Genomic DNA, 55,520 nt, shown 5'->3' with positions numbered 1-55,520 from the left:
ATTGGCCTTTCGACGAGTTGCGGAATCCCGATATCTATGTGCAGCGCCTTCGTATTGCGTCGTATGACGAATTCCGACGGTAACAGCGCGCGAAGCTTGCCGCCGACATAGATCATCGGAAGCGGCAGATGCCCTTCATTCTGAAGAAAAGCAGCGAGTTTCCGTTGCCTTGCGAATCCGGTCCAATCGAGATTGATCGATAGCGTCAAGGGTGTTTCCGCCGCACGCGCGGGTGGCAATAGTGCGAGAGCGAAGCAGACCGCAAATACAAAATTACGCATTGTCTTCTTTTGGGGTGACAATTTTCTTGCGATTGTCAATAAAGATCGTGGAAATAAAGAAGGCAACAAAAATTGCGGCGATGATGAGAGTCAACGCCTGAAAATAATAGTCGTGCAAATGTCGATAATCAAATGCACCACCCACCAACTGAGCGGCAATTTCCAAATGACCGAAATATGCATAGAACAATGACACACCACTAGAAAGGGAGAAGAGAAGAAGTGTTAAATACTGAAGGCAACGTATACAACCGGAAGTTGCCAGTCTGTCCTTGGCAAAATATCCAACGAGCGCGAAGAGCGCTAGGTCAAGCGTGACCATGAAGTCGATTAGATGTTCGAAAACGCCCGGTACCATTACCTGAAAGTCGCCACCGGTAACATCGGCGCGGGCAGGAAAGACAAAGACAAGGGAAAGCAGAGCGATGCCGATAATAACGGATACCAAACGCTCTGGCCGGGGGTGCATCTAGGTGATGTAACTCCGTTGTTCGCCTATTGTGAATCCGGGCAGGCCAAAAAGGAGGCTGGACGTTTCGAAAACGAAAATCCAGATTCGATGCGGAGTCAAGCGCATTTTTCCGATTCGGACATTTCTCATCATTGAAAATAGAACGATACTCGAATCATTACTCGAAGGTCACCACAAAGGGATATTTCGGGGATTATGAATGAACCCCGCACTGTCGCCTTTATAGTTCGATGATGATGCCGCACGGGTTCGCGCGCTCCGCCTCGACTCTTCCCGCCTCGACTCTTCCCGCCTCAACTCTTCCGCATCACCGCGAAGGCGAAGTTTGGGCCGGCGCCGCGATACAGTGCCTGGTCGACCCACAGCATGGCGAGGGGTTCGAGCAGGCGGGCGATGCGGAGCGGGCCGGCGTCGATCGGCTCGAAGCCGAGGTCTCGGGCCAAGGTCATGACCGACGGTTTACGGTCCGCGTCGTCGCCGGCGACGAACATCGCGGGCGCGGTTCCGTAGCCGGAGAGATCCGCCATGTTGGCGGCGCCGGTGGTGTTGAACGCCTTGAACACCGAGGCGCCCTTCGCCCACTGGGCGACCAGCTCGCCGCCGGAGCGGTCATGGCCCAGGGCGAGGCGGAGTCCCTCCGCGGTCATTTCGAGCGGGTTGGTGCAGTCGATGACGATCCGGCCGGACAGATCGCCGAGATCGCGGATCGCGGCCTCGGTCGCTGGCCAGGGGGTGGCGAGCACGACCGCCGCGGCGCTCGCCGCCGCCTCGGCGGGCGTTGCGAGGCGATTCGCCGGCAGGTCGCGGTATTTCGGATCGGCCGGCGCGCGCACGCCGAAGCGCACGTCGTGGCGGCGCTTCAGCCATCCGTTGCCCAGGGCGGCGCCGACATTGCCCGCGCCGATGATCGCGATCCGCATGGTTCCGCTCCTTCGCCTGTCGCGGCGCCGACCTTAACGGGCCGGCGCGCCGGATTCACGTTAAAACCGTATCCCGGAAGGCGGCGAGCCTGGCGCGCTGGGTGCCGTCGGGAGAAAAATTGTCGGGCGCGAGCCAGGCTTCGAAGGCAGCGCGGATCGCGGGAAATTCGCCGTCGATGATCGAGAACCAGGCGGTGTCGCGGTTGCGGCCCTTGGTGACCATCGCCTGACGGAAAATCCCCTCGAAGCGGAAGCCGTAGCGCGCGGCGGCGGCGCGGGAGGGTGCGTTCAGCGCGTCGCATTTCCACTCGTAGCGGCGGTAGCCGAGTTCGTCGAAGACGCGGCGCATCATGAGGAACATCGCCTCGGTCCCTGCCCGGTTGCGCATCAGGGCGCGGGAAAAATTGATCGAGCCGATCTCGATCGATCCGTTCGCGGGGTCGATCCGCATATAGGAGGCGAGGCCCAGGGCGCGGCCGGTGGCGTGGTCGACGATGGCGAAGGCGATCAGGTCCTCGGCTGAAGCCGCGCGCTCGATCTCATGGTCGAATGCAACGCGGTCGGCGGGCCGTTCGGTCCAGAGATAGGTCCAGTCCCGGTCGTCGGGGGCGGCCATGAAGGACGCGAACAGATCGTTAGAGTGGCGGGCGGGGTCGAGCGGTTCGACGGCGCAGTAACGCCCGGTCATCGGTGTGCGCGGCGGGGCGATGCGCGGCGTCCAGTCCGGCAGGGGCGCGCCGATCGGCTGGCCGTAATGGTTGGTGCGATGGGTCATGACGGCGAGGATAACGGCAATGTTTGCGGCCGCCAACCCGCGCGCATACCAAATCTCATGAGTCGGGGCTCGTGAGATTTGGTATTAGCCGGGAGCGACGATGATGGTGGGGTCGTGGCGGATCGGGGTTTTGAGCGAGCGGGCGATGAAGCAGTGCTCGTTGGCCTCGTGGTGGAGCGCGCGGGCGGTTTCGGGGTTTGAATCGGCGGCGATGGTGACGGTGGGGCGGAGCAGGATGCCGGCGAACTGGCCGGCGCCGGAGGGTTCCTCCTCCATCGTGGCTTCGGCGGCGTCCTCATAGGCGAGGACGGTGACGCCGGCGACGGCGCAGAGATGCAGATACCAGAGCTGGTGGCAGGCGGAAGCCGAGGCGAGCAGCAGCTCCTCGGGGTTCCAGCGCGCGGGGTCGCCGCGAAACGCCGGGTCGGACGAGGCGAGGATGGCGGGCTTGCCGGCGGCGGCGATCTCGTGGTCGCGCGCGTAGCCGCGATAGCTCCGGGTCCCCTGCCCGGTATTGCCGGTCCAGCGCAGATTTGTGCGGTAGTGATGGGTTTTCGTTGGCATGGCGGCTCTCCGGCGGTCGATGCTATAGGCGATCGGATCCGGCCCTGCTTAACGCGGGGTTCCAATCCTGACGAGGCCGAGATGGATCATGTCCCGCATGAAATGGACGCCGGAGTCGGGGCGCTGGCGGGCGATGCGTGCCTGAATTGCGGGACGGCGCGGGTCGGGCCGTGGTGCCATGAATGCGGGCAGCACGCGGAGGCGGTGCACCGGTCGGTGAAGCGGCTGGCCGTGGAGGCGGTCGAGGCGGCGCTGGAAACCGATGGGCGTTTTCTGCGGACGGTGCGGCGGCTGGCTTTCGATCCGGCGGGGCTGACGCGGGATTATCTGGCGGGAAAGCGGGTGAGCCAGTTCGGGCCGTTCAAGCTGTTCGTCATCGCGCTCGTGCTGTTCCTGTTTTTCGCGAATACCCATGTGTCGGTGATTTTCGGCGTTCCGAAGACCAGGGAAACCGCCGCCATGCCGGGCTGGCTTTTGCGCGCGCGCGCGGTTCTCAATGCGCATGGCGCGCAGGTGTTGCGCGAACTGCGCCACAGCGCGGAGCTGTTCGCGTTTCTGACCGTGCCGGTCGGGGCCGCGGTGCTGCGGCTGATCTTTCCCCTGCGGCGCGGCGTCTACCGGACCTCGAAAGCGGGGACGGTGGTGCGGATGCTGCTGCTCGGGACCGGCACGGCGATCGCCTATTCGGCGCTTGCGACGGTCTGGCTGGCGGCGGCGGCGCTGCTCGCGCTGGCTTGATCGGCGCGCGATGGCGGGCGAGATAGAGGGCATGTCGGAGACACTTTCGGCGCGGCGGCAGGCGATCCTCGTGCTCGGGATGCACCGGAGCGGCACCTCCGCGCTGACCAGGGTGCTCGGCCTGTGCGGCGCGGCGCTGCCGGAACGGCTGATGGATGCGGCGCCGGAGGTCAATGAACGGGGATTCTGGGAGCCGCGCGAAATCGTCGCCCTGCATGAAGAGGCGCTCGAAGCGGCGGGCTCGGTCTGGCACGATATCCGCCCCCTGCCCGGCCCATGGTTCGAATCGGCGGCGGCGGCGGCGTTTCGCCAGCGGCTGGCGGCGCTGCTGGACGAGGAGTTCGGCACTGCCGCGCTGCCGGTGGTGAAGGACCCGCGACTGTGCCGGCTGCTGAATTTGTGGCTGCCGGTGCTGGGAACCCTGGATATCGCGCCTTGCGTGGTGATTCCGGTGCGCAATCCGCTGGAAGTGGCCGCCTCGCTGCGCCAGCGGGAGGGTTTCGGCGCGGCGAAATGGCTGATGCTGTGGCTCGGGCATTTTCTGGCGGCGGAGCGGGAGTCGCGCGAATTGCCGCGCTGCTTCGTGACCTATGAGCAGATTCTGACGGATTGGCGCAGCGTGGTGGAGCGGATCGGCGCGGTGCTCGGGATTGCGTGGCCGCGCGCACCGGGCGCGGCGGCGCCGGAGATCGAGGCGTTCCTTTCGGGCGCGCTGCGGCATCATGCGCGCAGCGACGATGCGCTGGACGATACCGTGCCGGTGTGGATCAGGGATGTTTACGATTGGGCGCTGGCGGCTTGCCGAGGCGCCGAACCGGATGGCGCGGCGCTCGACCGGATCGGCGCCGAAATGGCGGGGACGATGGCGGCGTTCGGGCCGGTGATCGGCGAGCTGGATGGGGAAATCGAGCGGAAATCGGCGGAGCTGCGGCGCTGGATCGATGTCGCGGTGGAGCGGTATGCGCTGATCGAGCAGTTGCAGACGGTTGCGGCGACACGAGAGACGGCGCGGCCGACGGGGACGCTGCAGGCCATGCTGCACCGGCTGCGCGGCAAATCATAGAATATCGAGAAGCGCGGCGAGGCCGAAGCCGATCAGGCAGAGCGCGGAAAGCTGGCCGATGCGCTTGCGGGCGGCGGGGCCGATGACATGGTGCAGCCGGGCGATCAGGCTGACGAGGCCGAGCCACCACAGCATCGAGCCGGCAAGGACGCCGAGCGTGGTTTCGGCGACCGCTTGTGCGCCGGAACGCATGCCGGGCGCGAAGGCGGCGAACATGGCGGCGAAGGTGAGCAGAGTCGGCGGGTTCGCCAAGGTGAGCGCATAGGCGCTGGCGAAGGCGGCGCGGATCGAGCCGGCGCCGGTGGTCGACGGATTTTCGGCGAACGGGGCGAACCAGAAGCGGGCGCCGATCGCGATCAGGATAAGCCCGGCGACCGCCTGGATTATGGCCTGATGGGCATGGAGGAAGGCTGCGAACAGCCCGGCGAGGCCGAGCGCCGCGGCGAAGGCGTAGGTGGTATCGGCCAGCGCGATGCCGGCGCCGGTGGCGAATCCCCAGCGTGGCCCGTGCGCCAGGGTGCGGCGCATGCAGATCAGGCTCATCGGGCCGACTGGAGCGGCGACCGCGAGGCCGAAGCCGATGGATTTGAGGAAAATCAGCAAGGATGGAGTTCCGCTTTGTCGCCGTTCCGCATGTCACGCTTTCCTTTTTTATAAAAATCATTCAATCTCGAAAAATTATCGCTCAAGCGTGACGGGCGCGGCACATGCGGGAGCGCGCAACCGGGACCGATAAACAGAAAAGCTGAAACAGGATGGCAATGCAAAGCAGAATTGTGCCCAGGCGATTAACGATTACGTTCGCGCGGCCCCACATGCGGTAGCGGAAGCTCGATATCCTCCCGGTAAACCATGCGGTGTCTCTTTCTGTCATGCGCCGCTCATTTCAAGGCGATTTTCACCGATGATGTATGATTGGTATCAGACGCAGGAGGATCTGCTCGATCCGCTGCGGCTCATGGCCCGGAATTTCGCACCGGTCATGGAGCTGTTCAGCCCGGCCCGGCCATTCGCCACCATGGCGCGGGAGATGCGCGCGGCGCTGGAGCTGTTCGGCAATAGCGGAATTTCGCATCAGCGGCCGCCATTCGGGATCGGCAGCGTCATGGTCGGCGATCGCGAGGTCGGCGTGACCGAAGAGGTGGTGCAGGCGACGCCGTTCGGCGATCTGCTGCATTTCCGCAAGGCGGGCGATCCGGTCCAGCCGCGCGTGCTGATCGCGGCCCCGCTATCCGGCCATTTCGCGACCCTGCTGCGCGATACCGTGCGGGTGATGCTGGCGGATCACGATGTCTACGTCACCGACTGGCACAATGCGCGGGATATTCCGCCGGGCGCGGGACGGTTCGGGTTCGACGATTACGTGGCGCATATCATGACGTTCCTGCGGCGGCTCGGGCCGGGCGCGCATGTGGTGGCGGTGTGCCAGCCGGCGGTCGCGGTGCTGGCGGCGACCGCGCTGATGGCCGAGGATGGCGATGCCGCGACGCCGCGCAGCATGACCCTGATGGGCGGGCCAATCGACACCAGGCGCAACCCGTCCAAGGTGAACGCGCTGGCGAAGACGCGGGATATCGGCTGGTTCGAGCAGACCATGATCACCACCGTGCCCTGGCGCTATGCCGGGGCCGGGCGCGCGGTATATCCGGGGTTCATGCAGCTCGCGTCGTTCGTGTCGATGAATCTGGACCGGCATATCGGCGCGCATCTCAGGCAGTTCCGCGCGATCGTGACCGAGGATGCGGCGAGCGAGGCGGCGCATCGGCGGTTTTACGACGAGTATCGGGCGGTGATGGATCTGACCGCCGAATTCTATCTGGAGACGGTGGAGCGGGTGTTCCAGCGCCACGACCTGCCGCGGGGAACCCTGGTATGGCGCGGCCGGCCGGTGCGGCCGGAGGCGATCGGCCAGACCTTCCTGTTCACCGTGGAGGGCGAGCGCGACGATATCTGCCCGCCCGGCCAGTCGGAAGCGGCGCTCGAACTTTGCTCCGGGCTCGCGGCGGCGCGCAAGCGCAGCCATGTGCAACCGGGCGTCGGGCATTACGGGGTGTTCAGCGGATCGCGCTGGGCGGGCGAGATTTATCCGCGGCTGCGCGAGGTGATCGCGCTGAGCGATTGACGCCGCATCGGCCGGGCCTGTTACAATTGGTCGGGTTGCGAAACCGCCGGATTACATCGCGCCGGTTAGCTATGATGCTTCAAGCCCAGGCTTTGGGCGGGGTTCAAGCGCCATGGGAGGAAGCGGAATGGCAAAGCGGATTTTCGCGGCGGCTCTGGTCGTCGGGATGGGGATCACGCTGTCGGGCTGCGTGATCGTGCCCGGACGGCCGGGCTGGTGCTACTGGCATCCGTATCGCTGCCGGTAAGCGGGGGCCGCAAGCGGATAGAGGGTGGTGCCGGCATTGACCAGGGTGCCGCCGCCTCTCAATGCGACGCCGACCACGGCACCGCCCTCGATCAGGCCGGCGTTGCTGACCAGCCCGTAGGTGCCGTCAACGCCGATCGCGCGCTGGCCGCCGGCAATCGTGCCGCTGTTGGTCACCGCGTCGCTATTGGTGAAGTCGACAGCGTAGGCGGCGCCGGTTGCGGCGGTGATCTGCCCCTGGTTCCGCAGGCTGTCGGCCCCGAGGCCGGTGACGCTGCCGGTGATGGCGATGTCGTTGATGAGGCCGGCGGAGGTGCCGAGGCTGACGCCGCCGGTGAAGCAGTTGCGCGCGCAGGAATGTCGCCTGCGCATCGGTCTCGACGCCTTCGGCGACCACCGAGAGGCCGAGATGCCGGTGTCAGCCGGTCGCTGCCGGTTTGCCGCAGATGACCCCCACCGCCTTGCGGGCGAGTTCCCGCAATTCGGCGCGCGGAGTGCCGGAGCGCGCGCGGATGGCGATGGTGTGCAAGGTGGCGGAAGCGAGGATGGCGAGGGAGGCTGGGTCGGCATCCTGTCCGATTTCGCCGCGCGTTTGCGCGGCGCGAATCCGCGCCTCGAAATTTTCGTCGAGCGTGCGGAGCCCCGCCGCGAAGGCGGCGCGGATTTCCGGGTCTTCCACGGCCTCCGCCGTCGCCGTGCCGATCATGAAACAGCCGCGCGGCGGGCCGTCGCCGGGAAAATACATCGACAGAGCCTTCTCGTAGATCAGCATCAGGGTCTCGTCCAAAGGCCGGTTCTGGGCGAGCGCTTCGCGCATCGCAGCACCGGCGAGCTGCCGGTAATGGTCAAGCGATTTGAGATAGAGCGCGTGCTTGTCGCCGAACGCCGCATAGAGGCTCGGCCGGTTCATGCCGGTCGCCACGGCAATCTCGTCGAGCGAGGTGTTGGAATAGCCGGCCTTCCAAAAGGCATCGATGGCATGGCGAAGCGCGGTTTGCGGATCGTAGGCGCGGGGACGTCCGCGCCGCTTCGGTTCCGTGCCGGAAGTTTTTTGTACCATTTCGCAAAAAATCCTTGACCGCGCTCTCGTGATGATAGATATTATGCGAATTGGTACATAATTCAATGGAGAACGATCATGCAGCTTTATTTCTCGCCGCTTGCCTGCTCGATGGCGTCGCGCATCGCGCTTTACGAGGCCGACGCTCCGGCGCGGTTCATCGAGGTCGATCCCAAGACCAAGCGCACCCTCGACGGCGAGGATTTCCGCGCGGTCAATCCGCTCGGGCTGGTGCCGGCGATTCGCACCGATGACGGCGAGGTGCTCACGGAAAACGCGGCGATCCTGCAATATATCGCCGATCGGTTTCCGGGGGCGGCTTTGGCCCCGCGCGAGGGCATGGCCCGCTCGCGCCTGCATCAATGGCTGTGCTTCATCGGCACCGAATTGCACAAGGCGCTGTTCAACCCGCTGTTCGATCCGAACATGCCGGAGGAGGCGAAGGCGCGGGCCCTGGAGAAAGGCGACCTCCGGCTTGCCTATCTCGACGGTTATCTGGGCGGGCGGGAGTTTCTGCTCGACCGGTTCAGTGTGGCGGATGCCTATCTCCTGACCGTTCTGAACTGGAATATCGCCACACCGGTGGATCTCAAAAGATGGCCCGAGGTGCAGGATTATTACATGCGGCTGAAGCAACGCCCGAGCATCGCGCGCGCCCTGGCGGAAGAGCACGCGCTTTATGCCGCGGAGCAGGCGCGCCACCGGGCCGCGTGAGCGATGCGGAACCGGCCGAACCCATGGAGGTGAATTCGATGAACGCAATTCTCAAAATTCTGGTTATCGCCGCACTCGGCCTGCTGACCGCTTGTGCCGGCGGCAATCCCAGGCTGGTTTCGAAGATCAACGCGGCCTATGGCACGACGTTTCCGATTGCCGCGCACGGTTATGCCGGTCTGGGGCGGTGACGTTCCGACACGTTGCGGATCGGCAACTTTGTTCGTATGATTTTCCGAGGCGGGTTTTCCGTGATTGGTGGCCGGGATGAGCGTGCCCGTCGCTTGGGCGCGTCTGTTTCGCGATGGCCGGTTGAGACGACGATGATTACAGAAAATTAATCCACGTGCCGTTTATTTTGAAATTGTTCCGAAATTGCGAATAAGTCTCATCGAGCTGCGATCAACCGATTGAAATAATATAATTTTTGATTGCGTCTCCGGCGATCGGCCGGTTTCGAATTATTGCGATTTCCGGGCGGTTTGTCGCGTTTGTTATGAACAATTTGGTTGACGACGCTTTCATCCAGCCCCTAACGTATAGGGAAATCAGCGTTTGGAGGACGTCGCATGGCCACGGACATCACGATCACCAGCAGTACCCCTTTGACGCTGACCAGCCAGCTTCAGGGCGGCTATATCGATTTCACCGGGGCGAATCAGACGCTGGTGATCGAGCCGAGCGCGCTGGTCGGGTCGCCGAGCGCGCCGACCCAGACGTTGATCAACGGCGAGGTGTATAATTTCGCACCGAGCGACGAGGTCATTCTCGACAATATCACGGCGCAGCTTGCGATCATCGGTTTTTCAAATATCGGGACTCTCCTGCCAGCGGAATTCGCTGGTGATCCGAACCCCGATCTCGTTCTGACGCCGGGGACGACGCAACTTGCGGTCGTCGCCGGAATTCCAATTTACGGCACTCTCACCTCGAACAACCCGTTTTTCGTGGACGTGGCTCCGACCGGTAGTGCCAACTACAACTCCATCATCGCCTCGCTCGAATTGATCGAGGAAAAGACGCTGGGCAAGATCGTGTCCGACAGCGGCCCTAGCGGACCGACCTTGACTCTCGACCTCTCTAATCCGTCCTCGGGTCTGTATAATGGCACGCTCCTCACCTCGGCCGAGGTGAACGTCAATCCCCACCCGTGTTTCGTGACCGGCACGCGGATCGCGACCGAGCGGGGCGAGGTCGCGGTTGAGGATCTCGCGGTTGGCGATGTGGTGAAAACCGCGTCGGGCGGCGCTCGGCCGGTGAGGTGGATCGGCCATCGCGCGCTCGATTTCGCGAAACATCCACGACCGGGGACGGCGCGGCCGGTGCGGATCGCCGCCGGCGCGCTCGCCGAAGGCGTGCCGGCGCGCGACCTCACGGTCTCACCGGATCACGCGCTGTTCGTGGGCGGCGTGCTGGTGCAGGCGAAGGATCTGATCGACGGCGCTCTGATCGTTCAGGAATCGCTGTGCCAGGGTGTGACCTACTGGCATGTCGAGCTCGATGCGCATGACGTGCTGCTCGCCGAGGGCGCGCCGGCCGAGAGCTATCTCGACACCGGGCATCGCGGCTTCTTCGAGAATGGCGACGGGCCGGTGGCGCTGCATCCCGATCTGATGCAGGCGCGGCGCGAAGGCGAAAGCTGCGCCAAGCTGGTGACCGAGGGTGAGGCGCTGGCATCGGTGCGGCGGCTCCTGGCGGCGCGGAAGGCGGCGCTGGGCTACGGCGTCGTCGAGAACGCGCCGTGGCTGCGGGCGGGCGGGATGTTCCTGGCACCGCGCACGGCCGCGCCCGGCGAGCTGGAATTCACCCTGCCGGAAGGGACGCGCAAGCTCGAACTGATCACCGGCAGCTTCGCGCCGAGCGAGGTCGAGCCGGACTCGGACGATTGCCGCCGGCTGGGCATCGCGCTTCACGGCATCGTGCTCGACGGCAAGGCGCTGCCGATTGAGCGGACGATCCCGGAAACCGGCCGGCATCCGCGCGCCGACGGCGATTCCGCGATCTGGACGCGCGGCGATACGGCATTGACTTTGCCGCGTTCCGGGCGCACGCTGACACTCCGTTATTCAGCGATCGCCTCGGCGTGGCGCCGGCGTGACGAGAGTGCGAAAGCGGCCTCCGTTCACGCGGCATGACCCGCAGCGTGCCGAGTGCCGCCAACCACAACAAGAAGAGCGTTCCCTTATCTGAAATTTGAGCCCGAAGGCGAACCGTGCCGAGTCCCACACCGGCACGGTTCTTTTCTTCAGGGGCAGCCTTGTTCTATTCCATCATTCGGGCTTGCTGGAGAGACACGACATGACGCGGAAATCCTGGCTGTTCGCCACCGTCGCGAATTTGGTTTTTGCCGCCGCCGCGGCGGGCGCGCTGATGGGCGGAACCGCCGCCGCGCAGACCGCCACGCAGGCAGTGACCGGGCCGTATGTGAGCCTGGGCGCGGGCTATAACATTCTGAGCGGCGAGACGATCAAGCCGCTCGACGGGACCCAGGCGGTCGCCGGCACGACCGATTATCACCAGGTGTTTCATGGCGGGTTCACCGGCGAGGCGGCGGTGGGGTACGGGTTCGGCAACGGGCTGCGGGTGGAGGTCGAGGGCGATTATTTCCGCAACACGCTCTACAAGCTCGACCAGGGTTCGGCGCAGGTTCGCGCGGGTGGGGCGGAGCGGAAATTCGGCGCGATGGTGAACGCGCTGTACGACATTCCGCTGGGTTTGCCGGTTACTCCGTTCGTCGGCGCGGGTATCGGCTACCAGTTCATCGACTGGACCAATATGGGCTACAATAACGGCACCACCGGGCTGCTGTTCAACAATCGGCAGGGCGGCTTCGCCTATCAGGCGATCGCCGGCATTTCGATGCCGGTGCCGAGCGTGCCGGGGCTGGATATCACCGCGCAATACCGGTTCATGGGGATCAGCTCGGGGCGGCAATATTACGGCTATGCGACCGGGCCGGGCGGCACGGTGGCCGGATTCTTCAAGGCCGGGCCGGATTACAACAACGCGGTGCTGCTGGGCCTGCGCTACCAGTTGTTCCAGCCCGCGCCGATGGCGGCCGCGCCGATCCCGACGCCGGTGGCCGCACCCGCACCCGCGCCGGCGCGGACCTATCTGGTGTTCTTCAACTGGGACAAGGCCAACCTGACGCCGCGGGCGAAGCAGATCGTCGGCGAGGCGGCGCAGGCGTCGCGCACCACGCAGGTCACGCGGCTCAACGTGAACGGCTATACCGACACCTCGGGCTCGCCCGCCTACAACATGAAGCTGTCCTATCGCCGGGCCGACAATGTCGCGGCGCAACTGGTGGCGGATGGCGTCGCGAAGCAGGATATCGTGATCAAGGGCTATGGCGAGACGCATCTTCTGGTGCCCACCGGCCCCGGCGTGCGCGAGCCGCAGAACCGGCGGGTGGAGATCATTCTGCACTGAGGGCGCCGGGCGGGGTGTCCTCGCGGATACCCCATATTCCTATTCCGCTTCCGCGACGAACGGGTTGGTCACGCGCAGGCGGTTTTCGATGAGCAGATCGTGGTGCATGTCCTCCGACAGGAGGACGGTGCAATCGGCCTGGAGAGCGGCGGCGGCGATCATCGAATCGTAGACCGAGAGTGCGTATCGGCTCGCCAGATCGAGTCCGATCGCGTGCGTTTCGACGGTCAGGGGTCTGACATCGAGGAGGGCCGCGAACGGAGCCAGGAATTGCCGCGTCTCGTCCCAGGACATCGCCATTTTTCGCCGCGCGACGTTGGCGGCCTCGTTGAGAACCTGAACGCTGATGACGCCGCCCTGGCCGATCAGGCGCTCGGCCCGGCCGGCTTTTCCGGGATCGGCGGAGGCGAGGTAGAGCAGAACGTTGGTGTCGAAGAAGCTATCGGGCATTCGCCTCGTCCCGGTCGAACTTGAAATCGGCCGGAAGCCGTCCGCGAAATGCGCGGAGCCGGTTCAGCAGATCCGCACGACCGGGCTTGCGGGCGATCGCGAAATGCCGGGAATCGGCGACATGAACCTCGACATTGTCGCCTTCCTTGAGATCGAGCGCTGCGACGACGACCGAGGGCAGCCGGATGGCGAGGCTGTTGCCCCATCGGGAGACCTGCATTCGAACCTCCGATCACGGGACGATATACGCACATGAAACGTATATCAGACGGAAGAGTGCCGATCAAGGGTGGACCGGCGAGCGGAAAATTGGGCTTTCCATCCATGGGGTTGCCGCGTTAAATGTTGTCTGAGACAACACTGTAAGCGCAAGGAGGGACGATGGACGCGGTCGCGGAAGTCCGAAGCTTCAACCGATTTTACACCAACCGGATCGGCCTGCTGAAAACCCGTCTGCCGGAGAGCGAGTTTTCGCTGGCGGAGGCGCGGGTGGTCTTCGAGCTGGCCCAGGGCGGCGAGCAGACCGCCGCCGGCATCGCGCGCCGGCTGGACATGGACAAGGCGCATCTGAGCCGGATCGTCGCGCGGTTTCGCACGCGCGGGCTGCTGCGCAGCCGGGTGAACCCGGATCACGGCAAGCATCATCTGCTGTCCCTGACCGATGCGGGGCGAGCGGCGTTCCGCACGCTCGACCAGGGCACGCGGGCGCAGATCGGGGCGATGCTCGACCCGCTCGGCGGGGATGCCCGCGAAACCCTGGTTGCGGCGATGCGGCGGATCAGGACGGTACTGAACCAAGAGGATGGGCCGGCTGATGCCGCGGCGCTGCGCGGGTTGCGGCCGGGCGATCTCGGCTGGATCATCCATCGCCAGGCGGTGCTGTATCATCGCGACTATGGCTGGGACTGGAGCTATGAGGGGCTGGTTGCCGAAATCCTCGGCGATTTCGTGAAAAATTTCGACGCCGCCCGCGAGGATTCCTGGATCGCCGCGCACGCGGGCGGGATCGCCGGGTCGATCTTTCTGGTGCGAAGCGACGATGCGGCGGTCGCGAAGCTGCGGCTGCTTTATGTCGAGCCGGAGGCGCGCGGCCGCGGGATCGGCAACATGCTGGTCACCGCCTGCATCGATCGCGCCCGCGAATTCGGCTATCGCCGCCTGGCGCTCTGGACCAACAACGTTCTGGTTTCGGCGCGCCGGATCTATCAGGCCAAGGGGTTCCGGCTGGTCGACGAGACGCCGCATCATTCGTTCGGTTGCGATCTGGTCGGCCAGACATGGACTCTTGATCTATAGGGCGGTTGCGCCGGGGGTTCGGGGCTGGCAGGGTCCGCGCCGGAATGAAACGGGGTTCGCGGATCGCTGGTCTGGCGGCGCTGGCGGCATTGTCCGGCTGCGCGCGGTATCACGCGCGGCCGATCGATGCCGGGCGGAGTGCCGCGCGGCTGACGGCGCGGCGGCTGGACGATCCGCGCCTGGACAAATTTCTCGCCGCGATGGGGCGGAAGCCGGAGCAGCGCTGGGGGCTCGGCGCGCTGACCCTGGTTGCGGTGTATGAGCGGCCCGATCTCGCGATCGCCAGGGCGAATTTTTCGGTGGCGCGCGGCTTGGTGGCGAGCGCGTCGGCGCTGCCCAATCCGGTGCTGTCGCTGCAGCCGACCTATAATGCGACCAACGGCAATCCATCGCCGCTGAAAATCGGGCCGCTGGTCAGTTTCCTGATCGATAATTTCGGCGCCCGGCAGGCGGGGATCGCGGCGGCGCGGGAACGGGCGGCGGCGGCGCGGCAAGCGATCGCCACCGCCTCATGGGCCGAACGCGCGCGGGTGCGCGATGCGCTGCTGGCGTTGTGGAGCGCGCGGCGCGGCGCGGCACTCGCGCAACGCAACGCGGCGCTGGCGGAGGCGGCGGAACGGACGATCGATCAGCGCTATCGGGCGGGGATGGTCTCGTCGGTGGCGCGCAACCAGGCGGCGCTGGCGGCGGAGCAGGCGGAATTCGCCGCCGCCGAGGCCGGGCGGCGCAAGTCGGTCGCGCGGGCCGGGCTTGCGGCGGCGCTCGGGCTGCCGGATGCGGCGCTGGACGGTGTTTCGATATCGACCGCCGCGTTCGATGCGCCGGGCGCGCCGGGCGAGATGGCAGGACTGGTGCGGACGGCGCTGGTCGCGCGACCCTCGGTGCGGGCGGCGCTGGCGCGGTATCAAGCGGATCAGGAGGATTTGCGCCAGGCGATCGACGCGCAGTTTCCCGGCGTGACGATCGGGCCGGGCTATCATTACGATCAGGGCGACAACAAGTTTCTGCTGGCGATTTCGCTGCCGCTGCCGGTGCTGAACCAGAATCAGGGGCCGATCGCGGTGGCGCGGGCGAAGCGGCGGCGCGCGGCGGCGCAATTCCAGGCGGCGCAGTTGCATGTGCTCGATCAGGTCGGCCGGGCGGAGCGGAATTATCGGGCGAGCGTGACGGCCAAGGCGGAAGCGGACCGGATCGCGGCGCGGGCCAGGGTGCAGGCGCGCGCGGCGCGCGCGGCGTATCGCGCCGGGGCGACCGGGAGGGTGCGGCTGCTCGGCGCGGAACAGGCCGATATTCTCGCGCGGCAGAACGCGCTGGCGGCGGAAATCCAGGTGCGCACGGCACTCGGCCAGTTGGAGGACGGTTTGCATCATCGGTTTTTTGGGAGCGGCGCATGAGAGTTTTTGCAGTGGCGCTTCTGCTCCTGGTTCCCGCGCTGGCGTGGGGCGCGCCGCGCGGCATCGCGCTGACCAAGGCGCAGATGCGGGACGGCGGGGTCGCGGTGGCGCGCCCGGCGCCGATGCGGTTCGCCCCGGCGCGCCGTGGCTACGGCATGGTGATCGATGCGTCGCCGGTGCTGGCGCTGCGCGCGGCGATCGTTCAGGCCGAGGCGCGGGAGCGGCTGACCATGGCGACGCTCGGGAGGACCCGAACCCTGTTTCACGGCGCAGGCAATGTGTCGGAAGCGGCGTTGCAGCAGGCCGAGGCGGCGCAGGCGGTGGCGGCGGCGCGGCTCGCCGGGCTGAAGGTGAAGGCGCGGACGACATATGGCGCGGCGCTGGGCGGGGCGCTGATTTCGGGCGGAAAAGTGGTTCGGGCGCTGGAGTCGGGCCAATCGCTGGTCGAGGTCGGCCTGCCCGGCGCCGCACTGACCGATCCGCCCGCCGTGGCGAAGGCGGGCACGGCGAAGCTGACGCTGATCGGGGTTTCGGGACATCTGCCGCGCGGCATGGTCGGCCAGGGGCTGTATTATCGCGGCCCGGCGATGCAGGTCGGCACGCCGCTTTCGGTGTCGCTGCCCACCGGGCCGGTGCGGCGCGGGATTTCGGTGCCGGCGTCTTCGGTGCTGTATCGAGGCGGCGCGGCCTATGTGTTCGTGGAGACATCGCCTGGCCGGTTCGTGGCGCGCGCGATTCCCATTGGCGCGAAAATCCGAAAGCACGGGGCGGTAACCGGGTATTTCGTGGCCGGCGGGGTGCTGCCTTCGGGTGCCAAGCTGGTGGTGAAGGGCGCGGGGCTGCTGCGTTCGATCGCCAAGACGACGAAGGGCTGAGCGGGGATGCTCACCGGCATCGTTCGCGCCGCGCTGCGCTACCGGCTGGTGGTGGTGCTGGCGGTTGCCGGGTTCGCGCTGATCGAGGCGGCGCATCTGCCTTATGCGCATTACGGCGTGTTCCCCGAATTCGTGCCGCCCAGCGTGCAGGTGCAGACGGCGGCGCCGGGGCTCGATCCGCGCGGGGTGGAGCGGGCGGTGACCGACCGGATCGAGCAAGGGCTGGGCGGGTTGGCCGGGCTCGCCGCGCTGCGTTCGCAATCCGCGGCGGGGGTGTCGGTCGTCGATGTGGTGTTCCACGGCGGAACCAACGTCTATCGCGACCGGGAGCGCGTGGCGGGGCGGCTGGCAGCGATCGGCGCCGGGCTGCCGCGCGGCGCGGTGCCGGTGATCGTGCCGATGCAGTCGGCGACCGGGACGGCGGTGGATATCGGGCTCGAAGCGCCGGGGATGTCGCTGATGCGGCTGACCGCGATCGCCCAGACCCTGGTGCGGCCCGCATTGCGCGCGGTGCCGGGGGTGGCGAACGCGGTGATGTTTGGCGCCGCGCCGCCGCAATTGGATATCGAGGCGAAGCCGGCCGCGCTGCTGGCGACCGGGTTCGGGCTGAACGCGGTGGCGGCGGCGGCGCATCGGGCCAGCGCGGTGCTGGGCGGCGGGTTTTTCGATACCGGGAATCAGCAGATCCTGCTTCAGGCGCATGGCCAGACCCGGACCGCGCGGGAATTGGGTGACAGCCTGCTCGGGATGCGCGACGGCGTGCCGGTTCTGCTCCGCGATGTGGCGACTGTGCGCGAGGCGGCGCCGCCGCGCTTCGGCGCCGCGCTGATCGAGGGCAGGCCGGGCATTCTGCTGATCGTGTCGTCGCTGTATGGTGCGAATACGCTCGCGGTCGCCGACGGTGCGGAGAAGGCGATGGCGCGGATCGGCCCGGCGCTGCGCGCGGAGGGGGTGATTGTGGTGCCGGATGCGCTGGCGCCCGGCGATTTCACCCGCGAGGCGCTGGCCGATCTCGGCCATGTGCTGCTGATCGGCGCCGCGCTGATCCTGATCGTGCTGATCCTGGCGCTGCGCGACTGGCGGATCGCGCTGATTTCCTTCGTGTCGATTCCGGTCTCGCTGCTTGCCGCCGTGGCGGCGCTGCAGTTTTTCGGCATGACCCTGACCACCATGGCGCTGGCGGGGCTGGCGATCGCGCTCGGCGAGGTGGTGGACGATGCGGTGGTCGATATCGAGAATATCAGCCGCCGGTTGCGCGAGAATGCGCGGCTTGCCGAGCCCGCGCCGGCGCTGCGCGTTATTCTGCACGCGTCGGTCGAGGTGCGCAGCGCGATCGTGTTCGCGACCGCCTCGGTTGCGGTGATGTTCATGCCGGTGCTGGTGCTGGGCGGCGTGGCGGGGCGGATTTTCGCGCCGCTGGGCATCGCCTATATCGCGGCGATCGCGGCCTCGCTGGTGGTGGCGCTGACGCTGACCCCGGCGCTGGCCGCGCTGTTGCTGCGCGGGCCGGGGCATGAGACGGTTTCGCCGACGATCGCCGCGGCGCGGCGCATCTATGCGCGCGGGCTGGAGCGGGCGGCACGCGGCGGCCGGGTTTTCATTCTCGTCGGCCTGATCGCGGTGGTTGCGGCGGCGGCGAGCCTGGGGTTCCTGCGGGTGAGCTTCCTGCCGAGCTTCCGCGAGCAGGACGTGATCGCGCATTATCTCGCCGCGCCCGGCACCTCGATCGACACCATGCTGGCGATCGGGCGGCGGGCGCTGGCGAAGCTGAAAGGCGATCCCGATGTCGGTCAGGTGGTGCTGCATGTCGGCCGGGCCAGTCTCGGCAACGGCCATGCCGGGGTGAACAAGGCGGAGATCGACATCACGCTGAGCCGGACGGGCAATGCGAGGCCGGTGGCGGCGGGGCGGCGGATTCTGGCGAAAATCGGCGACGTGCCGGGGGTGCGCTGGTGGGAGAACACGTTCCTGACCGAGCGGATTCACGAGAGCCTGTCGGGGTTCGCGGCACCGCTGACGATTTCGGTGTTCGGGCCGAAGCTTGTGGAACTGTCGGCCGATGCGCGCCGGATCGCGCGGGTGGTCGGCACGATTCCCGGCGTCGCCGCCGCCAATGTCGCCGCGCCGCCGAACACGCCTGCGGTCTCGGTCACGCCCGAGCGGGCGGCGCTGGCGCGCTATGGGCTGACCGCGCGCGGGGTGCTGGGGGCGATCCGTGCCGCCTATGCCGGCGAGACGGTGGGGAAAGTGTATCGCGGCCTGCTGGTCGAGCCGATCGTGGTGACGCTGCCGCGCGCGATGCGGCGCGATCCGGGGACGCTGGCCGGATTGCCGGTGTCGGGCGCGGGCGGCCGGGTGGTGCCGCTCGGGCTGGTCGCGCGCATCCATTCGACCGAGGCGCCGGCGCTGATCCTGCACAATGGCGGGCGGCGGGTGCAGGTGGTGACGGTGGAGACCGCGCCGGGGCAGGGCGGCGCGGTGCTGGCGGCGGCGCAGAGGCGGATCGCGCGGTTGCATCTGGCGGCGGGCGATTACTATGTCGCGTATGGCGGCAGCGCGGTCGCCGGAGCCAAGGCGCGGCGGAGCCTGCTGATGCACGCGGGGATCGCCTTCGTTGCGATTCTGGCGCTGCTGTCGATCGCGCTGCGCGACGGGCGGGCGGTGGCGCTGCTGGCGCTTGGTCTGCCCTTCGCGCTGGCCGGCGGGATCGGGGCGGCGTGGATTTTCCTCGGCGGCGCGGTCAGCCTGGGCGCGATGGTCGGGTTGGTGACTTTGTTCGGGCTGTCGCTGCGCAACGGGCTGTTGCTGCTGATCCATTATCGCAGGCTGGTGACGGTGGAGGGGCTGGAGTGGGGTTGGGAGACCGCGCGGCGCGGCGCGATGGACCGGCTGCCGGCGATTCTGATCACCGCGACGGTGACGGCGCTCGGGCTGCTGCCGCTGGCGGTCGCCGCCGGGTCGCCGGGCGACGAGATCGAGGGGCCGATGGCGATCGTGATCCTGGGCGGATTGGTGACCGCGACCATGCTGACGCTGTTTTTGCTGCCGCGACTGGCGGCGTATTTTCTCCATTGGCGCGAGGCACCGGAAGGGTTCTGACGTTCCGTCAGAATTTGACCTTGATCCCGGCGTAGCCGCCGATCGGCGCGGCGGGACTGTAGGCGCGCGGGTTGGTGAGGTTGGGGACTTGCGCGACAAAGACGTTGCCGAGCGAGGCGAATCCGCCATAGGTGTAGTAGGTCGCGTTGAATGCGTTCTCGATGGTGCCGAAGACTTCGAGTTTCGGGGTGATGTGGTAACGGGTTGTCAGATCCGTCACGACGTAGCCGGGCAGCGGCTTGTTCAGATTTGCCTCGTCGCCGAACAGATAGCTCGACGTGACCGCGACGGCGGAGGCGCCGACGCTCCATTTCGGGGTGATCCGGTAATCCGCGCCGAACTTGATTTGATTGGCCGGAATGCCGGGCAGGTGGTCGCCGGGGACGATGGCGATGTTGCCGCTGGAATCGGCGGCCGGATTGCCGCCGGCGGATTCGATGAAACCGTTGCGATAGGTCGCGCTGGTGAAGGAATAGTCGAGATAGGCGCGCCAGCGTCCGGCATGGAGATCAAGGCCGAGATCGACGCCCTGGCGCAGAACCTTGCCGATATTGCTGAAATAGGCGCGGCCGATGGTGGGCGCGTTGATGAAGGCGATGTCGTCGGCGAGGACGGTGCGGTAGTAATCGGCCTGATAGCTCAGCGTGCCGCCGCCGATCAGTGCGGCGCCGCGCAGCCCGGCCTCCCAGGTGCGGGCGGTGACCTGCTTGAGATTGGGGTCGTTGGTGAAGAAATTGGCGAGGCTGCACGCATTCTGCGGCCCGGCGCAGGAGAGTTCCGCCGGGGTTGGATTGCGGTTCGCCTCGGAATAGCCGCCATAGACGGTCACTAACGGCGTGAGTTGGTAGGCGATGCCGAGCGCCGGATTCAGATGCGAGAAAAAATGTTGCCCGGTGAGCGTGCCGCCGCCTTGATCGTGGGTGGCGAGCTGGGCCGCGTTGATCCGCGCCGAGGCGGTGACCGACAATTTTTGGGTGAGATCGAAGGTGTCGGAGGCGTAGACGCCGTAATAGGCGCTGCGGAAAAAGGCGCGGACCGGGACATTGGTGCCGGGTTCGTCGATCACGATGCCGGGGCCGACGAAAATGCGGGTGAGCGGCGTGATGCCGCCGATCAGGCCGACCGCGTCGAACTCGGTTGCCGAGCCGTCGAAGCTCAACCCGGCGACCAGGTGGTTATGGCGCGAGAATAACGGCGCGGTATTGGTCCATTGGAGCGACGCGCCGTAGCCGTTGGTGTTGGTGCTTTCCTGGTCGAGCTCGGAGTAGAAATTCCCGGTCGCGAAGGCCGGGATCGGCACGCCGCCGCGCGTGGTGCTGAGAACGCCGGGTGCGGAACAGAGATAGGGTGAGCCGGAATAGCACGGCAGGTCGTTCGGCGCGTTGCCGTTGGAGATTTTCTGCAGAAAATAATCGTAATAGGCGACCGCCTGGATCGCGTTGGCGGAATCGATCCGGTCGTTCAGCGAAATCGCGAATTTGGCATATCGGTTGCCCTGGAAATTCGGCGCGGTGTATTGCGCCGAAGGGTCGGCGGCGAGGAGCTGCACCGGCGCGGTGCCCGGACCGTTCAGCGCGGAATGGGCGAGGGTCAGGCTCATATGCAGCTCGGCGCGTGGGCCGCGCCAGCCGAGATTGGCATAGACATTCTGGATGTCCGACGACTGGTCCTGGCGCCAGCCGCCCTCGTGGCGTTCGCTCGCCGCGACATAGGCCGAGACGTTGCCGCGTTGCACGCCATATTGCGCGTCGAGCTCGGCGCGGCCGAACGAGCCGCCGAGCGCCTCGATCTCGCCGCCGTGGTAATCGAAACCGTTTTTCAACTGGACATCGATGGCGCCGCCGAGCGCGTTCAGGCCGAAGACCGGGTTGGCATCCTCCACGGTGAGGGTGCGGATCGCGGGTTCGGGCAGCAGATCCCAGTTGACCGTGTCGCCAAAGGCTTCGTTGAAGCGCACGCCGTCGACATAGACCGCGAGACCCTCCGACGTGCCTTCGAGCGGCGAGATTTCGAAGCCGTGATAGAACAGGCTGGGCTGATACGGGTTGCCTGCGGCGTTGTCGAGATTGACGCCGGTGGCGTTGCGCTGGAGCGCGCGCAGCGCGTCGGGCGCGCCGTTGCGCGAAATCTCGCGCCGGCCGAGCACCTGCACCGCCTGGGCTGCCTTGGCGATGTCGATGCCCGAATTGGTCAAGGGCGAGGTCTGGACGGTGATTCTCCTGATCTTGACGCTGCTGGCGGGGGCCGCGGGAATGATGATCGGCGCGGGCGAGGACGTGGGGACGGTTTGCGCAAAAGCGGGCGCGATGCCGGTGCAGAAGATCAGGCCGATCCAGCCGGCGCGGCGTGCGGTCAGGTCGAAGACAGGTCGCACGGCGGCGTTTCCTCATTTTCCCCTATGTTTTTGAGCGACATATGACGCAAACTCAAGATTCCACGCCAGATCATGTCGTGAAAATCATGTTTGCCAGCACAACATTTGCGTGACCGGGCGCGGGATCCGGGCCATCCGTCCGGTCATGCGCGCAAAACCAATTCGCGCGGCGTGCGGTGATGCCGCAGCTCTCCGATGGCTTGGCGGATCACCTGGCCGCCGCCGACGATCGCGAGCGTGCCCATCACCAGCGCCACAACGAAATCTGGCCAGAAAGTGCTTGTGGCGAAGACGCCGAATGCGGCGAGCAGCACCGCGAGATTGCCGAGCGCGTCGTTGCGCGAGCAGATCCAGACCGAGCGCATATTCGCGTCGCCGCCGCGAAACCGCGAGAGCATCACGGCGACCCCCGCATTGGTCGCGAGCGCGAGAATCGCGATTCCGCTCATGATACCGGCATGGGGTATGTTGCCAGTCGTGGCGAGCCAAGCGGTGCTGGCCAGCACCCAGAGACCGAAGCCGAACATCGTGATGCCCTTCACGAGGGCAGCGCGCGCCCGCCAGGATAGCGCCATGCCGGCGACGCCGAGGCTGATGCCGTAATTCGCCGCATCGCCGAGAAAATCGAGCGCGTCGGCGCGCAGGGATGCCGAGCCGGCGGCGAGGCCGGCGCCGATCTCGATGGCGAACATCGCGACATTGAGCGCGAGTGCTGTCCAGAGCACCAGCCGCCAGCCGGGACGGAACGCGGCATCGGCGTCCGGGCCGGTCTCGCCGGGGCAGCATCCGGCCATTTCTATCTCGACCGATCGTTCATCCCTCCCATATGCACCTTACAGCAACTATAGGGTCAAGCGATGAGCGATCAGGGCATCACCATCGGCGCGCTGGCGCGGGCGGCCGGGACGACGCCGGCAACGATCCGCTGGTATGAGGGTATCGGCATGTTACCCGCGCCGGCGCGCAGCGCGGGCAATTACCGGCTCTACAGCCCCGAGCATGTTGCGCGGCTCGGGCTTATCCGCCGCTGTCGGGATTTGGGGTTCAGCCTCGATGCGGTGCGGACGCTCCTGAACCGCACCGAAAACGAGGAGGGGGATTGCGCGGATATCACCGCGATCGCGCGTGACCGCCTGGCCGAACTGGACCGCAAGATCGCCGATCTGACGGCGCTGCGGAGGGAGCTGTCCCGGATGATCGACAGTTGCGCGGGCGGGACGATCGCGGCGTGCCGGATCGTCGAAGCGCTGTCGCCGGGTTCGCGGAGCTAATCGGCGAACGGATCGGTCATCAGGATGGTGTCGTCGCGCTCCGGGCTGGTGGAGAGCAGGGTGACCGGGCATTCGACCAGTTCCTCGATGCGGCGGATGTATTTGATCGCCTGGGCGGGAAGCTCGGCGTAGGAGCGCGCACCGCGGGTCGAGCCGGACCAGCCTTCGATGGTTTCATATATTGGTTCGGCTTTCGCCTGGGCGGCCGCGCCCGGCGGCAGATGGCGGTATTCTGCTCCGTCGATGCGATAGCCGATGCCGATTTTCAGTTCCTGCATCTGGTCGAGCACGTCGAGCTTGGTCAGCGCGAGACCCTGGATGCCGCCGACCTTGACCGCCTGGCGGACCAGGGCGGCATCGAACCAGCCGCAGCGGCGGGCGCGGCCGGTGACGGTGCCGAATTCATGGCCGCGCTCGCCGAGCAGCCGGCCGGTGGCGTCGCTGAGTTCGGTGGGGAACGGGCCGGAGCCGACCCTGGTGCAATAGGCCTTGGCGATGCCGAGCACGCGGCCCACCGCGTCCGGCCCGAGGCCCGCGCCGGCGGCGGCCTGACCGGCGACGGTGTTGGACGAGGTGACGTAGGGGTAGGTGCCGTGATCGACATCGAGCATCACCGCCTGCGCGCCCTCGAACAGGATGCGGGCACCGGATTTGCGGGCCTCGGCGAGGCGCTCCCAGACCGGCTCGGCGAAGGGCAGGATTTGCGGCGCGAGGGCGATGAGGTCGTTGCGGAGCGTCTGCTTTTCGAACGTTTCGGCGCCCAGTCCGGCGAGCAGGGTGTTGTGGTGGAGCAGAAGCTCGTCGAGCCGCCAGTCGAGCGTCTCGGGTTCGGCGAGATCGCAGACGCGGATCGCCCGGCGGGCGACCTTGTCCTCATAGGCGGGACCGATACCGCGCCCGGTGGTGCCGATGCGGCGTTCGCCGCGCGCGGCCTCGCGGGCGCGGTCGATCGCGGCGTGGACCGGCAGGATCAGCGGCGCGTTGTCGGCGATGCGCAGCGTCTCGGGCGTGATGTGCAGTCCCTGGTCGCGCATCCGCTCGATTTCGAGAAGGAGTGCCGAGGGGTCGATCACCACGCCGTTGCCGATGATGCCGAGCTTGCCGCGCACCAGACCGGAGGGGAGCAGCGAGAGCTTGTAGGTCTGATTGCCGACGACCAGGGTATGGCCGGCATTATGGCCGCCCTGGAAGCGCACCACGATATCGGCGCGGGAGGCCAGCCAGTCGACCACCTTGCCCTTGCCCTCGTCGCCCCATTGCGCGCCGATGATGGTGACATTCGCCATGGTTCAGTGTCCTTCGATCGGGGTGGCGCGGTCGCCGCGCCAGAGATGGGTGCAGCCGAGGCGGAGCGCTTCGGCTTCGGTGTCGGCTTCGGTGTCGGCTTCGGTGAGGCCGGCGATGGTGGCGTAGCCTTCGGCGCGTGCGGCGGCGGCGGCGTCCGGTGGCGTTCCAGCGGGGAGATAGAGACGCGGGCGCAGTGCGGGGCGCGGGGCGGAACGCAGAATCGTGTCGGGGTAGAGGGTGATTCCGGTGGCGGATTCGCCGTTGTCGCACAGGTAGCGGCCGCCCCGGCCGAGTTCGGCCTGCCGGCCGGGCGCGAAAATCGTGACCGCGATTCCGGTGTGGTAGCGATAGCCGCGGAATTCCACCGGATCGATGGTGAGGCGCAGAGTTGGGGCGAGATGGCGGATCGCCGCCACGGTCGCGGCGAGGCGATCGGCCATCGGGCGGATGGCGCTGGGCAGGACGATTTTTTCCAGCGCGGCGAGGGCCGAATCGGCCGTGCCGGCGGCATTCAGCAAAGCCAGGAGCGTGGGCGCGAGCGTGCCGCCGTGGGCGGCGATGCCGGCGGCGTCCTTGCGGTCGAGCGCGCGCGTCAGGGCGGCGTGGTTGGTGGCGTCGCCGAGCAAAGCGGGGATCAGCGGCGGCATGGTGAGGTCGATGCTGATCGCGCCGATGCCGGCGGCGGCGAGGGCGGCAGCGGCGACGGCGACGGTTTCGGCGTCGGCCTCGGGCCGGTCGGGGCCGATCAGTTCGATGCCGGCCTGAGCGACCTGGCGTTCCGGGGCGCGCTGCGAGCCGCGCACCAGAAGGCATTGCCCGGCATAGGCGAGGCGCAGCGGGCGCGGCGCCGCGGCAAGCCTTGTGGTGGCGATGCGCGCGATCTGCGGGGTGGTGTCGGCGCGCAGGCCCATCATGCGCTGGGATTCCGGGTCCATGAAGCGATAGGTCTGGTCGGCGACCGCAGCACCTGAGCCGGCGAACAGGGTGGATTCGAACTCGACCAGGGGTGGCTTGACCCGCTGGTAGCCATGCGCGCCGAAGCTGGCGGTGAGGGTTTCGGTCAGCCGCGCCTCGAATTCGGCGTCGGGCGGCAGAAGATCGGTGAAGCCTGAGGGCAACAGAGCGGGGTGGGGCAGATCCTCGGTCATTCCGGCATTTCCAGTGGACGCGGGCGTATAGCACCGGCTTTGGCGCGGGCCAATTCGGGCTGGCAACGGGGTTCGGGTTGTGGCAGGTTGTGCAACCTTAACGGGTAGTCTGCAATGCTGTTCAACTCTTCCGTTTTCGTCATGGGGTTCCTGCCGGCGTTTCTGGTCGGCTTCGCGCTGGCGGGGTGGCGGTTCGGCGCGCGGGCGGCGCTGGGCTTTCTGCTGCTGGCGAGCCTGTTTTTCTACGCGTGGTGGAAGCCGGTGTTTTTGCCGTTGCTGGTGGGGTCGATCGTCGGGAATTATGCGATCGTTCAGATTATGCGGACCGCGCGGCGGCGCAAGGCGTGGCTGGTGTTCGGATTGGCGGCGAATCTCGGCCTGCTCGGGTGGTTCAAGTATGCCGGGCTGTTCGCCGCGACCGGGGTGGCGGTTCTGGGCGTCAGGCTGCCCGATCTTGGCATCATCCTGCCGCTGGGGATCAGTTTTTTCACCTTCCAACAGGTGATGTTTCTGGTCGATAGCTATCGTGGCGAGGCGCCGTCGTGCGGGTTTCTGGATTATGCGTGTTTCGTGGGGTTTTTCGCGCACCTGATCGCCGGGCCGATCGTGCGGCCGCGCGAGATCATCCCGCAATTCGCCCGCCACGACGGGCGGGTGCGCCAGGCCGATCTGGTCGCGGGGATCGAGATTTTTCTGCTCGGGTTGGCCAAGAAGCTGGTGCTGGCCGATAGCCTCGCGAAATTCGCCGATCCGGGTTTCCGGGCGGCGGGTGCGGGGCATCAATTGTCGCTCGTCGAGGCATGGGTGGCATTATTGGCCTACGGAGCACAAATCTATTTCGACTTTTCCGGCTATTCGGACATGGCGATCGGGTTGGCGCGGATGGTGGGGATCGGGTTTCCGCTGAATTTCCGCAGCCCCTATCAGGCGCGCGACATCAGCGATTTCTGGCGACGCTGGAACATCACGTTGTCGGTGTTTCTGCGCGACTATTTATATATCCCGCTCGGCGGCAACCGGCGCGGCGAGGCGCGCCGCAATGCCAATCTGATGATCACCATGCTGCTCGGCGGGCTGTGGCACGGGGCGGCGTGGAGTTTCATGCTGTGGGGCGGACTGCACGGGGTTTATCTGGTCGTGCATCACCAATGGCGGCGCACCGGGTGGCGTCTGCCGGGTGCGGTGGTGCAGGCGATTACGCTGTTCGCGGTGCTGATCGCCTGGGTTCCGTTCCGGGCCGGAACGATGCGGGCGTGCTGGATCATGCTGCGCGGGCTGGCCGGGTTGGGCGGGGTGTTGTTGCCGGCGATGATCGTCAGGGCGATGCCGGTGCTGCGGCTGGTGGCGCGGCCGGTCGCGGTGCTGCCCTGGCTGGGCGCCGCGCGGACCATGAGCGTGGTGCAGGGCTCGGCTTTGCTGGTTCTGGCCTGGGGGATCATTCTGCTGGCGCCCGATATTCATAGCCTGCGGGTGCGGGACAGAAACGCGGCGCTGGTGGCCGGCTTCGCCTTCACCGTGCAGGCGCTGTTTTTTGCGCCGTTCGCGCGGCCGTTCATTTATTTCCAGTTCTGATGCGGCGGTTGATCCTGTGCGGGTTAGCGTCGCTGGGGTTGTATTTCGCGGCGTTCGGGCTGGTGCTGGACCGGCCGCTGTCGCTCGGGCTGCTGCGGCTGGAGATGCGCCAGAAGCTGGCGCGCGGCGCGCGTCTGGCATCGCCGAAACTGGTGATCCTGGCGGGATCGAACGGGCCGTTTTCCCATTCGTGCCGGGTGATCGGCGTGATGCTGCGGATGCCGTGCGAGAATGCCGGAATCGCGGTGGGGGTCGGGCTCGACGATCTGTTCGCGCGCTGGGCGGCGCTGCTGCGGCCCGGCGATGTCGTGTATCTGCCGATGGAGGTGCAGCAATACGGGGTGACGCGCGCGCAGAACCGGATGGATGTGGATGGGGCGATCCTGTTCCGCCACGACCGGGCGCTGCTGTGGCGGCTGGGGATTGACCGGGCGTTGGGCGGCGCGTTTTTCAACACCATGCCGGATGGGCTGGAGGCGATCGCCGAAATGGCGGCCCATGCGGCCGGGTTCGGCCATCCGCGCGCGATGCTGGCCACGCAATATGACCGGCAAGGCGACCGGATCGGCACCACCCTGGCGACCGCCGACACCGCGTTTCTGCTGACGCTGCATCGGACCGAACCGAAGGCGCTGGCGATAACCCATGGTTATGGCACGCGGCTGATCGCGCGCTTCGTTCGCGAGGAGACCAGGCGCGGGGTTGTGGTGATCGGCGGGTTGCCAAGCGATTTCGATACGGTGCGGCTACCGCGCGCGGATATCGCGGCGATCCGGGCGGCGTATGCAAAGAATGGCGGGCGGTTCATTGAACTGGCGAATCGGAGCCGGTATCCGCGCGCCGATTTTTACGACAGCGAGGATCATCTGGCGCAGCCTTGTCAGTATTGGCATTCGATGCTGGTGGCACGCGCATTGGGGGCGATGCTGCGGCGGCGCGTTGTTGCGCCGTCGGTGACGCTGCGAAGGCTGGCGGCGACGTGCCCGTCCTTTACCGCGAGTCATTGGATGCGGACGGTGCCGCCTGTCGTGATTGCGGTGGGATTGGCGAAGCCTGGGACGGCAAAAGGCAGATCGACCGACGTGGTGAGCCGGTAGGTGACCATGGTTTCCGGCGTGCCGGTCGGGCAGGTTCCGTTGCTGGCGGAAGGCGTGCTCGATCCGTCGGGTTGCAGGCATTCCTGGGGCGGGGTTTGCGGGTAGGTCGCGGCCATGCCGATGGGGGCGATGGCGGTCCGGTTGATCGCGCCGAGCAGGGTTTGCAGATCCTGGATATTGGTCGCGTCGTTCGGGTTGCTCCAGGCGAAGTAGTACAGCGTGTGCAGCGCGGCATCGGTCTGGTAGCGCGCGGCGAGGGCGAACAGCCCATCCCACGCGCCGAGGGTGAGCGGGATGAGAAAGAACGCGCTGACCAGGGCGACTTCGACGCTGACGCTGCCGCGTTTGTCGCCGACGCGGGATTTCATGACAGAGGCGCGTTCAGCACCGGCTCGATATCGCCGGTCCTGATGGTGACGCCGCCGAAGACTCCGGACATGGCGAGCGGCTGCCACACATAGGTCGCGCTGACATCGACCCAGCCGCCGGGCAGGGTGGCGATGGCGACATTGCCGGTGCCGGCATTGCAGAGGGTGAGCGAGCCACCCCAAATGACGGCGAGCGGCGGCGCAGAGGATGCGGCGATCGGCGGGGTGATGCGCGCGGCGAACCGGGACTGGATTTTGGATGTCTCGGCGCAGACGCCGGAGGAGATGCTGCTTGCCGAAATCGTGCCGAGATTGTTGCTGGTGGTGACGCTGGCATAGCGCGCGGCGGCGACGGCGCCTTCGTGCAGCGAATCGTAGGTCCAGGCGAGATCGCCGAGATTGACGATGCCGAACATCAGGCCGAACAGGACGAGGCCGCCGATCGCGAATTCGACGGCGGCGACGCCGCGCCGGTCGGCGAGGAGTCGCCATCCATGCGAGCGCCCGCGCATGGATGGCGCCGATGCTTCGCATCTCGCGATGACGGGGCGTGAGTTCATTGCGAGAGAAACACCGTGCTGGTTCCCGTCGCCGATGCGGCGACAAGTTCGGAACCGGTCGGGTTGGCGATCAGCGGCATTCCCTTGCCGCAGACCGAGACCGCATTGTTCAGCGCGATGGTGCCGACCGCGCCGCCGCCGGAGGCGTAGCTGAGGCCGAGATTTGGATTTGTGCCGGACGAACTCGAATTGAACAGCGAGCTGCTCGACCCCGTGCAGGAAGCGAGCGCCGCGGTGATTGGCGCGGAGCTTGCGTTCGGGCCGAGATTGCCGCCGTAGGTGGGCAGGTCGAGATTCGTGTTGGTAGTGGTTTCGCCTTCCTGCCAGCTCACGGCCTGGCCGTTCACGAAATCAACCGTGGTCGTGTAGGTATCGGTGGTGGAATAGGCGCTGTTCGTCGGGACGGTGTAGGGTGAGGTGGTTGGTCCGTCGACGGTGTTGCCGGTGTCGAGCGTGGTGGTCGTCACGCCGTTCGACGTGGAGGTGATCTCGGTCGGGCAGATCGGCGCCCCGCTCGATGCGACACCGACCGGCAGCACGCCGAGCGGGCAGAGCTGATCGACGATGCTGGTGCCCCGGCCATCGGTCGAATCCGACGTCATGCTGCTGGTGAACACCAGGACGCCGTTCTGCAATCCGCCGGAATAGATCGTGGTCTGGGTATCGAGGATGAGGTTGCCGATCTGGCTGCCGCCGAAAAAGAACGCGGCGTTCGGATCGTTCGAAGGGCCGAAGGCGTCGGATGTGGACATCAGCAGATTGCCGTCGAGAATCTGGAACTGGTCGGTGCCCTGATTGGCGACGAAATCGAGCGTGACGCCGGGATCGATCTGCAGCCCGCCACAATAGGCACCCGCCGGGATGGTGCAGAGATTGGCGGCATCGCAGAAAGAGCTGCCGGGGCCGACCACGATGGGTGCGAAGCTGTAAACCGCGGATTGCTGGTAGCCGCCGTCGCCACCGCTCCAGCCACCCCAGCCGCCGCCGGCCGATTGGACCAGGGTTGCCGGGCCGAAAAAGGTTTGCACCCCGTTCGCGACGACTGAACTCGGCGCGCTTGCGCTGGCCGTCGGGTTGCTCGGATCATAGGAGGCGCTGCAGCCGGGGACGTAGGAAGGCCGGTTGGTCGTGAGGCCCGGCGCGGGCAGAACTCCGCCATTGTCGTTCAGGCGGATCGGCAGATCCTGCACCGTGCCGGACTGGCCCTGGGCAAAGCCGGTGAGCGGCTGGATCAGCGACGTGTTGCCGCAATCGACCGGATCGACGCCGGCGACATGGGTGAAGCCGACGCCGTCGCCGTTCGGCGTGACATAGGTGTAGCTGCTGGAGCTGAAACAGGTTGCCGACGGCGGCGGCGTGTAGTTGCCCTGGAGTGCGGCGACGGCCGACGCCTGGAGGATGGGTGTGCCGGAGTAGACGACCGATGACAGGAACTTATCACCTGGCGCCGCAGCGGTGACCGCGACATTCACTCCGTTCGGCGACGTGCTGGGCGCGACGATGAAGGAAGCCGAGCCGGGCGTAAACTTGAACTGATCGCCAGTGGCGGCGTTGGCGGCGTTGGCGGCAACCGCCTGCAACGCGGCCTGATTGATGGTGCCGAGCCGGGCGGCGGCCAGCGCCCCCGCATCGGCGGCGGTTTGCAGTGCTTCGTGCGTGCCGTACCAATAGGTGACATCGACGGCGAGGGCAGAGAAGCCCACGATTACGGGTGCGGTAAGTGCCACGATGACGGCGACCGCCGCGCGGCGATCGCGCAGGCTGGACGCGAAGCGCAAAATTGCCTGTTTCACCCAACGAACTCTCCCAAGGACGCCATGACTGGTCCCGTGGCCGGGCGGGACGGCGCATGGTCAATCCATGCGTCGCGTCGGGGCATTATGGCAGGGGATGGTTAACGAACGGTATGCGCACCGGGCCGCGGATTGTTCCACGAATTCCGGTTGACAAGCGATATTTGTTGTCTGTAATTGATAAAAAACAGGCAGAGCGGATATGAAAATTCTGTCCGCGGCGCCTGTCGCGCAATGAATACAAGGGAGAAGAAATGTCCAGATCGAAATCCTGGCTTGTCGCTGGCGGCGTGAGCGCGGTGGCGTTGCTCGCGGCGGTGAACGCGCGGGCGGCGCCGGTCCATGCCGCGACGATGACGCAGTTTCAGTCGAAATCGGTGTGTGTCGATCCACATCCGGTTCATGTCGATTTCGCGCATCTCGTGGTCGGGTTCTCGCAGTCGGAATCGAATGCGAACCCGTTCCGCGCGGCGGAGACGAAATCGGTGAAGGATGCCGCCGCTTCCCTGCACGTGAAGCGGCTGATCTACACCAACGCGCACAGCAATGAGGCGCGGCAGGTCGCCGATGTCGAGAACATGATCAACCAGGGCGCGCAGGCGCTGGTGATCGCGCCGCTGAACGCGACCGGCTTGCAGCCGGCTTTTGCCCAGGCGGCGGCGAAGCATATTCCGATCATCACACTGGACCGCCATACGGCGGGAACGATGTGCACGGATTATCTGAGCTTCATGGGCTCGAACTTCTACGTCAAGCAGGGCGAGATTTCGGGCCGGGAACTGGCGAAGGCCACGCACGGCCATGCGATCGTCGCCGAAATCCAGGGCGCCTACGGCAATTCGGTGGAGGCGGCGCGGACCAAGGGATTTGCCGAGGCGCTGAAGCAATATCCGGGAATGAAGATCGTCGCCGAGCAGACCGGCAACTGGTTCACTACCGACGGCGAGAAGGTGATGAGCCAGATCCTGCTTGCGCATCCGAACGTCAACGCTGTGTATACCCAGAGCGATACCATGGCGTTCGGCGCGATCACCGCGTTGCGCGACGCCGGCAAGAAGCCGGGGCAGGTGAAGATTGTCACGATCGATGGCACCAAGCAGGGCGTACAGGACATCGTCGATGGCTGGATCTATGCCGATGACGAGACCAACCCGCGCTTCGGGCCGCTGGCCTGGCACGAGATCGGCAACTGGTTCGACGGCAAGAAGGTGCCGCAGCACGTGGTTCTGAAAGATCATCTCTATACCAAGGCGAACGCGGCTTCGGCGCTGAAGGCGAACGTGCCGTTCTGACCCGAGCGCCCTGGAGCGTGGCGACTTTCAGTCGATCACGCTCCAGCCTTTGTTTGGGCGAGCAATTTCATGGCTTTGCGGATCGCTTCGCGAATTCCGCTTAAGCCATATTGCTCTGACGGCGGCCGGAATCCGGTTTCATGGGTTCCGGCCGGAACCGCACTGAAAGTCGTGGATTGACAGGATTTCCGGCCATGCTATCGTCAAATCAGAACATAGTTCCGAATAACGGAACAAAAAGTCGGATGCGGGCTGCCGGCATCGCGCGGCGGCCGATGCGGCTGAAGAGACTCCCGATACATCCCGACCAATTTCGATCTGACGATGGCTGAACAAACGGAGGAAACTATATGTCCAAAACGAAAACCCTGCTTGCGTCCACGGCATTCGGTGCGTTGGCTCTTTTGGGCGTGGCGACCGCACAGGCGGCGCCGGATCATGCGGCGCAGATGATCCGCTCGACATCGAAGGCGGTATGCGTCAATCCGCACCCGGACCATGCGAAGCTTTCGGCCCTTGTGGTCGGATTCTCGCAGTCGCAGGGCAATGAAAATCCGTTCCGCGCGGAAGAAACCAAGTCGCTGAAGGACGCGGCGGCATCGTTTCATGCCAGGCGCTACATCTATACCAACGCGCACAGCAACGAAGCGAAGCAGGTCGCCGATGTCGAGAGCATGATCAACCAGGGCGCGCAGGCGCTGGTGATCGCACCCTTGAACGCGACCGGGCTGCAGCCGGCCTTTGCCCAGGCGGCGGCGAAGCATATTCCGATCATCACCATCGACCGGCACACCGCCGGCACGAACTGCACCGATTATCTGAGTTTCATGGGCTCGAATTTCTACAAGCAGGGCGAGATTTCCGGCGAGCAGCTTGCTCGCGCGACCCATGGCCATGCGGTGATCGCGGAAATCCAGGGCGCTTACGGCAACTCGGTCGAAACCGCGCGCACCAACGGGTTCGCCGCGGTGATCAAGAAACATCCGGGGATGAAGATCGTTGCCGCGCAGACCGGCAACTGGTCGACCACCGACGCGCAGAAGGTGATGAGCGAAATTCTGCTGGCCCATCCGAACGTGAACGCGGTCTATACCCAGAGCGACACCATGGCCTATGGCGCGATCACTGCCTTGCGCGATGCGGGCAAGAAGCCGAGGCAGGTGAAGATCGTCACCATCGATGGCACCAAACAGGGCGTGCAGGATATCGCCGATGGCTGGATCTACGCCGATGACGAGACCAATCCGCGCTTCGGACCGATCGCGCTGCACGAGATCCAGAACTGGCTGGACGGCAAGCCCGTGCCGCAGCACATCGTGATCAAGGATCATCTCTATACCAAGGCGAATGCCAAGGCGGCACTGAACAGCGGCGTGCCCTACTGAGGCGCGCGCGGAATGGCGCCGATTCTGGAAACCCGCGATGTGTCGAAGCGGTTCGGCGCGGTGCAGGCGCTGCGGAGCGTTTCCTTCGCGCTGAACGCGGGTGAGGTGCATGGGCTTGTCGGTGAGAACGGCGCGGGCAAATCGACGCTGATCAAGATCCTGACCGGGTTCTACCAGCCGGATGGCGGAGCGATTCTGCTCGGCGGCGAGCCGGTGCATTTCGACAGCCCGCGTGCCTCGCAGAGGCTCGGCGTCAGCGCGGTGTATCAGGAGATCAACCTGATCCCCGAACGGAGCGTGGCGGAGAACGTGTTTCTCGGCCACGAACCTAAACGGTTCGGCGTGCTGATCGACCGCAAGAGGATGGACGCCGAGGCGGATGAGTTGCTGCGGCGTTATGATTTGAAAATCGATCCCCGCGCGCGACTGGGCGCGCTGGGGCTTGGGCTGCAGCAGATGGTGTCGATCGCGCGCGGGGTGCGCCTCGGCGCGCGGGTGGTCATTCTCGACGAGCCGAGCTCGGCGCTGACCGGAGCGGAGGTGGAGACGCTGTTTCGCGCGGTCGACCGGCTGAAGGCGGACGGGATCGCGATCCTGTTCGTCAGTCATCGGCTATCGGAGTGTTATCGGCTGTGCGATCGGCTGACTGTGCTGCGCGATGGCAGCGTTGTGGCGAGTGCCGCGACGGCGGAGCTGCCGCGCGCGGCGCTGATCGGGGCGATGCTGGGACGCAGCGCCGAGAGCATCCATCGGGTGCGGCCAGCGCGCGTGCCGCGCGAGGCGACGCCGGCGCTGGAAACGCGGGGGCTGCGCTGGCGCACCCGCGTGCGCGATGTGTCGTTCGCGGTGCGGCCGGGCGAGGTGGTCGGGCTGGCCGGGCTGCTCGGCGCGGGGCGGACCGAGACGATGAAGGCGAGTTTCGGCGCGGAGACCAAGGAGGCGGGCGAGGTGCGGATCGCGGGCGGGCCGGTTGCGTCCCCCACGCCGGGGCGCTCGATCGCGGCGGGGTTGGCGTTTCTCTCGGAGGACCGGCGCGCCGAGGGGATTTTCCCGAAATTGTCGGTCGCCGAGAACCTGGCGGCGACGGCGCTGCCGGCGCTGGCGCGGTTCGGCTTCATCTCGCGTAAAAAGCAGGACGCGATGGTCGCACGGTTCACCCGTGCGCTCGGGATCAAGGCGGCCGGCCCGGGCGCGCCGATCACCTCGCTCTCGGGCGGCAATCAGCAGAAGGTTCTGCTGGCGCGCTGCCTTGCGACCGCGCCGCGCGCGATCATGCTGGACGATCCGACGCGCGGCATCGATGTCGGCGCCAAGGCGGAGGTTCACGAGGCGATCCATCTTCTGGTCGAGGACGGGCTGGGAGTGCTGGTGACATCGTCGGAAATGGAGGAGTTGATGGCGCTTGCCGACCGGCTGGTGGTGCTGAACGAGGGTGCGGTGAGCGGCGCGCTGAGAACCGAGGGTGCCGCAGTGCAGGACGTGCTCGACATGCTCGCGGCCCCGCATGAGGACGCGCCGGCGTGAGTGCGATGGCGGCGTCGCGCGGCAGGCTGGCGGCTCTGGCCGAACGGGCGGGACACGATTCGCCGCTGGCGCTCGCCCGGGCGCACAGCGTGTACGCCGCGTTTGCGGTGCTGATCGTGATCGATCTGCTGTTCACCCCAGGGTTTCGCAATGTTTTCGTGATTCGCAATTTGCTGTTCGCGGCGGCGCCGGTGATTCTGGTCACGTTGGGGCAGAGTCTGACCATCGGGACACGGGGGATCGATCTGTCGGTGGGTTCGGCGATGGGCCTGGCGGCCGCGGTGATGGCGCTGGCGCTGGCGGGCGGGGCGTGGCTCGCGGTCGCGGCAGGGGTTGGCGCCGGGCTTGCGGTGGGGCTGATCAATGGCGGTCTGGTCGCGGCACTCGACATCAATCCGCTGATCTCCAGCCTGGCGCTGCTGGTCGCCGCGCGCGGCACGGCCGAGGCGCTCCTCGACGGCTCGCGCGTGAGCCTGCCGGAAGGCGGACTGTTTGACGTGCTCGGGATCGGCGCGGTGTCGGTGATTCCGATCGTCGCGATCATCGCCGTGATCGTGGCGGGGCTGGTCGCGGTGATGGTCCGCACGACGGTTTTCGGGCGATCTCTGCTGTTCATCGGCGCCAACAAGGCGGCGGCGATCCTCACCGGGATCAAGGTGCGGCGCACGCTGCTGCTGGTCTATGCGGCGAGTGGCCTGCTCGCCGGGCTTGCCGGGGTGTTCGCCGCGGCTCGGCTCGGTGCTTCCGATCCGAATTATATTGGCGTGAACTACGAACTCGACGCGATCGCGGCTTCGGTGATCGGCGGCACGCCGCTATCGGGCGGGCGAGTGTCGATCCTGGGTGGGGTGGCCGGCGTGCTTCTGCTCCAGGTGCTGGGGGCGAGCTTCATCATGAACGACATCAATTTCAGCTACGCACAGATTCTGAAGGCGCTGTTCATCGTGGCCGCGCTGTATCTGCAACGGGCGGGAGGCTGAGCGTGTCCGCGGCGGTTCTTGCGGCGCCAAGCGCGGAACGGCGTGCAAGGATGATCGCGCTGATCCAGTCGCGCGGCGCGATCGGGGTGCTGGCGCTTGCGGCGATTATCGCGAGCCTGCGGTTTCCCTATTTCGCGACCGCGAATAATTTCGAGAATATCGGCACGGCGGCGAGTTTTCTCGGGCTGGTCGCGATCGGTCAGACCTTCGTGATCATTCTCGGCGGCTTCGATCTGTCGGTAGGATCGCTGATCGGACTCGGCTCGGTTCTCGCGGCCTATAGCGTACCCTACGGATGGCTGCCCGCGCTGCTGGTACCGGCGCTGGCGGGGTGCGGGATCGGACTGATCGACGGACTGCTGATCGCGCGCGCCGGGATGGCGCCGTTCATCGTGACTCTCGCGGCTTTGCTGGGCGTGCGGGGCCTGGCGCTGGTTCTGGCCAGGAACAGCATGGTGATCGCGCAGCCGGGCATTTTCGGGCTGATCGCTAACGGGCAGATTCTGGGAATAAACAATCTGATCTGGATTCTGCTGATCGGCTTCGCGCTGGCCGCCCTCGTGCTCAACCGGACCCGCTTCGGGGTCGCGGTTTTCGCGATCGGCGGCAACGAGGAAGCGGCGAGAATGCTGGGCGTGCCGGTGATCAGGGTGAAGGTGATCACCTATATGCTGTCGGGCACGCTTGCGGGCCTCGCGGGCGCGCTGCTCGGGGCGCATCTGTCGTCCGGGCTGGCGACCGCCGGGCAGGGCGAGGAGCTGAAATCGATCGCCGCCGCGGTGATCGGCGGGGTGCTGCTGACCGGCGGGGTGGGCACCATGGCGGGTGCGCTGTCGGGCGTGCTGCTGCTCGGGCTGATTCAGAACGTGATCGACCAGATCGGTAATCTCAGCTCCTATTATCAGAATCTCGCGAGTGGGGTTTTTCTGCTGCTCGCGGTGCTTGTGCAGACCGTGCTGACTCGACGGCGTGCTTGATGTTTCGTGATATGGAACTGTTTTCTATATATTGCCAGACAGCCTGGGCTCGCTTATGGTCGAATCCGTCGAGCATTTCGGCCCCTGTTAGTCGAATTCCGGGCCGTCTTCGTCCAAGTCAAAGCACCTGAAGGGGAGACAATCATGACCGATAAAATTGAGGAGAAGATCGCGGAAACCGTGGCCGGACGCCTGCCGCGCCGCGCGATGATGCATGGCGTGTCGCTGGCCGGGGCCGCGGCACTTCTGGCGGCGGGCGCGAAAACCGCCGAGGCGGCTGGCAAGATGCCGTTTCCCGCGCATCCGCGCTGGAAATTCGTGTTCGTCAACCATGTGACCACCAATCCGTTCTTCGTGCCGACCCAATACGGCATTCACGACGCCTGCGAGTTGCTCGGCTGCACGTATCAATGGACCGGATCGCAGACCTCCAACGTCGCGCACATGGTCGATGCGATGAATACGGCGGTGGCCGGCAAGGCCGATGCAATCGCGGTGCCGATCGTCGATCCCACCGCGTTCAACGCGCCGACCGCGAAGGCGCTGAATGCCGGGATTCCGGTGTTTGCCTACAACGCCGATGCGCCAGCCAATTCCGGCAACAAGCGTCTCGCCTATATCGGCCAGGATCTGTTCAAATCCGGCTATCAGATGGGTGCCAGGATCGTGAAGCTGGTGGGATCGGGTGAGGTTGCCCTGTTCATCGCGACACCGGGGCAGCTCAACATCCAGCCGCGCATCGACGGTGCGGCGGCGGCGATCAAGAAGCTCGGCAAGACCATCAAGTATCACGAAATCGCCACCGGCCCGACGGTGAACGAGGAGTTGACCAAGATCAAGGCTTTCTATCTGGGCCATCAGAAGATCAAGGGGATGTTCGCGGTGGATGCCGGAAGCACCCAGGGCGTCGGCGAGGTGATGCGCCAGTTCGGATTGTCGAAGAAGGGCGTTCACGCCGGCGGGTTCGATCTGCTGCCGAAAACCCTCGATCTGATCAATGCCGGATTCCTCGATTTCACCATCGATCAGCAGCCCTATCTGCAGGGGTTCTATACGGTGATGGAGATGTTCATGTACAAGGTTTCCGGTGGCCTGGTAGGGCCGGCGGATATCAATACCGGGCTGAAATTCATCACCAAATCCTCGGTGAAGCCGTATCTGACGACCAAGACGCGCTACGAGGGCAATGCCTCGAAGGCGCAGATCGTGCCGCGCACCGGCCCGATCGCCGGTTGATGCCCGCCGTGGCGCTGTCGGTCAGTTCCGGCGGCGCCATCTCTTACCGATAACGGAGTTGGGATGAGCGCAAGCCTGAGTTTTCGCCAGCGCGGCACGCGGTTGCTGGCGCTGCGCGAGGCAAGCATCGTGGTCGTCGCCCTGTTGCTGTTCGGGTATTTCTCGGTCGTCAACGGGAATTTTCTGACCGGGCCGAACCTGCAGACGCTGTCGCAATTCGTCGCACCCTCGGCGATCATCGCCTGTGGTGAGATCATGCTGCTGATCTGCGGCGAGATCGATCTTTCGGTGGGGCAGGTCTTTGCGCTGGCCCCGTTCATCATGGCGTTCACCGACAAGGCCGGACTGGGGCTGTTCGTCGGCTTCGTGTTCGCGATGATCGTCTCGGCGCTGATCGGACTGATCAACGGCGCGGTCACGGTGCTGCTGCGGGTGCCGAGTTTCGTCACCACGCTGGGCACGCTGTTCCTGATCAACGGATTCACCCTGACGGTATCGCGCGGATTTCCGATCAACACGCCGGGCGGCCAGACGGTCGCGAATATTTTCGGCGCCGCCGGCTACAACGAATTCCTGTGGGCGATATTGATCGTGGCGATCATGCACATGGTGCTGCGCCACCGGCGCTGGGGTCTGCACACCATCGCGGTGGGCGGCAATCTGACCGGCGCGACCGAAGCGGGGATCAACGCCGCGCGGATCAAAATCGGCAATTTCATGCTGACCAGCGTGCTTGGCGGAATCACCGGAATTCTCGAAGCCTTCCGCATCGGCTCGACCGATCCGCTCGCCGGTGGCACCAATATCATGTTCCTCGCGGTCGCTGCCGGCGTGATCGGCGGCACCTCGCTCGCCGGAGGGTCGGGGACGATCATCGGCGGGCTGATCGGCGCGATCGTGCTCGGCGTGCTGCAGGACGGGTTTACTTTGCAGGGCATCAACGCCTTCACCTTCGACATGATCATCGGCGCCGCCATCCTGATCGCGATGATCGCCAATATCCATGTCGGGCGGTTCAATCGCGGAGGCCGGCAATGAGCGCCGTCACCGGCAACGAGGCGCTGCGCGCGACCGACATCACCAAGAATTTCGGCAGCATTTCGGCGCTTTCCGGTATTTCGCTGCATGTGAACAAGGGCGAGGTGCTCGGCATCCTCGGCGATAACGGCGCCGGCAAGTCGACTCTGATGAAAATCATCACCGGGTTTCACAAACCGACTTCCGGGCAGCTTTTCATCGGCGGCGAGGCGGTGTCGCTCGCCTCGGTCGATCATGCGCGCGCGCTCGGGATCGAATGTGTGTATCAGGACCTCGCTTTGGTCAACACGCTGCCGATCTATCACAACATGTTTCTCAATCGCGAGTTGCGCACCCGGTTCGGGATGCTCGACCATCGCGCCATGCGCAAGCGCGCGGCCGCGGCGCTGGAGGATATTGGCGTGAACGTGCCCTCGGTGGACGATGAGGTGGCGATGCTGTCGGGCGGCCAGCGCCAGGCGATCGCGATCGCGCGGGCGGTGTATACCGATGCGAAGATTCTGCTGCTCGACGAACCGCTCGCCGCGATGGGGGCGCGCGAGGCGGGGCTGATCATCGACCTGATCCAGCGCCAGCGCGCGAAGGGCGACATTTCGATCATCATGATCATGCACAACTACGCGCAGACTTTGGAAATCGCCGACCGGGTCATGATGATGCAGCGCGGCACGGTGACGTTCGAGGGGGCGGCGAAGGATACCTCGGTCGAGGCGCTGCTGGAGATCGTGCGGCGCGAATACCGCGCGATGCGTTCACGCTAACAGAGTGAGAGAGAATGACCGAGATCAAGACGGCGATCTATCCGAGCCTGCGCGATCGCGCGGTGTTCGTCACCGGCGGCGGCGGCGGTATCGGCGCGTCTCTGGTCGCGCATTTCGCCGAGCAGCACTGCAAGGTGGTGTTCGTCGACATCGATCAGGCGGGCGGCGAACGGGTCGCCGCCGCGCATGCGGACAAGGATTATCCGGCGCCGATCTTCATCCGCTGCGATCTGCGCGATATTGACGCGTTGCGCGCGGCGATCGCCGAAGGTGCGGCCAAGGCCGGCAAGTTCACCGTTCTGGTCAACAACGCGGCGCATGACGAGCGGCACGACACGCTGACGGTGACGCCGGAATACTGGGACGAGCGGCTGGCGGTCAATCTGCGCCATCAGTTCTTCGCGGCGCAGGCAATCATTCCGATGATGCGCGAGGCGGGCGGCGGCGCGATCGTCAATTTCGGGTCGACGAGCTGGCATGTCGGGCAGGGCGGGATGCCAGCCTATGTGACGGCGAAGGCCGGGATCGAGGCGCTGACCCGCAGTTTCGCGCGGGATTTCGGCAAGGACGGGATTCGGGCGAATTGCATTCTTCCGGGCTGGATCATGACCGAACGGCAGATCGAGAAATGGCTGACGCCGGAGGCCGAAGCCGAATTGATGCAGCGCCAATGCATGAAGGAAAAGCTGACGCCCCCCGATGTCGCGCGGATGGCGCTGTGGCTCGCCGCCGATGACAGCCGGCTGATCACCGCGCATAATTTCTATGTCGATGCCGGCTGGGTCTGACCGCGCCGGGCCGGGCCGATGATCGGCGTCGATTGGGGAACCAGCAGCCTGCGCGCCTTTCGCATCGCCGATAACGGCGCGGTGATCGAAAGCCGGTCTTCGGCGCGGGGCATCATGACGATAACCGATCGCCGGTTCGAGCCGGTGTTGCGCGCGGAAATCGGCGACTGGCTGGCGGCGGGCGAGACGCGGATTCTGCTGTGCGGCATGATCGGCAGCCGGCAGGGCTGGCGGGAGGCGCGCTATCTGCCGTGTCCCGCCGGAATCGTCGATCTGGCCGGGCAGCTCATTCCTGTCGGGTTCGACGGCGCCTCGGTAATGATCGTGCCGGGGATCGCGACCGAGGACGCGGACGGCGTGCCCGAGGTGATGCGCGGCGAGGAGACGCAGATTCTGGGCGCCGCTTCGGCCGAACGCATGGTAGCCTGCCTGCCCGGCACCCATTCGAAATGGGCCAGCGTGGCGGGCGGGCGGATCGAAGGGTTCACCACCTATATGACCGGCGAGATTTTCGCAGCGCTCGGCGAGCACACGATTCTCGCGCGCACCCTGCGGCGCGCACCGATCGACGAGGCGGCCTTCGACGAGGGGCTGGCGCGGGCGAGGGTTGCAGGCGGGCTGCTGCACCATGTTTTCGGCGTCCGCACCCGCGTGCTGCGCGGCGGGTTGAGCGAGGCGGCGGCGTTTTCCTATCTGTCCGGGCTGCTGATCGGGCATGAAATGGTTTCGGTGTTCGGCGGCGGTATCGGGATCAATGACAAGATCCGGGTGATCGGATCGGGTGCGCTCACCGCGCTCTATGCGCGGGCGATCGGCGCCTATGGCGGCGAGCCGGTGACGATCGGCGAGGCCGCGACCGCCGCGGGGCTCGCGCTTCTGGGGGGGCGGGTGACATGGCAATGAAGGAATGGCTGGCACGGTCGAAGCTGATCGCGATTCTGCGCGGAATCAAGCCGGATGAAGCCGAAGCGGTCGGCGCGGCGCTGGTGGCGGCGGGCATCGTCATCATCGAAGTGCCGCTGAATTCGCCCGCGCCGTTCGAGAGTATCGCGCGCCTCGCGCGGGCGTTCGCCGACCGGGCGCTGATCGGCGCCGGCACGGTGATGACCGACGGCGATGTGGCGCGAGTTGCGGAAGCGGGTGGCGGGCTGATCGTTACCCCGCACGCCGATCCGGCGATCGTGGTGGCGGCGAAGCGGAGCGGGATGCTGGCGGTGCCTGGTTTTTTCACCCCGGCCGAGGCGTTTTCGCTGCTGCGCGCGGGGGCCGACGCGCTGAAACTGTTTCCCGCCGAAGGTGCGAGCCCGGCGATGCTGCGCGCGCTGCGCGCGGTGCTGCCGCCCGAGATGCCGGTGCTGCCGGTGGGCGGAATTGCGCCGGAGACCATGGCGCCGTGGTTCGGGGCGGGGGCCGCGGGATTCGGGATCGGCTCGGCAATCTACCGGCCGGGCGATCCACCGGCGATCGTTGCCGGCAAGGCGCGCGCGTTCATGGAGGCACTGAATCAGGGCAGGTTCTGATCAGGCGGTGGTGCTGACGGTCCAGGTCGCGGTCTTGATCGGGCCGGCCTTCTCCAGCGCGGCGACGACCGCATCAAGCTCCGCCGGCTTCGCATTGGTGGGCACCAAGGTCGCCGCCAGTTCGACCAGCTCGTCGCTGTCGGACAGGGTTGCGATCTCGCGGATCGGGTAATGCGCGGCCTCCAGCTCGGAGAACAGCAGGTCGCGCACATCCGACACGTCGGCCGGGTCGCACAGAGCATGGATCGCGTATTGCGCTTCGGTGGCGCGCGCGTCGATCGGCCGGCGGTTGATGTAGTTCACCAGGGGACGGAGCAGCGTGTTGCCGGCGAGGATGAAAACGGTCAGCAAGGTGGCCTCGGCGGAGTAGCCGCAGCCGCAGAACGCGCCGACCGCAGCCGAGCACCACAGGGTTCCCGCCGTGTTGATGCCACGGATATTGGCGCCCTCCTTCAGGATGACGCCGGCGCCGAGAAAGCCGATGCCGGAGACGATGTAGGCGACCACGCGGGTCGATCCGGCGGGACCGGCGAGGCGAACCCCGAGATCGGCGAAGGCGGCGGCGCCGAGGGCGACCAGAACGGTGGTGCGCAGGCCGGCGGAGCGCTGCCGCCATTGGCGTTCGGCACCGATCAGGGTGCCGAGCACGAAGGCGACCGCGAAATCCGCGACGGTGGTCAGAAAAGGCACCTGAGCGAGCATGGCGATCTCTTTCGCGGTTCTTCAGAAGGCGATCGTCAGTTGGAGCTGGACCAGGACGGCATTCGGTTCGCGCCGCGGCGGATCGTTCGGGTCCGCGATGCCGCCGCCGGGATGGACGATATATTGCAGATCGGGCGTAGCGGTCAGCCAGGGCGCAAGCGCCGCATTGTAGTCGAGTTCGATGTCGGTCTCGCCGGAGGGGATCGGCGCCGGGGTTCCGGCGAGGCGGTTTTGCGCGCGCACGAAGGAGACTTTGCGGGCGCTGATCTTCTCGTAGGCGACCGCGAACGCCGCGCTGTCGCCGGGGCGGGCTGCGAACGGCGCGTCGAGCACGACGCCGGCCTGGGCATCGAGCGAGATCAGGTTCTGTGCGGGCGGGGCATAGGCGATGCGGACGAAGCCGCGCAGGCGGCGCTTGCCGGTGCCGTGCCAGATCGTTTGGGTATCGCCGGCATAGAGCACGTATTCGCCGCGATCCTGCCGCGCCGGAGCGGGATCGGACCGGGCAAGGCTCCGGCCGGAGGCGGAAACCAGCAGATCGGGCCGGGCCAGCGTGTCGTAGAGACCGCCGATAAGGAACTTTCCCTTGCCGAAATCCGGCAGGCGATAGGCGTAATCCGCCTCGGCAATGGCGAGGGCGCCGACATCGAGCGGGAAAGCGAAACCGCCGGCATCGCGCGCGGGCGGCGGCGGCCCTTCGAGCGGGCGGCCGAGCGGATCGCCGCCGAACAAGCCGATGCGCAGCCGTAGCGGTTTCGTGGCCTGCACGGCGAGCATCGCGCCGGGACCCTCGTAGGAATAGGCGGGCCCGCCGCCGGGCAGATTGTTCGCCATGATGTCGCGATAGGTGAAGTTTGAGTCGAGCAGGGTGGCGGCGGCCGGATTCTGGTCGAAATTCTCGTCGATGCCGAATTTCCCCAGCTTCACATGGATCGCGTCATGCGGCGCGCGCCAGCTCAGATAGGCATCGGCGAGGCGCGCGCCGTCCGGCGCTTCGACATAAGCAAGCCCGCTCAGGCTATGGACGGTGTACGCGGTGGGGCCGTGGCCCTGCGCGACCCAGGCGGACACATAGGCGGTTAGGCCGGAGATGCCGGTATACCGTGCCAGATCGGCACGCGTGGAGAGAGTCAGCAATCCGGAGAACGCGTTGCCCTGGCGTGCGCCGCCGCCGAGCACATTGGACGGCACTGCTTGTTCGGTCGCGCCAAGAGTAACGCCGTTGCCGGCCAGCCAGGACTTCAGCCCGCCCCAGGAGCCGAACAGCGCGTCGCGTTGCCAGAGCGACGCCGGCGCCGGCGTCGTCTGGTTCGGCTGATCCGCCCAGGCGTGGCCGGAGGCCGGCAGAAGCATGGCGCCGGCCATCGCGACGCGCAGGAAACGTGTCGGCATAACCATGGGCCGAGCCATTCATGTCAGAAGTTGAAGTTACGGGATTTGTGGCTGGAATTTTACCCGCCGGCGACGTGGAAAAATCCCAGTCCCATGATGACGAGCATGATGCCGATATAAATCCGCAAGCCCCAGAACACGGCCTGTTGCCAGGGACGCAGGGCGATCCGCCCGATCGGCGCCGGCGGCACGAGCCAGCCTTCGGTGCGGGCGATCGCAGCGATGTCGGCGGCGGTGTCGGTGACGAAACGATCATGGTTGTTCATGGCGGAACCTCAGAGCGCATGGGGGAAAACGGTCGCGATACCGTAGAGGCCGTTGCAGACGATCAGCATAACCATGACGCCGACCGAAAGGACGTTGCGGATCGGTGAATTCACGTGCTCGCCCAGCAACTCCCGGTCGTTGAGCAGCATCAGCAGGAACAGCATGGCGGCCGGCATGAACACAGTGGCGATCACCTGGACGGTCAGGTTGAGGAAACCGACCGGAACATGGGGCAGCATCAGGACGCCTGCCGCGATCGCCGTGCCGAGAATGGCGGGCGCGTAGAAATACAACGACCGGCGTGGCGAGATGTTGACCGAGCGCGGCACGTCGAGTGCCTCGCCGATCGCCCAGGCGGTGCTGGCGGTGATCACGATCGAGGCGATCATCCCGGCCTCGAGCAGGCCGAGCGCGAAGATCACCATCGCGCCGTGGCCGAGCCGCGACCCGATGCCGGCGAGCACCGAATGGTCGCCGAGCGACGCGGCGTTCGGCAGATCGTGCAGATACTGCCCCGAAATCACGATGATCGAGATCGCGACCGCCACCATGCCGATCACGCCGAGCATCAGGTCGCGCCGGCTCGCGGCGATGTCCCTGGGCAGCAGGCCCTTGTCCACCACGCAGGATTGCTGGAAGAACAATTGCCAGGGCGCGATCGTGGTGCCGATATTCGCCGAAACCAGGATCAGGAATCCGGCGGAGAACAGCCCGCCCGGCAGCGCCCAGCCGCTGCCCGTGAAGGTGCGGCCGATCGCGCCCCAGTCGGGGTGGGAAAACAGCGCGAGCGGCACGAACACCAGGTTGAACGCGGCGACGAACAGCGAGATGCGCTCCCAGGTATAATATTTCAGGAAGACCAGGATGCCGACGATGAAGGCGAAGGCGAGCGGGATCGTCACCAGATAGGGGATGTGAAAAATCGCGCTGGCGACCCGGATGCCGATGAACTCGGTCATCAGGGTGAGGATGTTGGCGACCACGAGATCGATCAGCGAGAAGGCGCCCCAGAACGCGCCGTAGCGCTTCCAGATCATTTCGGCATGGCCGCGCCTGGTGACCGCGCCGAGCCGGATGGTCATTTCCTGGACCAGATAGGCGATGAAGCCGAGCGGGATCATCAGCGGGATGAACAGGCTGAAGCCGTAGGTCGCGCCGGTCTGCGCATAGGTGATGACGCCGCCGGCATCGTTGTCGCCGAGCATGACCAGGAGGCCGGGCCCGATCAGCGCGAGGCCGAGGGCGAGGCGGTTGGCGAGGCCGCGCGGTGCTGAACGCAGCCGCTGGATGCGCAGCCGGTCGTGCAGCCGTGCCTCCAATTCTTCGGTATAGGTGATGCGGTCGGCTTCGGCCGGGGCAAGAATATCGGTTTCGGCGGACATCGGGTGCCTCCGTAGGCATGACATGTCAGGGACGGGACGGTGCTGAAGAGGGCGCGACGGCGACAGTGCGGGGAATCAGCCCGATGGCTTGTCCTGGGGCGCCGCGACGGCTTTCCAATACGGGATCAGCCGGCCCGACGGGTCGCGCCGCCAGCAGGCGACGAGCCGGCGGCGTGTTGTCGCGGGATTCGTTGCAATGGCGCGAACCGGCGCGAACGGCCGATCCGATGGCTTCCTGCGAAAGATCATGTGATCCCTCCTCCTGGTCTGCGTTGGTCTGGACCGGGGAGGGATTGGGCGGAGGGGTTCAGCGCGGCGCGCGCGTCACTCCGGCCGCACACCCGGTCCCGGCAATCGTCCAAGCCGCGGGGAACGTCAAAGCCAGCGCAACGCGCCGACTGTCGCCCTCCGAAGATTGGCTGCTAGATCGCGGTTTCATGGTGTCCTTGGATGCTGGTTGACGAAAGTCGGCGAAATTCGCATTCCGCCGGTCGCCGCGCTATATACCCCCTGGCAGTATAAGGTCAAGCGGCGATGCAATATACCGAGACGGAAAAACGCAAGCTGGTGAACCGGCTGAAGCGCATCCGCGGCCAGGTCGAGGCGATGCAGGCGGCGCTGGACGAGGATGCGCGATGCACCGCACTGTTGCAGCAGGCAACGGCGTGCCGCGGGGCGTTGGACGGGTTCATCGGCACGGTGATCGAGCACCATATCCGCCGGCATCTCGCCGATCCGAAACAGGCGGCGGCCGACCGCGCTCAGGCAGCGGAGGAACTGATCGGTGTGGTGCATTCCTATTTGACGTGATGGTGCCGCGTCTTCGCGCCGGGCAAAATCGACATTATCCGATCGTCCTGATTTCGGTTGATCTCTTGATTGAGCGACCGACCATCTCCACCTGATTTCATTGTGGAAAGCCAGATCTGAGCCGCTTCCAGCCCAGTCTAGACCGAAGTTTTCATTGGTCTGAACGAGAATCCCCTGGATTTATTGGCGGATTTTTTGATCTGCTTTTGACGTCTACTGGACACGCATGGGTTCGATCTCGAGGAGGTTGAACTCGAGGAGGTTGAAGGCCGCCGCCTGTAGTGTGGTTGGCGTGGCCAGGGTGGTGAAGGTCGCATGGGGCGCCGCGGCCAAGCCGGCGGTGCAGGGGCAGAACATGGTCGCGGGTCAAAGGCGCCAGGATCAGGCCGGTCGGGGTTGCCGGACCGAGCCAGGCGATTTCCGCGATTTCCGCTGCCGGAGTCACGGCGCCCGCGAGACCGACGCGGAACAATTCGGCCTCGACGATGGAGTCTGCTTCGTTCGCGGCGGGGGCGGAGAAACGGCCGATATAAACCGGACTTGACGTATTTACCGTCACGCCAAGTTCTTCGCGCAGCTCGCGAATGAGGGCGGTGAGCGGGTCTTCATGCGGTTCGATCTTGCCGCCCGGCTGCATGAACGCCTGGGTGCCGCGCTTGCGCACCAGGAGGGTGAGCCCGGCCGGATCGAGCACCAGGGCTGCCGAGATTCGAATCGTCTGCGTCACTGCGCCACGCGCATGAGGCCGTAACGGTGGAGTTTGCGGTAAAGCGTGTTGCGGCTGATGCCGAGCGCGCTTGCGGTGCCGGCGATGCGCCAGTGCTGGCGTTCCAGCTCGGCCAGGATCTGTCCGCGTTCGCCCGGATCGGCCCGATCGTCGGCATGCCCGGAGTCCGGCGGCGTGGCCGGGTTGGGGCGCGGGGCGAGGCGCGGCAGATGGGCTGGCCCGATCCTGCCGTCCTCGGCGAAGGCGATCGCGGTGCGCAAAGCGTTGCGCAATTCGCGGATATTGCCGGGCCAGTCATGGGCGAGCAGGATCGCCCAGGCATCCTGGTCGATCGTGATCGCCGCATCGTTGCTTTCCTCGCGGCACAATTGCTCGATCAGGGCGGCTCGGTCGGCGCGGGCGCGCAGCGGCGGCATGGTGAGTGCCACGCCGTTGAGCCGGTAGAACAGATCCATGCGGAATGCGCCGTCCGCCACCAGGGCTTCCAGGTCGCGATGCGTCGCGCTGATCACCCGGACATCGACCGGAACCGGGGTGTTGCTGCCGAGCGGGACGATCTCCTTTTCCTCCAGCAGGCGCAGCAGCCGCGCCTGGATGGCGAGCGGCATGTCGCCGATTTCGTCAAGGAACAGCGTGCCGCCATGGGCGGCGAGCGCCTTGCCGCGCATGCCGCCCGGCCTTGCGCCGGTGAAGGCGCCGGCCTCGTAGCCGAACAGCTCGCTTTCGATGAGGGTTTCCGGGATCGCCGCACAGCTCATCGCGACGAAGGGTTTCGAGCGCCGGTCGCTCGCCCGGTGGATCGCGCGGGCGAAGGTGTCCTTGCCCGTCCCGGTCTCGCCGAGGAGCAGAATATTGATGTCCTTGTTCATCACCCGCTCGGCGCGCCAGACGTTTTCGGTCATCGCCGGATCGCCGCCGGCGATGGCGGCAAGCGTGGGCGGATAAGGCCGTGGCGGTTTTGCGCCGGGGCGCGGGATCGCCGGTTTTTCGGCCGGCGCGGGCGGGATGGCGCGCGGCCGGGCGCGGGACGTGACCGGTTTCGCCGGCCAGATGCTCGCGTAGCCGTGCCGGTCGCCGCCATGGGTGATCGGCCAGATCGCGAAGGGCTGGGTTTCGGCATGCTCGAACAGGCGATCGACCGAGATGTCGAACAGATCGGCGACGCTGCGGCCGGTCAGGGCGGTGTTGCCCGCTGTGCCGAAGGACGCGCCGAGCTGGGCCGGAACCGTGCTGTCCACCGCGCGGACCCGGCCCTGGTCGTCGATCGCCAGCAGGCTGTCATAGGGCAGGCCGACCAGCTCGGGCCGTTCGTGGAAGCGCAGGATCAGGCAGTCGCGGAACTGGTGGGTGAAATGGAGCTGCTCGATGATCCGCGCCGACATGCTGACCAGCGCGATGGTGGGAACCTGGCTGGCCCGGCTGTCGTCGCAATCGAGGCAGGACGCGTCGAGCACGCCGAGCAACTCGCCGTTCGAGCCCCAGACCGGCGCGGCCGAGCAGGTCAGGCGGCTGTTGCAGGTGAAGAAATGATCCTCGCGATGCACCACACGCGAACGGAGATCGTGCAGGCAGGTGCCGGGGCCGTTGGTGCCCTGGTGGCGCTCGTCCCAGATGAAGCCGGGCGCCATGTTGACGGCGCGGGCGGCTTCGGCGTTCGCATTGTCGGTGAAGACGTCGAGAACCGTGCCGGCGGCATCGGTGAGCAGGAGCACGTAGCGGGATGCGGCGGTTTGCGATTGTGCGACCTGATGGCTGATCTGGCCGAACAGCCGGTGCATTTCCACCCGCGCGACCCGCTCGAACAGAGCAAGTTCCTCGCGCCGGTGTTTCAGCGCCGTACCGCCGATATGTTCGCCACTGGGCGCTGAATGCGGGTCGAGCCGGTAATCGTCATGGCAGCGCTTCCAGGCCGCCTCGATATAAGCCTCGCGCAGCAGGGGCCGGTCGCCAGGACGACCGCCGCTGGCCAGCCCTTCGGGCGCCATGGTCCGCCGATCGACAAGCCACCGCTCCGCACTGCAGGCGCGGGACATGCTGACTTCTCCCCTGATGCGATGGTTCTTTTTGAAGGCCGCGGGGAGCATCGCGCGCCGTCGGACCTGGCGCAAGGAAAATCAGCACGATGTTCTGTTTCTGGAACAGAGTGTCACGCCGGTGTGATGGGGCGTTACATCATGTTCACATCTGCCCGCGACAGCACGTGGATTTGTCAGCGATTCTGGCGCGCCAGGCCAGATTGAGATTTGGCGCGATTTTTGCTTTAGCTGGAATGGCCGGGCGAATCCGGTTCTAGATGAATGGTTTGCGGTCGCTGCCGGTTCCGGCGGTGCCGCGCACATGGAGGAACGTGATGAAGAAACTAGGACGAACATCGTTGAGCCGTTCGCTGCTGATCGCGACGCTCGGCGTGCTCGGTGCCGGCGCCTTCGTGCTCGGCGCTCATGCCCAATCCTCGAGCGCGTCGGCCAGCGAGTCGCTGCTGACGATGCAGAAAAACGCCAATGACTGGGTGATGCCGACTGGCACCTACAATAACTGGCGCTACAGCACGCTGAAGCAGATCGACACCAGCAACGCGAAGGATCTGCAGGTTGCGTGGTCGATGTCGACCGGGACCGATCGCGGGCTGGAGGGCCAACCGATCGTGATCGGCAACATGATGTACTACCAGACCTCGTATCCGAACTACGTCTATGCGATCGATCTCAACCACACCGACCGGATCGCCTGGAAGTTCGAGCCGCCGCGCGATTCCAACGCCCCGCCGGTTGCCTGCTGCGACGTGGTCAATCGCGGGCCGGCCTATGGCGACGGCATGATCTTCGTCGATGCCCTGGACGGCATGGTCTATGCGCTCGACGCCAAGACCGGCAAGGTGGTGTGGAAGGCGAAGAACGCCCATCCGACCAAGGGCCAGACGATGACCGGCGCGCCGATGGTGGTGAAGGACAACGTGATCGTCGGGGTTTCCGGCGGCGAATACGGCGTGCGGGGCTACATCACCGCCTACAACGTCAAGACCGGCAAGAGGGTCTGGCGCGCCTATAGCGAAGGCCCGAACAAGGACATGTTGATCAGCGCCTCCCACACGATCAACGGTGCGACGGGCAAGCCGGTCGGGCCGCATTCCAGCCTGAAGACCTGGAAGGGCAACGAGTGGAAGATCGGCGGCGGCACGACCTGGGGCTGGTTCTCCTATGATCCCAAACTCAACCTGATGTATTACGGGAGCGGCAATCCCGGCACCTGGAACCCGACCCAGCGGCCCGGCAAGAATCGCTGGTCGATGACCATTTTCGCACGCAACCCGGAGACCGGCGCGGCGAAATGGGTTTACCAGATGACCCCGCATGACGGCTGGGACTATGACGGCGTCAACGAGATGGTGCTGGTCAATGTGGATGATCACGGCAAGACGGTGCCGGCGCTGGTCCATTTCGACCGCAACGGCTTCTCGTATGTGATGAACCGGGAAACCGGCGCGCCGATCGCGATCCACAAATACGACAAATCGGTGAACTGGGCGACCGGGATCAACCCGAAGACCCATGAGCCGATCGTCGATCCGGCGAAGATGACCACGGCCAACAAGAACGTGAAGGATATCTGCCCGGCCTCGCAGGGCGACAAGGATGAACAGCCGGTTTCCTACGATCCGACCACCAAGCTGTTCTATGCGCCGCTGAACCATCTGTGCATGAGCTACCAGGCGTTCAACGTGAAGTACAAGGCCGGGTTCCCGTTCGTCGGCGCGATCGTGAACATGGTCCCTGGACCGGGCGGCTATCGTGGCCGGTTCATCGCCTATGATCCGATGACCGGCAAGGCCACGTGGTCGATCCACAGCATGTTCCAGGATTGGGGCGGCGCGCTGACCACGGCCGGCGGCGTCGGCTTCTACGGCACGCTGAAAGGTATGTTCCGGGCGGTCGATCTGAAGACGGGCAAGATCCTGTATCAGTTCAAGACGCCCTCGGGCATCATCGGCAACCCGATGACCTACATGCATGACGGCAAGCAATACGTCGCGATCCTGAGTGGAGTCGGCGGCTGGGCGGCGATCGGCATGACCAACCACCTGCACAAAAGCTCCGCCGGTCTGGGCGCGGTCGGCCTGAATGCGACCCTGACCGACTACACCAACCTTGGCGGCACGTTGATGGTCTTTGCTCTCCCGTCGAAAGTGGCGAGCGCGCACTGACGTCAGTCGGCGATCCAGCCTGGGTTTCTCCCCTGCCCAGGCTGGATTTTTTTCACAGCCGGTTTGGGATTGTGCAATAGATGGCCGGTAACATCATGGAGGACGTCCCGATGTCGTGGACAATGTCAGGCTGGGCGAGGCAGGCCAGAGCGGCGGCGGTGAGCGCGGCCGCGATCGCCGTTTCGGTTGGCGGGTTCGCCCAGGCCGCGAATTCGGCGCCGACCGCCGATAGCCATGTGCTGCGGGTCTGCGCCGATCCGAACTACATGCCCTATTCAAACAAGGCCGGCGAAGGTTTCGAGAACAAGGTGGCCGAACTGGTCGCCAAGGCGATGGGCCGCAAGCTCGAATACCGCTGGGCGAGCTATCGCGCGCGCGGCGGGTTTTCCAATTTCCTGGCGGAAAATCTCGACGCAAAAAAATGCGACGTGGTGATGAATTTGCCCTACGGGGATAACGAGGAGGGTTATACCAAGCCGTACTACTATTCGTCCTACGTGTTCGTCACCCGCAAGGACAAGCACTACCATATCCGCTCGATGAATTCGGTGTCGATGCGGTCGATCAAGATCGGTTTCGAGGCGGGGACGACGCCGGAGACCGCGATGAAGATGCTCGGCCTGATCAACAATTCAGTGCCGTTCCATATCGCGAGCAACCCGAACGCCTCGCCGAAATCGATGTTGCAGGCGGTGCAGGACGACAAAGTGGGCGTGATGATCACCTGGGAGCCGGCGATCGGCTATTTCCTGAAGGATTATCCCGACCTTCAGATCGCGCGTGTGCCGTCCGAGGAATATGGGCCAGGCCTGCCGGCGGTGAACTACACCTATGGCATGGCGATGGGCGTGCGCAAGCACGATACCGCGCTGAAAGCGGAGCTGAACAAGGTGATCGCCGCGCATAAGGCGCAGCTCGCCGCGGTGCTGGCGAAATACGACGTCAAGCTCTATCCCAATCCGCGCCACGTGAATTTTTCCAACCAGTGACGAACAGACAGGACGAGAAAGCAGGACGCATGAAGGCAAGGTATAACATCATCGGCGCGAGCGTTATCGGTGTGGCGGCGGCGGGGCTCATCGCGGTGGCGGGGTTCGCCGCCGATACGTCGTCGGGCGGCGCGATGCCGAAGGGCGAGACGATCGCCAAGGGCAGCGACTGCTTTTCGTGCCACGCGATCAATCAGAAAATCGTCGGGCCGGCGTTCACCTCGGTCGCCGCGAAATTCGCCGGCAAGAAAGGCGCGGAGACGACGCTGGTGAATGCGGTGAAGAAAGGCCATGTCGGCACCTGGGGCAAGGTGCCGATGCCGCCGCATCCGCAACTGAGCGATGCGAAGATCAAGGAAATCATCTCCTGGATTCTGTCGCTCAAGAAAACCAAGACGGCGGCGGCGGAAGCGGCGAGCGGCAAGACATACAGCTACACGGTGAAGGGCAAGACGCTCTCGACCTCGTTCCCGATCTATCAGGCCGGCACCAAGAAAGTCACGCCGGAGGTGTTTCGCGGTTACGAGCTGTTCAACTCCTATTGCTTCCGCTGCCATGGCGAGGATGCGGTGGGGGGGTCGTATGCGCCGAATTTGCGCCGCTCGCTGGCTAACGGCATGAAAGAAAGCAAATTTGTCAGCATCGCGATGACCGGCGTCAAATCGAAAGGGATGCCGAGCTGGGCTGGCTTTTTCTCGCCGCACCAGATCCATGCGATCTATCAGTATACCAAGGCGCGCAGCGTCGCGGTGGTGGGCACCGGCACGCCGAAACACTAACGCGGACGGATCTACTTCAAGGGGATCAACAGGTCGGTGCACGGGCCGAAATGCCCGTCCCGATCGTTCAACAGGAGGAAACCGCAAATGCCTGTAACGATACATCCGTTGGTGGATCAGGGGGTTTTTGGTGGGGGTGTGAAGGGATTTGGGGGTGGGACGCTGCGGTGTCACTGTCCGAGCCATCGGGTTGAGGTTCGGGTTGACGCGCAGGTTGCGCACAACCATGCGTGCGGGTGCACCAAGTGCTGGAAGCCTTCTGGGGCGCGGTTTTCGGTGGTGGCGGTGGTGCCGCGCGAGTCGGTGCATGTGGTGGAGAACGGCAACAAGCTGCACATCGTCGACCACAATGCCACGATCCAGCGCCATGCCTGCCGCGAGTGCGGGGTGCACATGTTCGGGCGGATCGAGAACAAGAACCACCCGTTTTACGGGCTGGATTTCATCCACACCGAATTGTCGAGCGAGCAGGGCTGGTCGGCGCCGGAATTTGCCGCGTTCGTGTCCTCGGTGATCGAGGGGGGGACCGATCCTGCGGAGATGGGGGCGATCCGGGCGCGGCTGCGCGACCTGGGGCTGGAGCCGTATGACTGCCTGTCGCCGCCGCTGATGGATGCGATCGCGACGCATGCGGCGAAGGCGTCTGGCGTGCTGCGGGCGTAGCGGGAAGGGCTGGGATCATGGAAGTTCGCGCGGCGATCGCGTGGCAGGCGGGCAAGACGCTGGAGCTTGGCACGGTGAAGCTGGAGGGTCCGAAGGCGGGGGAGGTTCTGGTCGAGGTGAAGGCGACCGGGATTTGCCATACCGACGAATACACGCTGTCGGGCGCGGACCCGGAGGGGTTGTTTCCGGCGATATTGGGGCATGAAGGGGCGGGCATCGTGGTCGATGTCGGGCCTGGAGTGACCAGCGTCGCCAAGGGCGATCACGTGATCCCGCTCTACACGCCGGAATGCCGGCAGTGCAAATCGTGCCTGTCGCGCAAGACCAATCTATGCACCGCGATCCGGGCGACCCAGGGCAAGGGGGTGATGCCGGACGGGACCAGCCGGTTTTCCTGCGCGGGCGATCCGGTGATGCACTATATGGGCTGCTCGACGTTTGCGAATTTCACGGTTCTGCCGGAGATCGCGGTGGCGAAAGTCCGTAAAGACGCGCCGTTCGACAAGATCTGCTACATCGGCTGCGGGGTGACCACCGGGATTGGTGCGGTGATCAACACGGCGAAGGTGCAGCCGGGCGACAATGTGGTGGTGTTCGGGCTGGGCGGGATCGGGCTGAACGTGATCCAGGGGGCGCGGCTGGCCGGGGCGAACATGATCGTGGGCGTCGATCTGAACAACGGGCGCAAGGCGATGGCCGAGAAGTTCGGGATGACGCACTTTGTGAACCCCGCCGAAGCCGGCGAGGATTTGGTTGCTCACCTGGTCAATCTGACGGATGGCGGCGCGGATTACAGTTTCGAGTGCATCGGCAATGTGAAGGTGATGCGCCAGGCGCTGGAATGCTGCCATCGGGGCTGGGGCACGTCGGTGATCATCGGGGTTGCGGGGGCGGGGCAGGAGATCTCGACCCGGCCGTTCCAGTTGGTGACCGGGCGGAACTGGCGGGGCACCGCGTTCGGCGGCGCGCGCGGGCGGACCGACGTGCCGAAGATCGTCGACTGGTATATGGACGGCAAAATCAACATCGACGACCTGATCACCCACACCCTCCCCTTCGAGCAGATCAACCACGGCTTCGACCTCATGCGCAACGGCGAAAGCATCCGCTCCGTCGTCGTATACTGAATGCGGATG

Annotated in this window: 55 protein-coding genes (1 of these 55 running past the window's edge); 31 read left to right on the top strand and 24 right to left on the bottom strand. The window is 65.7% G+C overall.

Annotation, left to right across the window (positions count from 1 at the left end; translation table 11 throughout):
• The 5 genes from AiwAL_RS07080 to AiwAL_RS07060 form a co-directional block, all read right to left on the bottom strand.
• On the bottom strand, positions 1–209 hold the 5' portion of the coding sequence (locus AiwAL_RS07080) for a hypothetical protein (RefSeq protein WP_262312409.1). Its footprint begins 685 nt before the window's first position; only the first 209 of its 894 coding nucleotides appear in the window; the start codon lies at positions 207–209; the stop codon falls past the left edge of the window.
• 64 nt (positions 210–273) lie between these two features.
• Positions 274–750, bottom strand: a complete 477-nt coding sequence (locus AiwAL_RS07075; protein ID WP_262312408.1) for a hypothetical protein — start codon at positions 748–750, stop codon at positions 274–276.
• Between the two features lie 296 nt (positions 751–1,046).
• A complete protein-coding gene (locus tag AiwAL_RS07070; protein ID WP_235703593.1) occupies positions 1,047–1,673 on the bottom strand; it encodes an NAD(P)-binding domain-containing protein in 627 nt (208 codons plus the stop codon).
• 55 nt (positions 1,674–1,728) lie between these two features.
• Positions 1,729–2,484 (bottom strand): GNAT family N-acetyltransferase, encoded by a 756-nt coding sequence (locus AiwAL_RS07065; RefSeq protein WP_262312407.1) that lies wholly within the window; start codon positions 2,482–2,484, stop codon positions 1,729–1,731.
• Positions 2,485–2,532: 48 nt separating this feature from the next.
• A complete protein-coding gene (locus AiwAL_RS07060) occupies positions 2,533–3,012 on the bottom strand; it encodes an OsmC family protein (protein ID WP_235703595.1) in 480 nt (159 codons plus the stop codon).
• Between the two features lie 81 nt (positions 3,013–3,093).
• Between AiwAL_RS07060 and AiwAL_RS07055 the strand changes: the two genes are divergently transcribed.
• Together AiwAL_RS07055 and AiwAL_RS07050 are read left to right on the top strand one after the other, a co-directional pair.
• Positions 3,094–3,750: a DUF3667 domain-containing protein gene (locus AiwAL_RS07055; protein WP_262312406.1), complete on the top strand. Its 657-nt coding sequence runs from the start codon at positions 3,094–3,096 to the stop codon at positions 3,748–3,750.
• Positions 3,751–3,781: 31 nt separating this feature from the next.
• Positions 3,782–4,813, top strand: coding sequence for a sulfotransferase family protein (locus tag AiwAL_RS07050; RefSeq protein ID WP_262312405.1), 1,032 nt, complete (start codon positions 3,782–3,784; stop codon positions 4,811–4,813).
• Here the strand turns inward: AiwAL_RS07050 and AiwAL_RS07045 are convergent.
• A complete protein-coding gene (locus AiwAL_RS07045) occupies positions 4,808–5,416 on the bottom strand; it encodes a LysE family translocator (protein ID WP_235703598.1) in 609 nt (202 codons plus the stop codon). The two genes, AiwAL_RS07050 and AiwAL_RS07045, sit on opposite strands and share 6 nt — an antisense overlap.
• Before the next feature lie 301 nt (positions 5,417–5,717).
• Between AiwAL_RS07045 and AiwAL_RS07040 the strand changes: the two genes are divergently transcribed.
• Positions 5,718–6,935 (top strand): polyhydroxyalkanoate depolymerase, encoded by a 1,218-nt coding sequence (locus AiwAL_RS07040; protein ID WP_262312404.1) that lies wholly within the window; start codon positions 5,718–5,720, stop codon positions 6,933–6,935.
• A 219-nt stretch (positions 6,936–7,154) separates the two neighbouring features.
• On the opposite strand, the gene AiwAL_RS07035 is transcribed toward AiwAL_RS07040, so the two are convergent.
• A complete protein-coding gene (locus AiwAL_RS07035) occupies positions 7,155–7,553 on the bottom strand; it encodes a hypothetical protein (protein ID WP_262312403.1) in 399 nt (132 codons plus the stop codon).
• A gap of 46 nt (positions 7,554–7,599) precedes the next feature.
• Positions 7,600–8,241 carry a TetR/AcrR family transcriptional regulator gene (locus tag AiwAL_RS07030; protein ID WP_235703601.1) on the bottom strand — a complete coding sequence of 214 codons (642 nt, stop codon included), beginning with the start codon at positions 8,239–8,241 and terminating at the stop codon, positions 7,600–7,602.
• 78 nt (positions 8,242–8,319) lie between these two features.
• Here AiwAL_RS07030 and AiwAL_RS07025 point away from each other — a divergent pair, with 78 nt between their 5' ends.
• The 4 genes from AiwAL_RS07025 to AiwAL_RS07010 all read left to right on the top strand — a co-directional run bounded on the left by AiwAL_RS07025 (position 8,320) and on the right by AiwAL_RS07010 (position 12,387).
• The gene (locus AiwAL_RS07025; RefSeq protein WP_235703602.1) at positions 8,320–8,955 is read left to right on the top strand and encodes a glutathione S-transferase N-terminal domain-containing protein; all 636 of its coding nucleotides are present in this window, start codon (positions 8,320–8,322) and stop codon (positions 8,953–8,955) included.
• Positions 8,956–8,993: 38 nt separating this feature from the next.
• Complete coding sequence (locus tag AiwAL_RS07020) at positions 8,994–9,146, top strand: hypothetical protein (protein ID WP_235703603.1); 153 nt, start codon at positions 8,994–8,996, stop codon at positions 9,144–9,146.
• A gap of 378 nt (positions 9,147–9,524) precedes the next feature.
• Entirely contained in the window at positions 9,525–11,090 is a 1,566-nt protein-coding gene (locus tag AiwAL_RS07015; protein WP_262312402.1) for a Hint domain-containing protein, read from the top strand.
• Between the two features lie 163 nt (positions 11,091–11,253).
• On the top strand, positions 11,254–12,387 hold the full coding sequence (locus AiwAL_RS07010) for an OmpA family protein (RefSeq protein WP_262312401.1): 1,134 nt from the start codon (positions 11,254–11,256) through the stop codon (positions 12,385–12,387).
• 39 nt (positions 12,388–12,426) lie between these two features.
• On the opposite strand, the gene AiwAL_RS07005 is transcribed toward AiwAL_RS07010, so the two are convergent.
• Both AiwAL_RS07005 and AiwAL_RS07000 read right to left on the bottom strand, forming a co-directional pair.
• A complete protein-coding gene (locus AiwAL_RS07005) occupies positions 12,427–12,837 on the bottom strand; it encodes a PIN domain-containing protein (protein ID WP_235703606.1) in 411 nt (136 codons plus the stop codon).
• Positions 12,827–13,057, bottom strand: a complete 231-nt coding sequence (locus tag AiwAL_RS07000) for an AbrB/MazE/SpoVT family DNA-binding domain-containing protein (RefSeq protein WP_235703607.1) — start codon at positions 13,055–13,057, stop codon at positions 12,827–12,829. Before AiwAL_RS07000 ends, AiwAL_RS07005 begins: the two co-directional genes overlap by 11 nt.
• A gap of 161 nt (positions 13,058–13,218) precedes the next feature.
• Here AiwAL_RS07000 and AiwAL_RS06995 point away from each other — a divergent pair, with 161 nt between their 5' ends.
• From AiwAL_RS06995 to AiwAL_RS06980, 4 genes are read left to right on the top strand one after another with little or no spacing between them, the layout of a single operon-like run.
• On the top strand, positions 13,219–14,133 hold the full coding sequence (locus AiwAL_RS06995; RefSeq protein ID WP_262312400.1) for a bifunctional helix-turn-helix transcriptional regulator/GNAT family N-acetyltransferase: 915 nt from the start codon (positions 13,219–13,221) through the stop codon (positions 14,131–14,133).
• A gap of 44 nt (positions 14,134–14,177) precedes the next feature.
• A complete protein-coding gene (locus tag AiwAL_RS06990; RefSeq protein WP_262312399.1) occupies positions 14,178–15,527 on the top strand; it encodes a TolC family protein in 1,350 nt (449 codons plus the stop codon).
• Positions 15,524–16,402, top strand: a complete 879-nt coding sequence (locus AiwAL_RS06985) for a hypothetical protein (protein WP_262312398.1) — start codon at positions 15,524–15,526, stop codon at positions 16,400–16,402. Before AiwAL_RS06990 ends, AiwAL_RS06985 begins: the two co-directional genes overlap by 4 nt.
• A 6-nt stretch (positions 16,403–16,408) precedes the next feature.
• Positions 16,409–19,501 (top strand): efflux RND transporter permease subunit, encoded by a 3,093-nt coding sequence (locus AiwAL_RS06980; protein WP_262312397.1) that lies wholly within the window; start codon positions 16,409–16,411, stop codon positions 19,499–19,501.
• Between the two features lie 7 nt (positions 19,502–19,508).
• Here the strand turns inward: AiwAL_RS06980 and AiwAL_RS06975 are convergent, their stop codons facing one another.
• Both AiwAL_RS06975 and AiwAL_RS06970 read right to left on the bottom strand, forming a co-directional pair.
• Positions 19,509–21,875, bottom strand: coding sequence for a TonB-dependent receptor (locus AiwAL_RS06975; protein ID WP_262312396.1), 2,367 nt, complete (start codon positions 21,873–21,875; stop codon positions 19,509–19,511).
• Between the two features lie 143 nt (positions 21,876–22,018).
• Positions 22,019–22,669, bottom strand: coding sequence for a cation transporter (locus AiwAL_RS06970; RefSeq protein ID WP_262312395.1), 651 nt, complete (start codon positions 22,667–22,669; stop codon positions 22,019–22,021).
• Positions 22,670–22,732: 63 nt separating this feature from the next.
• On the opposite strand from AiwAL_RS06970, the gene AiwAL_RS06965 reads away from it, so the two are divergent.
• A complete protein-coding gene (locus tag AiwAL_RS06965) occupies positions 22,733–23,146 on the top strand; it encodes a helix-turn-helix domain-containing protein (RefSeq protein WP_262312394.1) in 414 nt (137 codons plus the stop codon).
• Here AiwAL_RS06965 and AiwAL_RS06960 read toward each other — a convergent pair.
• Positions 23,143–24,432 (bottom strand): adenylosuccinate synthase, encoded by a 1,290-nt coding sequence (locus AiwAL_RS06960; RefSeq protein ID WP_235703614.1) that lies wholly within the window; start codon positions 24,430–24,432, stop codon positions 23,143–23,145. The two genes, AiwAL_RS06965 and AiwAL_RS06960, sit on opposite strands and share 4 nt — an antisense overlap.
• A gap of 3 nt (positions 24,433–24,435) precedes the next feature.
• Positions 24,436–25,581, bottom strand: a complete 1,146-nt coding sequence (locus AiwAL_RS06955; protein ID WP_235703615.1) for an ATP phosphoribosyltransferase regulatory subunit — start codon at positions 25,579–25,581, stop codon at positions 24,436–24,438.
• 114 nt (positions 25,582–25,695) lie between these two features.
• Between AiwAL_RS06955 and AiwAL_RS06950 the strand changes: the two genes are divergently transcribed.
• Both AiwAL_RS06950 and AiwAL_RS06945 read left to right on the top strand, forming a co-directional pair.
• A complete protein-coding gene (locus AiwAL_RS06950) occupies positions 25,696–27,153 on the top strand; it encodes an MBOAT family protein (RefSeq protein WP_262312393.1) in 1,458 nt (485 codons plus the stop codon).
• Positions 27,153–28,250 (top strand): hypothetical protein, encoded by a 1,098-nt coding sequence (locus AiwAL_RS06945; protein WP_262312392.1) that lies wholly within the window; start codon positions 27,153–27,155, stop codon positions 28,248–28,250. Before AiwAL_RS06950 ends, AiwAL_RS06945 begins: the two co-directional genes overlap by 1 nt.
• Here the strand turns inward: AiwAL_RS06945 and AiwAL_RS06940 are convergent.
• Genes AiwAL_RS06940 through AiwAL_RS06930 form a run of 3 tightly spaced genes read right to left on the bottom strand, consistent with a single transcriptional unit; the run spans position 28,154 to position 30,971 of the window.
• Positions 28,154–28,618 (bottom strand): hypothetical protein, encoded by a 465-nt coding sequence (locus AiwAL_RS06940; protein WP_235703618.1) that lies wholly within the window; start codon positions 28,616–28,618, stop codon positions 28,154–28,156. The two genes, AiwAL_RS06945 and AiwAL_RS06940, sit on opposite strands and share 97 nt — an antisense overlap.
• Entirely contained in the window at positions 28,615–29,130 is a 516-nt protein-coding gene (locus tag AiwAL_RS06935) for a TadE/TadG family type IV pilus assembly protein (RefSeq protein ID WP_235703619.1), read from the bottom strand. Before AiwAL_RS06935 ends, AiwAL_RS06940 begins: the two co-directional genes overlap by 4 nt.
• Positions 29,131–29,174: 44 nt before the next feature.
• Positions 29,175–30,971, bottom strand: coding sequence for a pilus assembly protein TadG-related protein (locus AiwAL_RS06930; protein WP_235703620.1), 1,797 nt, complete (start codon positions 30,969–30,971; stop codon positions 29,175–29,177).
• Between the two features lie 254 nt (positions 30,972–31,225).
• Here AiwAL_RS06930 and AiwAL_RS06925 point away from each other — a divergent pair, with 254 nt between their 5' ends.
• From AiwAL_RS06925 to AiwAL_RS06875, 11 genes are all read left to right on the top strand, one after another.
• Positions 31,226–32,263 (top strand): ABC transporter substrate-binding protein, encoded by a 1,038-nt coding sequence (locus AiwAL_RS06925; RefSeq protein ID WP_235703621.1) that lies wholly within the window; start codon positions 31,226–31,228, stop codon positions 32,261–32,263.
• Positions 32,264–32,613: 350 nt separating this feature from the next.
• Positions 32,614–33,648 (top strand): ABC transporter substrate-binding protein, encoded by a 1,035-nt coding sequence (locus tag AiwAL_RS06920; RefSeq protein WP_235703622.1) that lies wholly within the window; start codon positions 32,614–32,616, stop codon positions 33,646–33,648.
• Between the two features lie 12 nt (positions 33,649–33,660).
• Entirely contained in the window at positions 33,661–35,172 is a 1,512-nt protein-coding gene (locus AiwAL_RS06915; protein WP_235703623.1) for a sugar ABC transporter ATP-binding protein, read from the top strand.
• 5 nt (positions 35,173–35,177) lie between these two features.
• Positions 35,178–36,152: an ABC transporter permease gene (locus tag AiwAL_RS06910; protein WP_262312434.1), complete on the top strand. Its 975-nt coding sequence runs from the start codon at positions 35,178–35,180 to the stop codon at positions 36,150–36,152.
• Between the two features lie 2 nt (positions 36,153–36,154).
• Entirely contained in the window at positions 36,155–37,129 is a 975-nt protein-coding gene (locus tag AiwAL_RS06905; RefSeq protein ID WP_235703624.1) for an ABC transporter permease, read from the top strand.
• A gap of 144 nt (positions 37,130–37,273) precedes the next feature.
• Complete coding sequence (locus AiwAL_RS06900; protein ID WP_262312391.1) at positions 37,274–38,365, top strand: sugar ABC transporter substrate-binding protein; 1,092 nt, start codon at positions 37,274–37,276, stop codon at positions 38,363–38,365.
• Between the two features lie 63 nt (positions 38,366–38,428).
• Positions 38,429–39,403, top strand: coding sequence for an ABC transporter permease (locus AiwAL_RS06895; RefSeq protein WP_235703626.1), 975 nt, complete (start codon positions 38,429–38,431; stop codon positions 39,401–39,403).
• Positions 39,400–40,164 (top strand): ATP-binding cassette domain-containing protein, encoded by a 765-nt coding sequence (locus AiwAL_RS06890; RefSeq protein ID WP_235703627.1) that lies wholly within the window; start codon positions 39,400–39,402, stop codon positions 40,162–40,164. The genes AiwAL_RS06895 and AiwAL_RS06890 overlap by 4 nt, the downstream gene beginning before the upstream one ends.
• A gap of 14 nt (positions 40,165–40,178) precedes the next feature.
• The gene (locus AiwAL_RS06885; RefSeq protein ID WP_268920162.1) at positions 40,179–40,952 is read left to right on the top strand and encodes an SDR family NAD(P)-dependent oxidoreductase; all 774 of its coding nucleotides are present in this window, start codon (positions 40,179–40,181) and stop codon (positions 40,950–40,952) included.
• 18 nt (positions 40,953–40,970) lie between these two features.
• Entirely contained in the window at positions 40,971–41,855 is an 885-nt protein-coding gene (locus AiwAL_RS06880) for a 2-dehydro-3-deoxygalactonokinase (RefSeq protein WP_235703628.1), read from the top strand.
• Entirely contained in the window at positions 41,846–42,472 is a 627-nt protein-coding gene (locus AiwAL_RS06875) for a 2-dehydro-3-deoxy-6-phosphogalactonate aldolase (RefSeq protein WP_262312390.1), read from the top strand. The genes AiwAL_RS06880 and AiwAL_RS06875 overlap by 10 nt, the downstream gene beginning before the upstream one ends.
• Here AiwAL_RS06875 and AiwAL_RS06870 read toward each other — a convergent pair whose 3' ends face one another.
• The 5 genes from AiwAL_RS06870 to AiwAL_RS06850 form a co-directional block, all read right to left on the bottom strand.
• Positions 42,473–43,174, bottom strand: a complete 702-nt coding sequence (locus AiwAL_RS06870; RefSeq protein ID WP_262312389.1) for an MgtC/SapB family protein — start codon at positions 43,172–43,174, stop codon at positions 42,473–42,475.
• 21 nt (positions 43,175–43,195) lie between these two features.
• A complete protein-coding gene (locus tag AiwAL_RS06865; protein ID WP_262312388.1) occupies positions 43,196–44,566 on the bottom strand; it encodes a carbohydrate porin in 1,371 nt (456 codons plus the stop codon).
• A 59-nt stretch (positions 44,567–44,625) separates the two neighbouring features.
• Positions 44,626–44,832, bottom strand: a complete 207-nt coding sequence (locus tag AiwAL_RS06860) for a hypothetical protein (RefSeq protein WP_235703632.1) — start codon at positions 44,830–44,832, stop codon at positions 44,626–44,628.
• A gap of 9 nt (positions 44,833–44,841) precedes the next feature.
• On the bottom strand, positions 44,842–46,215 hold the full coding sequence (locus AiwAL_RS06855) for an NRAMP family divalent metal transporter (RefSeq protein WP_235703633.1): 1,374 nt from the start codon (positions 46,213–46,215) through the stop codon (positions 44,842–44,844).
• 75 nt (positions 46,216–46,290) lie between these two features.
• Entirely contained in the window at positions 46,291–46,464 is a 174-nt protein-coding gene (locus AiwAL_RS06850; RefSeq protein ID WP_235703634.1) for a hypothetical protein, read from the bottom strand.
• Positions 46,465–46,749: 285 nt separating this feature from the next.
• On the opposite strand from AiwAL_RS06850, the gene AiwAL_RS06845 reads away from it, so the two are divergent.
• Positions 46,750–47,025: a metal/formaldehyde-sensitive transcriptional repressor gene (locus AiwAL_RS06845; RefSeq protein ID WP_235703635.1), complete on the top strand. Its 276-nt coding sequence runs from the start codon at positions 46,750–46,752 to the stop codon at positions 47,023–47,025.
• Positions 47,026–47,176: 151 nt separating this feature from the next.
• On the opposite strand, the gene AiwAL_RS06840 is transcribed toward AiwAL_RS06845, so the two are convergent.
• Both AiwAL_RS06840 and AiwAL_RS06835 read right to left on the bottom strand, forming a co-directional pair.
• Entirely contained in the window at positions 47,177–47,752 is a 576-nt protein-coding gene (locus AiwAL_RS06840; protein ID WP_262312387.1) for an NUDIX domain-containing protein, read from the bottom strand.
• Positions 47,749–49,785 carry a sigma-54-dependent Fis family transcriptional regulator gene (locus tag AiwAL_RS06835; protein ID WP_262312386.1) on the bottom strand — a complete coding sequence of 679 codons (2,037 nt, stop codon included), beginning with the start codon at positions 49,783–49,785 and terminating at the stop codon, positions 47,749–47,751. Before AiwAL_RS06835 ends, AiwAL_RS06840 begins: the two co-directional genes overlap by 4 nt.
• 341 nt (positions 49,786–50,126) lie before the next feature.
• Between AiwAL_RS06835 and AiwAL_RS06830 the strand changes: the two genes are divergently transcribed.
• From AiwAL_RS06830 to AiwAL_RS06810, 5 genes are all read left to right on the top strand, one after another.
• Positions 50,127–51,953: a methanol/ethanol family PQQ-dependent dehydrogenase gene (locus AiwAL_RS06830; protein WP_316044768.1), complete on the top strand. Its 1,827-nt coding sequence runs from the start codon at positions 50,127–50,129 to the stop codon at positions 51,951–51,953.
• A gap of 110 nt (positions 51,954–52,063) precedes the next feature.
• Positions 52,064–52,942: a quinoprotein dehydrogenase-associated putative ABC transporter substrate-binding protein gene (locus AiwAL_RS06825; protein ID WP_262312384.1), complete on the top strand. Its 879-nt coding sequence runs from the start codon at positions 52,064–52,066 to the stop codon at positions 52,940–52,942.
• 29 nt (positions 52,943–52,971) lie between these two features.
• Positions 52,972–53,721, top strand: a complete 750-nt coding sequence (locus tag AiwAL_RS06820; RefSeq protein ID WP_262312383.1) for a c-type cytochrome — start codon at positions 52,972–52,974, stop codon at positions 53,719–53,721.
• A gap of 87 nt (positions 53,722–53,808) precedes the next feature.
• On the top strand, positions 53,809–54,384 hold the full coding sequence (gene gfa, locus AiwAL_RS06815) for an S-(hydroxymethyl)glutathione synthase (RefSeq protein WP_262312382.1): 576 nt from the start codon (positions 53,809–53,811) through the stop codon (positions 54,382–54,384).
• Between the two features lie 17 nt (positions 54,385–54,401).
• A complete protein-coding gene (locus tag AiwAL_RS06810; protein WP_262312381.1) occupies positions 54,402–55,511 on the top strand; it encodes an S-(hydroxymethyl)glutathione dehydrogenase/class III alcohol dehydrogenase in 1,110 nt (369 codons plus the stop codon).
• Positions 55,512–55,520: the final 9 nt, after the last annotated feature.

Source organism: Acidiphilium sp. AL (genome assembly GCF_025499445.1).
Classification (GTDB): domain Bacteria; phylum Pseudomonadota; class Alphaproteobacteria; order Acetobacterales; family Acetobacteraceae; genus Acidiphilium; species Acidiphilium iwatense.
This window is presented reverse-complemented; position numbering and strand designations above follow the sequence as displayed.

Bases quoted from the DNA above. Each gene is read 5' to 3' on its own strand.
- AiwAL_RS06875 (WP_262312390.1), top strand. From the start codon at position 41,846: ATGGCAATGAAGGAATGGCTGGCACGGTCGAAGCTGATCGCGATTCTG.
- AiwAL_RS06880 (WP_235703628.1), top strand. From the start codon at position 40,971: ATGATCGGCGTCGATTGGGGAACCAGCAGCCTGCGCGCCTTTCGCATC.
- AiwAL_RS07000 (WP_235703607.1), bottom strand. From the start codon at position 13,057: ATGCAGGTCTCCCGATGGGGCAACAGCCTCGCCATCCGGCTGCCCTCG.
- AiwAL_RS06825 (WP_262312384.1), top strand. From the start codon at position 52,064: ATGTCGTGGACAATGTCAGGCTGGGCGAGGCAGGCCAGAGCGGCGGCG.
- AiwAL_RS06890 (WP_235703627.1), top strand. From the start codon at position 39,400: ATGAGCGCCGTCACCGGCAACGAGGCGCTGCGCGCGACCGACATCACC.
- AiwAL_RS06820 (WP_262312383.1), top strand. From the start codon at position 52,972: ATGAAGGCAAGGTATAACATCATCGGCGCGAGCGTTATCGGTGTGGCG.
- AiwAL_RS06870 (WP_262312389.1), bottom strand. From the start codon at position 43,174: ATGCTCGCTCAGGTGCCTTTTCTGACCACCGTCGCGGATTTCGCGGTC.
- AiwAL_RS06935 (WP_235703619.1), bottom strand. From the start codon at position 29,130: ATGCGCGGGCGCTCGCATGGATGGCGACTCCTCGCCGACCGGCGCGGC.
- AiwAL_RS06920 (WP_235703622.1), top strand. From the start codon at position 32,614: ATGTCCAAAACGAAAACCCTGCTTGCGTCCACGGCATTCGGTGCGTTG.
- AiwAL_RS06835 (WP_262312386.1), bottom strand. From the start codon at position 49,785: ATGTCCCGCGCCTGCAGTGCGGAGCGGTGGCTTGTCGATCGGCGGACC.
- AiwAL_RS07020 (WP_235703603.1), top strand. From the start codon at position 8,994: ATGAACGCAATTCTCAAAATTCTGGTTATCGCCGCACTCGGCCTGCTG.
- AiwAL_RS06855 (WP_235703633.1), bottom strand. From the start codon at position 46,215: ATGTCCGCCGAAACCGATATTCTTGCCCCGGCCGAAGCCGACCGCATC.
- AiwAL_RS06960 (WP_235703614.1), bottom strand. From the start codon at position 24,432: ATGGCGAATGTCACCATCATCGGCGCGCAATGGGGCGACGAGGGCAAG.
- AiwAL_RS07070 (WP_235703593.1), bottom strand. From the start codon at position 1,673: ATGCGGATCGCGATCATCGGCGCGGGCAATGTCGGCGCCGCCCTGGGC.
- AiwAL_RS06910 (WP_262312434.1), top strand. From the start codon at position 35,178: ATGGCGGCGTCGCGCGGCAGGCTGGCGGCTCTGGCCGAACGGGCGGGA.
- AiwAL_RS06915 (WP_235703623.1), top strand. From the start codon at position 33,661: ATGGCGCCGATTCTGGAAACCCGCGATGTGTCGAAGCGGTTCGGCGCG.
- AiwAL_RS07035 (WP_262312403.1), bottom strand. From the start codon at position 7,553: ATGCGCAGGCGACATTCCTGCGCGCGCAACTGCTTCACCGGCGGCGTC.
- AiwAL_RS06940 (WP_235703618.1), bottom strand. From the start codon at position 28,618: ATGAAATCCCGCGTCGGCGACAAACGCGGCAGCGTCAGCGTCGAAGTC.
- AiwAL_RS06950 (WP_262312393.1), top strand. From the start codon at position 25,696: ATGCTGTTCAACTCTTCCGTTTTCGTCATGGGGTTCCTGCCGGCGTTT.
- AiwAL_RS06970 (WP_262312395.1), bottom strand. From the start codon at position 22,669: ATGGCCGGATGCTGCCCCGGCGAGACCGGCCCGGACGCCGATGCCGCG.
- AiwAL_RS06945 (WP_262312392.1), top strand. From the start codon at position 27,153: ATGCGGCGGTTGATCCTGTGCGGGTTAGCGTCGCTGGGGTTGTATTTC.
- AiwAL_RS06845 (WP_235703635.1), top strand. From the start codon at position 46,750: ATGCAATATACCGAGACGGAAAAACGCAAGCTGGTGAACCGGCTGAAG.
- AiwAL_RS06860 (WP_235703632.1), bottom strand. From the start codon at position 44,832: ATGAACAACCATGATCGTTTCGTCACCGACACCGCCGCCGACATCGCT.
- AiwAL_RS07005 (WP_235703606.1), bottom strand. From the start codon at position 12,837: ATGCCCGATAGCTTCTTCGACACCAACGTTCTGCTCTACCTCGCCTCC.
- AiwAL_RS06850 (WP_235703634.1), bottom strand. From the start codon at position 46,464: ATGATCTTTCGCAGGAAGCCATCGGATCGGCCGTTCGCGCCGGTTCGC.
- AiwAL_RS07015 (WP_262312402.1), top strand. From the start codon at position 9,525: ATGGCCACGGACATCACGATCACCAGCAGTACCCCTTTGACGCTGACC.
- AiwAL_RS07030 (WP_235703601.1), bottom strand. From the start codon at position 8,241: ATGGTACAAAAAACTTCCGGCACGGAACCGAAGCGGCGCGGACGTCCC.
- AiwAL_RS07075 (WP_262312408.1), bottom strand. From the start codon at position 750: ATGCACCCCCGGCCAGAGCGTTTGGTATCCGTTATTATCGGCATCGCT.
- AiwAL_RS06995 (WP_262312400.1), top strand. From the start codon at position 13,219: ATGGACGCGGTCGCGGAAGTCCGAAGCTTCAACCGATTTTACACCAAC.
- AiwAL_RS07060 (WP_235703595.1), bottom strand. From the start codon at position 3,012: ATGCCAACGAAAACCCATCACTACCGCACAAATCTGCGCTGGACCGGC.
- AiwAL_RS06810 (WP_262312381.1), top strand. From the start codon at position 54,402: ATGGAAGTTCGCGCGGCGATCGCGTGGCAGGCGGGCAAGACGCTGGAG.
- AiwAL_RS06965 (WP_262312394.1), top strand. From the start codon at position 22,733: ATGAGCGATCAGGGCATCACCATCGGCGCGCTGGCGCGGGCGGCCGGG.
- AiwAL_RS06885 (WP_268920162.1), top strand. From the start codon at position 40,179: ATGACCGAGATCAAGACGGCGATCTATCCGAGCCTGCGCGATCGCGCG.
- AiwAL_RS07055 (WP_262312406.1), top strand. From the start codon at position 3,094: ATGGATCATGTCCCGCATGAAATGGACGCCGGAGTCGGGGCGCTGGCG.
- AiwAL_RS06925 (WP_235703621.1), top strand. From the start codon at position 31,226: ATGTCCAGATCGAAATCCTGGCTTGTCGCTGGCGGCGTGAGCGCGGTG.
- AiwAL_RS07040 (WP_262312404.1), top strand. From the start codon at position 5,718: ATGATGTATGATTGGTATCAGACGCAGGAGGATCTGCTCGATCCGCTG.
- AiwAL_RS07010 (WP_262312401.1), top strand. From the start codon at position 11,254: ATGACGCGGAAATCCTGGCTGTTCGCCACCGTCGCGAATTTGGTTTTT.
- AiwAL_RS07050 (WP_262312405.1), top strand. From the start codon at position 3,782: ATGTCGGAGACACTTTCGGCGCGGCGGCAGGCGATCCTCGTGCTCGGG.
- AiwAL_RS06990 (WP_262312399.1), top strand. From the start codon at position 14,178: ATGAAACGGGGTTCGCGGATCGCTGGTCTGGCGGCGCTGGCGGCATTG.
- AiwAL_RS06980 (WP_262312397.1), top strand. From the start codon at position 16,409: ATGCTCACCGGCATCGTTCGCGCCGCGCTGCGCTACCGGCTGGTGGTG.
- AiwAL_RS06985 (WP_262312398.1), top strand. From the start codon at position 15,524: ATGAGAGTTTTTGCAGTGGCGCTTCTGCTCCTGGTTCCCGCGCTGGCG.
- AiwAL_RS06895 (WP_235703626.1), top strand. From the start codon at position 38,429: ATGAGCGCAAGCCTGAGTTTTCGCCAGCGCGGCACGCGGTTGCTGGCG.
- AiwAL_RS06900 (WP_262312391.1), top strand. From the start codon at position 37,274: ATGACCGATAAAATTGAGGAGAAGATCGCGGAAACCGTGGCCGGACGC.
- AiwAL_RS07025 (WP_235703602.1), top strand. From the start codon at position 8,320: ATGCAGCTTTATTTCTCGCCGCTTGCCTGCTCGATGGCGTCGCGCATC.
- gfa (WP_262312382.1), top strand. From the start codon at position 53,809: ATGCCTGTAACGATACATCCGTTGGTGGATCAGGGGGTTTTTGGTGGG.
- AiwAL_RS06865 (WP_262312388.1), bottom strand. From the start codon at position 44,566: ATGCCGACACGTTTCCTGCGCGTCGCGATGGCCGGCGCCATGCTTCTG.
- AiwAL_RS06955 (WP_235703615.1), bottom strand. From the start codon at position 25,581: ATGACCGAGGATCTGCCCCACCCCGCTCTGTTGCCCTCAGGCTTCACC.